Genomic DNA, 55,192 nt, shown 5'->3' on the forward strand with positions numbered 1-55,192 from the left:
TCGGCGGTGTTCAACTTCATCCCGAAAACCGCGATGGATTTCTACCACGCGATTGCCCGTGACGATCACGCGACGGTCGGCAAGATCATCGACGACTTCTTCCTGCCGTACCTGGATATCCGCAACCGCAAGGCCGGTTATGCCGTGAGCATCGTCAAGGCCGGCGCCAAAATCGCTGGCCATGACGCCGGCCCTGTGCGGGCGCCGCTGACCGACCTGACCCGCGAAGAGTACGAAATGCTCGCCGCGCTGATCGACAAGCAAGGTGCGCAGTAACCCACTCTAAAAACAAGGCTGCTGGGCGATCAGCGGCCTTTTGCGTCAGGAGCAAGATTCGTGACCAAGCGCTACGACAACTACATCAACGGTGAATGGGTCGCCGGCAACGATTACTCGGTCAACATCAACCCGTCCGAGTTGAGCGACACCATCGGCGACTACGCCAAGGCCGATCTGGCTCAAGTCAACGCCGCCATCGACGCAGCCCGTGCCGCGTTTGCGGCGTGGTCGACTTCGGGCATTCAGGCCCGCCACGACTCGCTGGACAAAGTCGGCAACGAAATCCTCGCCCGTCGCGAAGAGCTCGGCACCCTGCTGGCCCGGGAGGAGGGCAAGACCCTGCCGGAAGCCATCGGCGAAGTGACCCGCGCCGGCAACATCTTCAAGTTCTTCGCCGGTGAGTGCCTGCGTCTGTCGGGCGACTACGTGCCGTCGGTGCGTCCGGGCGTCAATGTTGAAGTCACTCGCGAAGCCCTCGGTGTGGTCGGCCTGATCACCCCGTGGAATTTCCCGATTGCCATCCCGTCATGGAAAATCGCTCCGGCCCTGGCCTACGGCAACTGCGTGGTGTTGAAACCGGCGGATCTGGTGCCGGGTTGCGCCTGGGCGCTGGCGGAAATCATCTCCCGCGCAGGCTTCCCCGCCGGCGTTTTCAACCTGGTGATGGGCAGTGGTCGCGTGGTGGGTGAGGCGTTGGTCAACAGCCCGAAAGTCGACGGCATCAGCTTTACCGGCTCCGTGGGTGTGGGGCGTCAGATCGCGGTCAATTGCGTATCGCGCCAGGCCAAGGTGCAGCTGGAGATGGGCGGCAAGAACCCGCAGATCATTCTCGACGACGCCGATCTCAAGCAGGCGGTCGAGCTGTCGGTGCAGAGCGCGTTCTACTCCACCGGCCAGCGTTGCACGGCGTCGAGCCGTTTGATTGTCACCGCCGGGATTCACGACCAATTCGTCGAAGCCATGGCCGAGCGCATGAAGTCGATCAAGGTCGGCCACGCGCTGAAAGCTGGCACAGACATTGGTCCGGTGGTCTCCCAGGCGCAGCTTGAGCAGGACCTGAAATACATCGACATCGGCCAGTCCGAAGGCGCTCGCGTGGTCAGCGGCGGTGGTCTGGTGACCTGCGACACCGAGGGCTACTTCCTTGCGCCGACCCTGTTCGCCGACAGCGAAGCCTCGATGCGCATCAGCCGCGAAGAGATCTTCGGCCCGGTGGCCAACATCGTCCGCGTGGCGGACTACGAGGCTGCACTGGCCATGGCCAACGACACCGAATTCGGTCTGTCGGCGGGCATCGCCACTACGTCGCTGAAGTACGCCAACCACTTCAAGCGTCATTCCCAGGCCGGGATGGTGATGGTCAACCTGCCGACCGCCGGTGTCGATTACCACGTTCCGTTCGGTGGCCGTAAGGGCTCATCCTATGGCTCACGTGAGCAAGGCCGCTATGCGCAGGAGTTCTACACGGTCGTGAAGACCAGCTACATCGGTTCCTGATAGACGCACTATCTGTGGGAGCTGGCTTGCCAGCGAAAGTATCGCCTCGGTGTGACAGACATTCCGGGGCGCCTGCATCGCGGGCGAGCCTGGCTCCCGCAAAAGCAAGACCAAAGAAGATTCACCCGCGCATAAAAATAATCAGTGGGAGTACATCTACATGCAATCGTCCAGGCCGACTCACGTCCGCTATTTGATCCTGCTCATGCTGTTCCTGGTGACCACGATCAACTACGCCGACCGCGCCACCATCGCGATCGCCGGTTCCAGTCTGCAAAAAGACCTCGGCATCGACGCGGTTACCCTCGGCTACATCTTCTCTGCTTTCGGTTGGGCCTACGTGGCCGGGCAAATTCCCGGTGGCTGGCTGCTCGATCGTTTCGGCTCGAAAAAAGTCTATGCCCTGAGCATTTTCACCTGGTCGCTGTTCACTGTGCTGCAAGGCTTCGTCGGTGAGTTCGGCTTGTCCACAGCCATCGTGGCGCTGTTCATGCTGCGCTTTCTGGTGGGGCTGGCCGAGGCGCCATCATTCCCCGGTAATGCACGCATCGTGGCAGCCTGGTTCCCGACCGCCGAACGCGGCACGGCTTCGGCGATTTTCAACTCGGCGCAGTACTTCGCCACCGTGCTGTTCGCTCCGTTGATGGGTTGGATCGTCTACGCCTTTGGCTGGGAGCACGTGTTTATTGTCATGGGCGTGTTCGGCATCCTGTTCTCGCTGATCTGGCTGAAGGTTATCCACAGCCCGCGCCAGCACCCGATGGCCAACGAAGCGGAAGTGAAGTTCATCGCCGACAACGGCGGCATGGTCGATATGGACCAGAAGCAAGGCAAAAAGTCTGACGGCCCGAAGTGGGATTACATCCGTCAGTTGCTGACCAATCGCATGATGCTTGGCGTGTACCTGGGCCAATACTGCATCAACGGTATCACCTATTTTTTCCTGACCTGGTTCCCGGTGTACCTGGTGCAGGAGCGCGGCATGACCATTCTCAAGGCCGGGTTCATCGCCTCGTTGCCGGCGATCTGCGGGTTTATCGGCGGCGTCCTCGGCGGGGTGATTTCCGACTACCTGCTGCGCAAGGGTCACTCGCTGACCTTCGCCCGCAAGACGCCGATCATCGCCGGCCTGCTGGTCTCCAGCAGCATCGTCGCCTGCAACTATGTCGACGTGGAATGGATGGTGGTCGGCTTCATGGCCCTGGCCTTTTTCGGCAAAGGCGTGGGTGCGCTGGGCTGGGCGGTGGTCTCCGATACTTCGCCAAAACAGATCGCCGGACTGAGTGGCGGCCTGTTCAACACCTTCGGCAACATCGCCTCGATCACCACGCCTATCGTCATCGGCTACATCATCAGCTCCACCGGTTCGTTCAAGTGGGCGCTGGTGTTCGTCGGTGCCAACGCACTGGTGGCGGTGTTCAGCTACCTGGTGATCGTCGGCCCGATCAAGCGTGTGGTGCTCAAGGAGCCGCCGGCCAATGGCGGTTCCGAGGCCACCGGTAAATTGTCTCAAGCGCATTCCTGAGGAGCGGCGTCATGCAGTTGATTGAACATTCCGACTCGCCGCGCTACATCCGTCTGCACGAGCGGGACAACGTAGTGGTTGTAGTCAATGACCAGGGCGTTGCGGCCGGCACCGCATTCGCCGATGGCCTGGTAACGGTGGATTTTGTGCCGCAGAGCCACAAGGTCAGCCTCGTGGACATCCCCGAGGGCGGCACGGTGATTCGCTATGGCCAGATCATTGGCTATGCATTGCAGCCGATTTCCCGCGGCAGTTGGGTCAAGGAAGATCAACTGCGCATGCCGACCGCGCCGCCGCTGGACAGTCTGCCGCTGTCCACCGACGTGCCAGCCGCCCAGGCGCCGCTGGAGGGTTACACCTTTGAGGGGTATCGCAACGCCGACGGCACCGTCGGCACGCGCAATATTCTCGGGATCACCACCACCGTGCAGTGCGTCACTGGGGTGCTGGATCATGCGGTCAAACGCATCAAGGATGAGCTGTTGCCGAAGTATCCGCATGTCGATGACGTGGTGGCGCTGACCCACAGTTACGGTTGCGGCGTTGCCATTACGGCCACCGATGCGTACATCCCGATCCGCACCGTGCGCAATCTGGCGCGCAACCCGAACCTCGGTGGCGAGGCGCTGGTGATCAGTCTGGGCTGCGAGAAACTGCAGGCCGGGCAAGTGATGCACGAGGACGATGCGTCGGTGGATCTGAGCGAGCCGTGGCTGTATCGCTTGCAGGACTCCAGCCACGGCTTCACGGAAATGATCGAGCAGATCATGGCGCTGGCTGAGACCCGCCTGAAGAAACTCGACCAGCGCCGCCGCGAAACCGTGCCGGCGTCCGAGCTGATCCTCGGCATGCAGTGCGGCGGCAGCGATGCGTTTTCCGGGATCACCGCCAACCCGGCGCTGGGTTATGCCGCGGACTTGCTGCTGCGGGCGGGGGCGACGGTGATGTTTTCCGAAGTCACCGAAGTGCGCGACGCGATTTACCTGCTGACCTCACGGGCCCAGAGCAAAACCGTTGCCGAGGAACTGGTGCGCGAGATGGACTGGTACGACCGCTACCTGGCCAAGGGCGAGGCGGACCGTAGTGCCAACACCACGCCGGGCAACAAGAAGGGCGGGTTGTCGAACATTGTCGAGAAGTCGTTGGGCTCGATCGTCAAGTCCGGCAGCAGCGCGATCAGCGGCGTGCTCGGCCCGGGGGAACGCTTCAAGCAGAAGGGTTTGATTTTCTGTGCGACGCCGGCCAGCGACTTTGTCTGCGGCACCTTGCAACTGGCGGCAGGGATGAACCTGCATGTGTTCACCACCGGGCGTGGCACGCCATATGGTCTGGCCATGGCTCCGGTGATCAAGGTGTCGACCCGGACCGAACTGGCGCAGCGCTGGCCGGACCTGATCGACATCGATGCCGGACGGATCGCTACCGGTCGCGCGACCATCGAGGAATTGGGCTGGGAGTTGTTTCACTACTATCTGGATGTGGCGAGCGGCAAGCAGCAGACGTGGGCGGAAAAGCACAAGCTGCATAACGACATTACGTTGTTCAATCCGGCGCCGATCACCTGAGACCGCGTTATCGTTCTTCGCGAGCGGGCTCGCTCCCACATTGGATCTGCGGTGTTAATGAGATCCCTGTGGGAGCGAGCCCGCTCGCGAAGGCGATCCGACAGACGCCGGGGGACTGGCTGGCTTATCATTAGCCCCTGACGACGCTCACCTCCAAGGCTCCCCGGCATGCTGGCAATCTTCCTCGAAACCCTGAACATCACCGCGCCGGTGTTTGCCATGTTGTTTCTGGGTGTGCTGCTCAAGCGTATCGACTGGATCAACGACAACTTCATCCACACGGCGTCGTCGCTGGTGTTCAACGTCAGCATGCCGGCGCTGCTGTTTCTCGGCATCCTGCATGCCGACCTGCACGCCGCGCTGCAACCGGCGCTGCTGATCTACTTCGCCGTCGCCACGCTGGCCAGTTTCGCCCTGGCCTGGGGCTGGGCAATTTTCCGTTGCCCTCATGAAGATCGCGGCATCTACACCCAAGGTGCGTTTCGCGGTAACAACGGGGTCATCGGTCTGGCGCTGGCGGCGAGCATGTATGGCGACTACGGGATTTCCCTCGGGGCGATTCTCGCGGCGCTGGTGATCCTGTTCTACAACACCCTGTCGACCATCGTGCTGGCGGTCTACAGCCCGGTGATCAAGTCCGATCCGTGGAGCATCTGCAAAAGTGTGTTCAGCAATCCGCTGATCATCAGCGTGATTGCGGCGGCGCCGTTTGCCTGGTTCAAGATCGGTCTGCCGGGCTGGCTGGAGACGTCCGGCCAATACCTGGCGCAAACCACGCTGCCACTGGCGTTGATCTGCATCGGCGGCACGTTGTCGCTGGCGGCACTGCGCAAGAGCGGGAGCATGGCGCTCAGCTCCAGCCTGCTGAAGATGATCGGCCTGCCGGTGTTCGCCACGCTGGGCGCATGGCTGTGGGGCTTTCGCGGGGCGGAGCTGGGGATTCTGTTTCTGTACTTCGGCAGCCCGACGGCTGCCGCCAGTTTTGTCATGGCCCGGGCGGCCCAGGGCAATCATGAACTGGCGGCGGCGATCATAGTGTTGACCACGTTGATGGCGGCGGTGACCACCAACGTCGGGATCTTTTTCCTGCAGTGGGGCGGGTGGATCTAGCCTGAGCCCGGGTTTGATCTTTCGGGCCCTCTCGCGAGCAGGCTCGCTCCCACAGGGAAATTGTGATCGCCACAGATCCCATGTGGGAGCGAGCCTGCTCGCGAAGGGGGCAGATCTGTCACTCAGGTTTCTGGTAGGTATCGATCACTTCCTGGGCTGCCCGAAACGCATCAATCGCTGCCGGCACCCCGGCATACACCGCGCAATGCAGCAGCGCTTCGCGGATCTCCTCGACCGTGCAGCCGTTGTTCAGCGCACCGCGCACATGCCCCTTTAACTCTTGCGGGCACTTCAGCGCGGTCAGCGCGGCGAGGGTGATCAGGCTGCGGGTCTTCAGCGGCAGACCTTCGCGATTCCACACGCCGCCCCAGGCATGTTCGTTGACGAAGTCCTGCAGCGGTTGAGTGAATTCGGTGGCATTGCCCAGGGCACGGTCGACGAACGCGTCACCCATTACCTGGCGGCGGATTTCGACCCCGGATTTCTTCGATTCGGTCATGGCATATCCCTCTTGTGGTGTTGGCGGCGCCAGGCGCGCACAGACGTGAAAAAAAGAAACGTCAGCAGCGTCGGCAGCACATAAAACAGCATCAAGCGTTCGAGCTTGCCGGCCAGTGGCATGCCGGTGGTGAACGACACCACATGCAGTGCATACGCCAGGTACAAGCCGAGCAGCAACAAGCCTTCGGCGCGGGTCACGCGGTAGCCGGAATAGAACACCGGCAGGCATAGCGCCGCGACGCCGAGCATCACCGGCAGGTCGAAATCCAGCGCGTTGGGCGATACCGACAGCGGGGTTGGTGCGAGCAGTGCGGTAACGCCGAGTACCCCGAGCAGGTTGAACAGGTTCGCGCCGATCACGTTGCCCACGGCAATGTCACGCTGCCCGCGCAGGGCTGCGATCAATGAGGTGGCCAGTTCCGGCAGCGAGGTGCCGACCGCGACCACGGTCAGGCCGATCACCCGCTCGGAGAAGCCCAGATCCGTGGCCACTGCGACAGCCGCGCCCAGCAACAGGTGTCCGGCGAATACCAGCATGGCCAGCCCGACGACGATCATCAGCAGACTGGTCATCCAGGGCGCTTGCGCCGCTGGTGGCAGGTCCGAGTGCGGACGGGAGGAGTGCCGCGACTGGCGCAACAGCAGACCCAGATACAACCCCAGTGCGGCGAGCAAGAGGAGGCCGTCGAAGCGGCCGATCTGTTCGTTCCAGGCCAGTACGAACACCAGCAGACTGGCGCCGATCATCAGCGGAATATCCAGGCGCACCAGTTGCCGCGAGACCCTCAATGGAATGATCAGCGCCGACAGGCCGAGGGTCACGAGGATGTTGAATATGCTGCTGCCGATTACGCTGCCGACGGCGATGTCGGGGTTGTGCGTCAGGGTTGCCTGCAGGCTGACCGCCATTTGCGGGGCGCTGCTGCCCAGGGCGACGATGGTCAGGCCGATGATCAGCGGTCGCACGTGCAGGCGGGCGGCCAGACGCACAGCGGCTCGCACCATCAGTTCGGCGCCGAAAATCAGCAGGGCCAGACCGCTGAGCAGTTCGATCACGTTGATCAGCGGTAAATCGCTCAGTCCGAAAATGGTGGGTGCTCCATCAGTCGTCGAGGGCCTGCACGCGAACCCGTGCCGTGCCGCTGCCCAGCATGCCGAGGCGCTCGGCGGCTTCGCGGGAAACATCGATGATGCGCCCGCGGGTGTGCGGCCCGCGGTCGTTGATACGCACCACGCAGGACTTGTCGTTTTTCAGGTTGGTGACTTTCACCCGCGTGCCGAACGGTAGCTGGCGGTGGGCGGCGGTCAGGGAATTCTGGTTGAACGCTTCGCCGCTGGCGGTGCGTTTACCGTGGTGTCTGGCTCCGTAATAGGAGGCGACGCCGGTCTGGTCGTAACCATGCGGGTCGATGACATCGTTGCTGGCGCAACCGGCCAGCAAAGAGAGCAGGGCGCAGGCGCCGAGCAGGCGTTTCATTTCAAAGGCTCCCAAAAATAATTGTGGCGAGGGAGCAAGCTTCCTCGCCACAGGGGATCTGAGCCAGTAAATGAATGCTGGCTCCATTGTGGTCAGCCTTCGAGCTTGCTTTTCAGCAGTTCGTTCACTTGCTGCGGGTTGGCCTTGCCCTTGGAGGCTTTCATGGCCTGACCGACAAAGAAACCGAACATCTTGCCGCGTTTGGCTTCGTCTGCCGCACGGTATTGCTCGACCTGTTCGGCATTGGCCGCGAGCATTTCGTCCAGCACCGCCGAGATGGCGCCGGTGTCGGTGACTTGCTTCAGACCACGCTTCTCGATGATTTCGTCGGCGCTGCCTTCACCGTTGGCCATCGCTTCGAACACCACCTTGGCGATCTTGCCGGAGATGGTGTTGTCCTTGATGCGCAACAGCATGCCGCCCAGCTGCTCGGCCGAAACCGGCGAATCCTGGATGTCCAGGTTCTGCTTGTTGAGCAGACTGCCCAACTCGACCATCACCCAGTTCGCCGCCAGTTTGGCGTCGCCGCCGATGCTCGCAACCTTCTCGAAGTAGTCCGCCTGTTCACGGCTGGTCGCCAGCACGTTGGCGTCGTATACCGACAGGCCGAAGGCGCTCTGGAAGCGCTCGCGCTTCTGCGGTGGCAGTTCCGGCAGGGTGGCACGCACATCATCCAGGTACGAATCCTCGATGACCACCGGCAGCAGGTCCGGATCGGGGAAGTAACGGTAGTCGTTGGCTTCCTCTTTGCTGCGCATCGGACGGGTCTCGTCCTTGTTCGGATCGTACAGACGGGTCTGCTGGATCACTTTGCCGCCGTCTTCGATCAGGTCGATCTGACGCTGGATTTCGGAGTTGATTGCCTTCTCGATGAAGCGGAACGAGTTGACGTTCTTGATCTCGCAGCGGGTGCCGAATTCAACCTGACCTTTGGGACGCACCGACACGTTGCAGTCGCAACGCAGCGAGCCTTCGGCCATGTTGCCGTCGCAGATGCCCAGGTAACGCACCAGCGCGTGGATCGCCTTGACGTAGGCCACGGCTTCTTTGGCGCTGCGCATGTCAGGTTCGGAAACGATTTCCAGCAACGGTGTGCCGGCACGGTTCAGGTCGATGCCGGTGAAGCCGCTGAATTCTTCGTGCAGGCTCTTGCCGGCGTCCTCTTCAAGGTGCGCGCGGGTGATGCCGACGCGCTTGACCGTGCCGTCTTCCAGGGCGATGTCCAGATGGCCCTTGCCGACGATCGGCAATTCCATCTGGCTGATCTGGTAACCCTTCGGCAGGTCCGGGTAGAAATAGTTTTTACGGGCGAACACGTTGTGCTGACCGATCTCGGCGTCAATCGCCAGACCGAACATCACCGCCATGCGCACCGCTTCCTGATTCAGCACCGGCAGGGTGCCGGGCATGCCCAGATCGATCAGGCTGGCCTGGGTGTTCGGCTCGGAGCCGAACTGGGTGGAACTACCGGAAAAGATTTTCGACCGGGTGGTGAGCTGGGTGTGAATCTCCAGCCCGATCACGACTTCCCATTGCATGTGTGTCTCCTCAGAAGCCGGTTGGGGTGCGGGTGTGCCAGTCAGTGTGTAACTGATACTGGTGGGCAACGTTCAACAGGCGACCTTCCTGGAAATACGGCGCAAGCAGCTGTACGCCGACCGGCAGACCGTCGACGAAACCGGCCGGCATCGACAGGCCCGGCAGGCCCGCGAGGTTGGCGGTAATGGTGTAGACGTCTTCCAGGTAGGCAGCGACCGGGTCGCTGTTCTTGGCGCCGAGTTTCCAGGCCGGGTTTGGCGTGGTCGGGCCGAGGATGATGTCGACCTCATTGAAGGCCGCCATGAAGTCGTTCTTCACCAGGCGGCGGATCTTCTGCGCCTTCAGGTAGTAGGCGTCGTAGTAACCGGCGGACAGCGCGTAGGCACCGACCATGATCCGGCGCTGCACTTCCGCACCGAAGCCTTCGCCACGGGAGCGCTTGTACAGGTCTTCCAGGTTCTTCGGATCTTCGCAGCGGTGGCCGAAGCGCACGCCGTCGAAACGCGACAGATTGGAGGACGCTTCTGCCGGGGCGATCACGTAGTACGCAGGAATGGCGTGCTGCATGTTCGGCAGGCTGATTTCCTTGATCACGGCACCGAGCTTCTGCAGCTCTTTGATGCTGTTCTGGATCAGCTCGGCGATACGTGGGTCGAGGCCGGCACCGAAGTATTCCTTCGGCACGCCGATGCGCAGGCCTTGCAGCGAACCGTTCAGGCCGGCAGCGTAGTCCGGCACCGGCTCATCGATGCTGGTGGAGTCGTTCGGATCGAAGCCGGCCATACCTTGCAACAGAATTGCGCAGTCTTCGGCGGTGCGCGCCAGCGGGCCGCCCTGATCGAGGCTGGAAGCGTAAGCGATCATGCCCCAGCGCGAAACGCGACCGTAGGTCGGTTTCAGGCCGGTGAGGTTGGTGAACGCGGCTGGCTGGCGGATCGAGCCGCCGGTGTCGGTGGCCGTGGCGGCAGGCAACAGGCGAGCTGCAACAGCGGCAGCCGAACCACCGGACGAGCCGCCCGGGACGTGTTCCAGGTTCCACGGGTTTTTCACCGCGCCGTACCAGCTCGACTCGTTGGCCGAACCCATGGCGAATTCGTCCATGTTGGTCTTGCCCAGCGTCACGGCGCCGGCAGCGGCCAGCTTCGAAACCACGGTGGCGTCGTACGGCGCCTTGAAGTTGTCGAGCATCTTCGAACCGCAGCTGGTACGGATGCCCTGGGTGCAGAACAGGTCCTTGTGGGCGATCGGCGCGCCAAGCAGCGCGCCGCTCTCACCGTTGGCCCGGCGCACGTCGGCGGCTTTCGCCTGCTCGAGGGCCAGCGCTTCGGTGAGGCTGATGAAACTGTTGAGCTGCGGATCGAGCTGGGAAATGCGCGCCAGCAGGACTTTGGTCAGCTCTTCGGAAGAAAACTTTTTATCGGCAAGACCGCGGGCGATCTCGGCCAGAGTCATTTGATGCATTGCGGGCTCTTTCCCTTTAGTCGATGACTTTCGGAACCAGATACAGGCCGTTTTCGACCGCTGGCGCGATGGACTGATAAGCCTCGCGGTTATTGCTTTCGGTCACGACGTCGGCGCGCAGGCGCTGACTGGCTTCCAGCGGGTGGGCCAGTGGCTCGATACCGTCGGTATCGACCGCCTGCATTTCGTCGACCAGCCCGAGAATGCTGTTGAGGGCCGAAGTGATATGTGGAAGATCGGCGTCATTGAGGCCAAGGCTGGCCAGATGAGCGATTTTTTCCACGTCGGAGCGTTCTAGCGCCATCGGGATTCTCCAGTGGAAAACAGGACGGACGGCGTCCGTGCGTTGATTTGTCGGAACACTACCGCACTTCTACGGTCATAAGGCCGCGATTGTGGGGCTTGGTGCACAGAAAAGCGGCCAATTTAACATATTGGCGCCTTGCCCAAAATCCCTGTCGTTGTTAGAGTTTGCCGCACTTTTTTACCCACGCGTTGCCTAGGGTCCCTTTCCCATGTTCAAGAAACTGCGTGGCATGTTTTCCAGCGATCTTTCCATTGACCTGGGCACTGCCAACACCCTTATTTACGTGCGCGAGCGCGGCATCGTCCTGAATGAGCCATCGGTTGTGGCCATTCGGACACACGGTAACCAGAAAAGTGTCGTCGCTGTCGGCACCGAGGCCAAGCGCATGCTCGGCCGTACGCCGGGCAACATTGCTGCCATTCGTCCGATGAAGGACGGCGTGATCGCCGACTTCAGCGTCTGCGAAAAGATGCTGCAATACTTTATCAACAAGGTTCACGAAAACAGTTTCCTGCAGCCCAGCCCTCGTGTGCTGATCTGCGTTCCATGCAAGTCCACCCAGGTCGAGCGTCGTGCCATCCGTGAATCGGCCCTGGGCGCCGGTGCCCGTGAAGTGTTCCTGATCGAAGAGCCAATGGCGGCTGCGATCGGTGCCGGCCTGCCGGTTGAAGAAGCACGCGGTTCGATGGTCGTGGATATCGGTGGCGGTACCACCGAAATCGCGCTGATCTCCCTGAACGGTGTGGTCTATGCCGAATCCGTACGCGTTGGCGGCGACCGCTTCGACGAAGCGATCATCACCTATGTGCGCCGCAACTACGGCAGCCTGATCGGCGAATCCACCGCCGAGCGCATCAAGCAGGAAATCGGTACGGCCTACCCGGGCGGCGAAGTTCGCGAAGTCGACGTTCGCGGTCGCAACCTGGCCGAAGGCGTTCCACGCGCATTCACCCTGAACTCCAACGAAGTGCTGGAGGCTCTGCAGGAGTCCCTGGCCACCATCGTTCAGGCCGTGAAAAGCGCCCTGGAGCAATCGCCGCCGGAACTGGCTTCCGACATCGCCGAGCGTGGCCTTGTGCTGACCGGTGGTGGCGCGTTGCTGCGTGACCTCGACAAGCTGCTGGCCCAGGAAACCGGTCTGCCGGTCATCGTTGCCGAAGATCCGCTGACCTGTGTGGCTCGCGGCGGTGGTCGTGCACTGGAAATGATGGACAAGCACACCATGGACCTGCTCTCCAGCGAATAAGTCGCCGGGTGCAATACGTGGGTGAGCGCACAGGCAGCACTTTGCAGTGCTGCCTGTTGGCGTTTATCTTCTGTCAGTCTTCATCCAGGCCGGTTTGATGCCGTATGAATAAACAGAACATTTGCCTGGGAGGAGCGGCTTATTAAACCGCTTTTCGCCAAGGGCCCCTCATTGGGCGTTCGCCTGCTGGTGCTGGCCGTGCTGTCGGTCGCGCTGATGGTGGTCGATGCCCGTTTCAGCCTGCTCAAGCCTGCCCGCAGCCAGATGTCGCTGGTGCTGATGGACGCTTACTGGATCACCGATCTGCCCGGCAGATTGTGGGAAGGTGTCGCCAGTCAGTTCGGCAGCCGCACCGAACTGGTCGCCGAAAACGAAAAACTCAAGACCGAAAACCTGCTGTTGCAGGGCCGCATGCAGAAGCTGGCCGCCCTCACCGAGCAGAACGTCCGTCTGCGCGAGTTGCTCAATTCCTCTGCGCTGGTCAACGAGAAGGTCGAAGTGGCCGAACTGATCGGCATGGACCCCAACCCCTTCACTCATCGCATCATCATCAACAAGGGTGAGCGTGACGGTGTGGTCCTCGGCCAACCGGTGCTCGACGCACGCGGACTGATGGGGCAGGTGGTCGAACTGATGCCGTACACCTCCCGCGTATTGCTGCTGACCGACTCGACCCACAGCATTCCTGTGCAGGTGAACCGTAACGGTCTGCGGGCGATTGCCAGCGGCACCGGTAACCCTGAACGTCTGGAACTTCGGCACGTGGCCGACACCGCCGACGTCAAGGAAGGCGACCTGCTGGTCAGCTCCGGTCTGGGCCAGCGCTTCCCGGCCGGTTACCCGGTGGCGACGGTCAAGGAAGTGATCCACGATTCCGGCCAGCCATTCGCGATTGTCCGCGCCGTGCCAACGGCTGCATTGAACCGCAGCCGCTACTTGCTGTTGGTGTTCAGCGACAACCGGACGGCTGAAGAGCGTGCCAACGATGCGGCGCAGGCTCAGGAAAATCTGGATGCGTTCGGTGGCGGTCCGGTCGTTCCGGCGACTGTACCGAAAACGGTGAACACACCGGCTCAGGCCCCCGCTGCGGCGAGCACGCCTGCCGCTGCACCTGCTGCAACGCCGGCCAGACCTGCTGCAAGCAAACCAGCGGCGAAACCGACTGCAGCGACGCCGGCGGCCAGCAAGCCGCCAGCCGCTCAGCCAGCCAGTGTCCGGCCGGCCGCCAAACCGCCTGCCACTGTGCCGGCCACTACTACCGGGGGACGAGAATAATGGTCGGTGTCAAAGCCTCCCGAAACGGCTGGATCGTCTGGCTGACCTTTCTGATCGGCATGCTGCTCAGCGTGTCGCCTTTACCGCAGTTCATGGAAATCCTCCGCCCGCTGTGGCTGGCATTGCTCCTGGCATTCTGGGCGCTGTACATGCCGCAGATGATCGGCATGGTGACCGCTTTCTGCCTGGGGCTGGCCGAGGATGTGCTGTATGGCACGTTGCTTGGGCAGAACGCCTTGATCCTGACCCTGATCACGTTCCTGGTGCTGTCGTTGCAGCAGCGCCTGCGGATGTTCCCGATGTGGCAGCAGAGCCTGGTGATCCTGGTGATCTTCGGTCTGGCTCAACTCGTACAGCTCTGGCTCAGCGCCTTGACCGGCAATCGTCAGCCGACCCTGGCGCTGGTCCTGCCGGCGCTGGTCAGTGCCTTGCTCTGGCCCTGGGTCAGCTTCGCTTTGCGCGGATTGCGCCGACGCTACAAAATCAACTGATTCGGTCAGGTATGGGCCCCCACCGGTGCCATGAGGCAGGGCACTCAACAGGGAGATGTTTGGATGAAGCCGCTTTACCTCGCCTCGGGATCGCCGCGTCGGCGTGAATTGCTCACGCAAATCGGCGTTCCGTTTACCACCATCAGCGCGGATATCGATGAGACTCCTTTCGTCCATGAATCCCCGTCGGCCTATGTCGAGCGCCTGGCGCGCGGCAAGGCTGAAGCCGGGCGGCGCGCGATCGGTTCCGAAGCCGCGTTCTGTGTGCTTGGTGCCGACACGGCTGTGGTGCTGGATGGCAAAATTCTCGGCAAACCGGTGGACGAAGTCGACGCATGCGCCATGCTGATGATGTTGTCCGGCAAGGAGCACGAAGTGCTCACCGCCATCGCCGTGCTGGACGGTGAGCGCTGCGAGTCTCGAGTGGTGCGCAGTCTGGTGCGGTTCCGGGAAATCAGTCGGGAAGAGGCTGCTGCCTACTGGGCCAGCGGCGAACCAAAGGACAAGGCTGGCGGTTACGGCATTCAGGGGCTCGGCGCGGTATTCGTCGCCGGATTGAACGGCAGCTATTCGGCCGTGGTCGGTTTACCGGTGTGTGAAAGCGCAGAACTGCTTGGCCGTTTCGGCATACCCTGTTGGCAAAGCGTGAGTGCGCAGTAACCGTCGAACAGATCGAGACGCGGTCATCATTGTGAACATGCCTGAACGAGACCCTGCCATGAGTGAAGAGATTCTGATCAACATCACGCCGATGGAGTCGCGCGTGGCGGTGGTCGAAAACGGTGTGCTGCAAGAAGTGCATGTCGAGCGAACGCAGAAACGCGGGATCGTCGGCAACATCTACAAAGGCAAGGTCGTGCGGGTACTGCCGGGCATGCAGGCGGCCTTCGTCGACATCGGCCTGGACCGCGCGGCGTTCATTCACGCCTCGGAGATCTCCCTGCGCGAAGGCCCGGCGGTGGAAAGCATCAGCGCGCTGGTGCACGAAGGTCAGAGCCTGGTGGTGCAGGTCACCAAGGATCCGATCGGCTCCAAAGGGGCGCGTCTGACCACTCAGCTGTCGATTCCGTCGCGCTATCTGGTCTATATGCCGCGCACCGCCCATGTCGGCATTTCCCTGAAGATCGAAGACGAAGCCGAACGCGAGCGCCTCAAGCAGGTGGTCAGCGATTGTGTGGCCAAGGAAGGCATCAAGGAGGCCGGCGGCTTTATCCTGCGCACCGCCGCCGAAGGGGCCGGGGCTGACGAGATCCTCATGGACATCCGCTACCTGCGACGCCTGTGGGATCAGATCAACGAGCAGATCAAGACCATCGGTGCGCCAAGTGTGATCTACGAAGACCTCGGTCTGGCCTTGCGCACCCTGCGTGATCTGGTCAGTCCGAAAATCGAGAAAATCCGCATCGACTCCCGGGAAACCTTCCAGAAAACCACGCAGTTCGTCGCCGAACTGATGCCGGAAATCGCCGATCGTCTGGAACACTACCCGGGTGAAAGGCCGATCTTCGACCTGTACGGCGTCGAAGACGAAATCCAGAAAGCCCTTGAGCGCAAGGTGCCGCTGAAGTCCGGTGGTTATCTGGTGGTGGATCCGGCCGAAGCCATGACCACCATCGACGTGAACACCGGCGCGTTCGTCGGGCATCGCAACCTCGAAGAAACCATCTTCAAGACCAATCTTGAAGCCGCCACGGCGATTGCCCGGCAGATGCGCCTGCGCAATCTGGGCGGGATCATCATCATCGACTTCATCGACATGGAAGATGAAGAGCACCAGCGCCAGGTTCTGCGAACCCTGGAAAAACAGCTGGAGCGCGATCATGCCAAGACCAACATCATCGGCATCACCGAACTCGGTCTGGTGCAGATGACCCGCAAGCGTACACGTGAAAGTCTGGAGCAGGTGCTGTGCGAACCTTGCAGCAGCTGTCAGGGGAGGGGCAAGCTGAAAACCCCGGAAACCATCTGTTACGAGATCTTCCGCGAGATTCTGCGCGAGGCCCGGGCCTATCAGGCCGAGGGTTATCGTGTATTGGCGAATCAGAAAGTCGTCGACCGGTTGCTCGATGAAGAATCCGGCAACGTTGCCGAGCTTGAAGGGTTCATTGGCCGCACAATACGCTTCCAGGTGGAAACCATGTATTCCCAGGAACAATATGACGTGGTGCTGCTCTGATCCCCTGCGTCACTTTTTTCCTGAAACGGCTGGCCTCAGCTTTTTGCAGTATTTTTGCCATGGGAGCCAACTGACATGGAACGTCTGACACGCATTTTTGCCGCACTGACCCGTTGGGGATTGGGCCTGTGCGCGTTGGTTCTGGTGTTGATGGCGTTGTACGTCAGCCTCGGTCGGGAGCTTGCGCCACTGGTGGCCGAGTACCGCGCCGACATCGAAGACAAGGCCGGTGCCGCGCTGGGCATGCCGTTGCAGATCGGCGAACTGGAAGGCGACTGGAGCGGATTTGCGCCGATCCTGCTGGCTCACGACGTCATGGTCGGCGACGGCGCCAATGCCTTGCGTCTGGACCGGGTACGCGCGGTGCCGGATTTGTGGGCCAGTCTGCTGGCTCGCGAAGTGCGTATCGCCCATCTTGAGCTCGATGGCCTGAAGATCAGCCTCAAGGAAGGCGAGGACGGGAAGTGGGCGCTGGAAGGTTTGCCGGTGCAGCAGGACCAGCCCATGGATCCCGAGCAACTGTTCAACCGCATGCAAATGGTTCAGCAACTGTCGGTGCTCGACAGTCAGGTGACCTTGCAGCCGCTGGATCATGCGCCTCTGACCCTTGCTTATGTCGGGATCAATCTCAAGACGGGTACCAATCGTCAGCGCCTCGACGCGCGTCTGAACCTGCCCGACGGGCAACCCTTGGCGCTGAGTCTGCGTACGAGGATTCGCCCCGCTCAGTTGCCGGACAGTACGGTCGAAGGCTACATCAGTCTGCCGCAAAGCGATTGGGCGAAGTGGCTGCCCGAGCGTCTCACTCAACAATGGAATTTTTCCGAGATCAAGGCGGGTGGCGAGCTGTGGGTCAACTGGAGCGAGGGCGCCCTGCAAAGCGCCGTCGTTCGTCTGAACGCCCCGCAACTGATTGGTGCGTACGACGAGCGCAAGCCTATCCAGATCAACAACCTGGCGCTCAACGGCTACTTTCAGCGGACCGATGAGGGCGCTACCGTCACCCTGGATTCACTGGCGATGAACTTTGGCGAGACTCGTTGGGAGTCCCGCGTGCAGATAAAGCAGACGGCTGCCACCGACAAGGTCGACGAACTCTGGCACCTGCAGGCAGATCGCCTCGATCTGACGCCGATCACGCCATTGCTCAACGCACTGGGGCCACTGCCGCAAGGTTTTGCCACTGTGGTCGAGCGCTTGAAAGTGACCGGGGGCTTGCGCAATGTGCTGCTGGACTTGCGACCGAACGCCACCGACGACAGCAAATTCAGTTTCGCCGCGAACCTCGATCGGGTCGGCTTCGACGCCTATCACGGGGCCCCGGCGGCGCGCAATGTCAGCGGCAGTCTGAGCGGCAACCTTGGCGGTGGCGAATTGCGCATGGACAGCAAGGACTTCGTCCTGCACCTCGATCCGATCTTCGCCAAGCCATGGCAATACATTCAGGCCAATGCCCGATTGACCTGGAAACTCGACAAGGAAGGTTTCACCCTGATCGCTCCGTACCTGAAGGTGCTTGGCGAAGAGGGCAAGATTGCCGGCGACTTTCTGATCCGCCTGCATTTCGATCACAACCAGGAAGACTACATGGACCTGCGTGTCGGTCTGGTGGATGGCGACGGTCGCTACACCGCCAAGTACCTGCCCGAAGTCTTGAGCCCGGCCCTCGACGAATGGCTGCGCACGGCGATTCTCAAGGGCGCGGTGGATCAGGGTTTCTTCCAGTACCAGGGTTCGCTGAACAAGAATGCCGGTGAAGCGGATCGCAGCATCAGCCTGTTTTTCAAGGTGCACGACGCGGAGCTGGCCTTCCAGCCAGGCTGGCCGCATGTGAGCAAGGTCAGCGGTGATGTGTTCATCGAGGACAGTGGTGTGCGGATTGTCGCCAGCGAGGGGCAGTTGCTCGACACCCGGGTCAACGATGTCTTCGTCAACATTCCTCATGTGCCGAGCGGCGAGCACAGCCACATGTTCCTCGACGGCGAGTTTGCCGGCGGTCTGGGCGATGGTCTGAAGATTCTCCAGGAGGCGCCGATCGGCACCGCCGAGACCTTTGCCGGCTGGGAAGGCGAGGGCGATCTGCAAGGCAAGCTCAAGCTGGATGTGCCACTGGCCAAGGGCGATCAGCCGAAAATCCTGGTGGATTTCAAAACCGCCAACGCGAGGCTGAAACTGGCCGAGCCGAAGCTGGAGCTGAGCCAGCTCAAGGGTGACTTCCGTTTCGACAGCGCCAAGGGCCTGAGCGGGCAGAACATCAGCGCCCGGGCCTTCGACAAACCGGTCACCGCACAGATTTTCGCCGACGGCGGCCCCGGCAGGCTCAAGACCCGGGTGGCGGCTTCGGGTCAGGTCGAGGTCAGGAAACTCACGGACTGGCTGGGGGTGACGCAGCCATTGCCGGTGTCCGGAACGATTCCTTACCAGCTGCAAGTGAATCTGGACGGTGCCGACAGTCAATTGATGGTCAGCTCCAATCTGAAAGGGGTGGCGGTGGACCTGCCCGCGCCTTTCGGCCTTTCGGCCAGCACGGGGCGTGACACTGTGTTCCGCATGACCCTGCAAGGCCAGGAACGGCGCTACTGGGTCAATTACGATCAACTGGCCAACTTCACCTTTGCGGCGCCGCCGGACAGTTTCGCCGACGGTCGTGGCGAGCTGTTTCTCGGCGTCGGCGAGGCCGTGCTGCCAGGCTCCAAAGGCCTGCGCGTGCGTGGCGTGTTGTCCGAACTGGACGTCAAGCCCTGGCAGGATCTGGTGGACAAATACGCCGGGCAGGATCCTGGCGGCAGCGCCAGGCAATTGCTCAGCGGTGCGGACTTCAAGGTCGGCAAGCTCACCGCATTCGGCACCACGCTGGATCAGGCCGCCGTGCAACTGAACCGTAAACCCGATGCCTGGGCCCTGGCGCTCGACAGTCAGCAGGCCAAAGGCACGGCGAGCCTGCCGGATGCCAAGGGCGTGCCGATTGCGGTGAACCTGCAATACGTGCGCCTGCCGGCGCCCGACCCGACGGTGCAGGCCGACGAAAATTCGCCGGATCCGCTGGTCTCGGTCGACCCGAGCAAAATTCCGGCGCTGGATATCACCATCAATCAGCTGTTCCAGGGCCAGGACCTGGTTGGCGGCTGGTCGCTGAAAGTTCGACCGACTGCCAAAGGCATTGCCCTGAACAATCTCGATCTGGGCCTCAAAGGCATCCTGTTGCAGGGTAGCGGGGGCTGGGAGGGCACCCCGGGTGCCACGACCAGCTGGTACAAGGGCCGGATCGGCGGCAAGAATCTCGCCGATGTGCTCAAGGGCTGGGGCTTTGCGCCGAGCGTGACCAGCGAAGAGTTCCACATGGATGTCGATGGTCGCTGGCCAGGCTCGCCGGCATGGCTGGCCACCAAGCGTTTCTCGGGCTCGCTGGATGCATCGCTCACCAAGGGACAGTTCGTCGAAGTCGAAGGCGGCGCCCAGGCACTGCGGGTGTTCGGTCTGCTCAATTTCAACTCCATCGGCCGTCGGTTGCGTCTGGACTTCTCCGACCTGTTCGGCAAAGGCTTGAGTTACGATCGGGTCAAGGGCTTGCTGGTGGCGAACAATGGCGTGTACGTCACGCGGGAACCGATCAGGTTGACCGGACCGTCGAGCAATCTGGAGCTCAACGGCACACTGGATCTGGTGGGAGATCAGGTCGACGCCAAATTGCTCGTGACCCTGCCGGTCACCAACAACCTGCCCATCGCCGCATTGATCGTGGGTGCACCGGCGGTCGGCGGCGCGCTGTTCCTGATCGACAAACTGATCGGTGACCGCGTGGCGCGCTTCGCCAGCGTCAAATACACCGTCAAAGGTCCGTGGAAAGAACCGAAAATCACCTTCGACAAACCGTTTTGATCAGCCACGCCGCAAACCGATGGAGTAGCATGGCCGTCTACCTCTTGCGGAGTCCGCCATGTCTTTTGCGGTGATTCAAATGGTCAGCCAGAACGATGTGCTGGCCAATCTGCGTGATGCCCGCCGTCTGCTCGAACAGGCGGCCGGCGCCGGCGCGAAGCTGGCGGTGCTGCCGGAAAACTTCGCCGCCATGGGGCGTCGCGACATCGCCGATATCGGTCGTGCCGAAGCGCTGGGCGAAGGCCCGATTCTGCCGTGGTTGAAACAGACCGCCCGTGACCTCAGGTTATGGATAGTGGCCGGCACCTTGCCGTTGCCGCCGGTCGGGCAGCCCGAGGCGAAATCCCATGCCTGTTCGCTGCTGGTGGACGATCAGGGCGAGATTGTTGCCCGCTATGACAAGTTGCATCTGTTCGATGTGGACGTGGCAGACAATCGTGGGCGTTACCGTGAATCCGATGACTATGCTTATGGCAGTGGCGTGGTCGTGGCGGACACGCCGGTCGGACGGCTCGGCCTGACGGTGTGTTACGACTTGCGCTTCCCGGAGCTGTACAGCGAACTGCGGGCTGCCGGGGCTGAACTGATTACCGCGCCCTCGGCTTTCACCGCCGTGACGGGGGCGGCGCATTGGGATGTGCTGATTCGTGCACGGGCGATTGAAACCCAGTGTTACGTGCTGGCGGCGGCCCAGGGCGGGATCCATCCGGGGCCTCGGGAAACCTTTGGTCACGGGGCGATCGTCGATCCCTGGGGCCGCGTGCTGGCGCAACAGGAACAAGGCGAGGCCGTGTTGCTGGCCGAGCGCGACAGTGACGAACAGGCGTCCATCCGGGCGCGCATGCCGGTGACGAATCATCGGCGGTTTTTTTCGCAGGGCGCGCAGCGACCTGCTTCAGAACACGAATTTAAGGCGTAAACCTATGAGCGAGTTGTTGTCCTCAGTCAGTGATCATCTGTTGGCGCCCGGCGGCGTGACGATCGAGAGCCTGCAAGGCGTGCTTGGTGATCTGGCCGGCCCGGGCATCGATGCGGCCGATCTTTATTTCCAGGGGCAGATTTCCGAGTCCTGGTCGCTGGAAGACGGCATCGTCAAGGAAGGCAGTTTCAACCTCGACCAGGGTGTCGGCGTGCGGGCCCAGTCCGGTGAAAAAACCGGTTTTGCCTACAGCAACGCGATCACCCTCGAAGCCCTTGGCGCGGCTGCGCGGGCGGCGCGGTCTATTTCTCGCGCCGGGCAGAATGGCACGGTGCAAGCGTTCAGCGCGCAGGACGTCGCCCAGCTGTACGCGCCGGATAACCCGCTGGAAGTGCTGAGCCGTGCCGAGAAAGTCGAGTTGCTCAAGCGCATCGATGTGGCGACCCGCGCCCTCGATCCGCGAATCCAGCAGGTCAGCGTGAGCATGGCCGGGGTCTGGGAACGGATCCTGGTCGCTTCGACCGACGGCGGCCTGGCTGCCGACGTGCGTCCGTTGGTGCGTTTCAACGTCAGTGTGATCGTCGAGCAGAACGGTCGTCGCGAACGGGGTGGCCATGGCGGTGGCGGGCGTACCGACTACCGTTATTTCCTCGCCGAAGACCGCGCCATGGGATATGCCCGTGAGGCGTTGCGTCAGGCGCTGGTGAATCTGGAGGCGATTCCTGCACCGGCCGGTACCTTGCCGGTCGTGCTGGGATCGGGCTGGTCCGGTGTGCTGCTGCATGAAGCGGTCGGACACGGTCTGGAAGGCGACTTCAACCGCAAGGGCAGTTCGGCCTACAGCGGGCGGATGGGGGAAATGGTTGCCTCCAAACTCTGCACCATCGTCGATGACGGCACGCTGGCCGGTCGTCGCGGCTCCCTGAGCGTCGACGACGAAGGCACGCCGACCGAGTGCACCACGCTGATCGAAAACGGCGTGCTCAAAGGCTACATGCAGGACAAGCTCAATGCGCGCCTGATGGGCGTGGCCCGCACCGGCAACGGTCGTCGCGAATCCTACGCGCACCTGCCGATGCCACGGATGACCAACACCTACATGCTCGGCGGCCAGAGCGATCCGGCGGAAATCATCGCGTCGGTGAAGAAAGGCATCTACTGCGCCAACCTCGGCGGCGGCCAGGTCGATATCACCAGTGGCAAGTTCGTGTTTTCCACCAGCGAGGCGTATCTGATCGAGGACGGCAAGATCACCGCCCCGGTCAAGGGCGCGACGTTGATCGGCAACGGTCCGGAAGCGATGAGCCGGGTGTCGATGGTCGGTAACGATCTGGCGCTGGACAGCGGTGTGGGGACGTGTGGCAAGGACGGGCAGTCGGTGCCTGTGGGCGTGGGTCAGCCGACGCTGAAAATCGATGCGATCACCGTGGGTGGCACAGGCGCATAAGCAGGTAAGGAGCTTCGGGTGGCGCGCAGTGCGGCCACCCGGTGGCGAATATCAACGCAGACCGCGTTGAGTCTCGTCCAGCTCACGGATGTATTTGAAGATCTTGCGGCTCGAGGCAGGAGGTTTGTTATGTGCAACCTCGTGCTGGGCCTGCCGGATCAGGGAGCGCAGTTGCTGGCGGTCGGCGTCCGGGTACTCGACGACGAATTTCTCCAGCACGGCATCGTCACCGCCGATCAGGCGGTCACGCCAGCGTTCGAGGTTGTGGAAACGCTCGTTGTACTGGCGGGTAGAGGCATCGAGTTGATCGAGCAGCTCAAGGATCGCGGTGGTGTCCTGATCGCGCATGAGTTTGCCGATGAACTGCAAATGCCGTTTACGTGCAATGTGCGCAACGTGTTTGGGCGCATCGGCCAGAGCCCGGCGCAGGGCGTCGGTCAGTGGCAGTTTGGCCAGCCGGTCCGGCTTGAGTGTCGTAAGGCGCTCGCCGAGGTCAACCAGAGCATGCAGCTCGCGTTTGACCTGGGATTTGCTTTTTTCTCCCGTATCGAGGGAGTCGTCGTAAGAATCAACCATGGTGGCAGTCCGCAAAGAAACGCCGCCATGATAACCAGTCGGGGGCCGCTTGTCCGGCCCGGTCGCTCGAAGGCCCCAGCCGAAAGCAGAATTTGAGTGGAGATGAGCATGAGTGCAGTTGAAAGCGTCGGCCCGCAGGCATTGCCGGCACTGCAGGAACAGGTCGAGCAGATCATCGCCGAAGCCAGACGTCAGGGCGCCAGTGCCTGCGAAGTGGCGGTGTCGCTGGAGCAGGGCCTGTCGACCTCGGTGCGCCAGCGTGAAGTCGAAACGGTCGAGTTCAACCGCGATCAGGGTTTCGGCATCACCTTGTACGTCGGCCAGCGCAAGGGCTCGGCCAGCACCTCCGCCACCGGGCCGGATGCGATTCGCGAGACCGTTGCTGCGGCGCTGGCGATTGCCAGACACACTTCCGAAGACGAAGCCTCGGGGCTGGCCGACGCGGCACTGATGGCCAAGGATATTCAGGACTTCGATCTGTTCCACGAGTGGGGCATCACTCCGGAGCAGGCCATCGAGAAGGCGTTGCTCTGTGAAGCGGCCGCGTTCGATGCCGATGCGCGCATCAAGAACGCCGATGGCACCACGTTGAGCACTCATCAGGGCTGCCGCGTGTATGGCAACAGCCACGGTTTCATCGGCGGATACGCATCCACCCGGCACAGCTTGAGCTGCGTGATGATCGCCGAGGCCGAAGGCCAGATGCAGCGTGATTACTGGTACGACGTGAATCGCCAAGGCGGTTTGTTGACTGATCCGGTGAGTATCGGCCAGCGTGCGGCGCAGCGGGCTGCGAGCCGCCTGGGCGCGCGTCCGGTGCCGACCTGCGAAGTGCCAGTGCTGTTTTCCGCTGAACTGGCTGGCGGGTTGTTCGGCAGTTTCCTGTCGGCGGTGTCCGGCGGCAGTCTGTATCGCAAGGCGTCGTTCCTGGAAGGCACGCTTGGGCAGAAGCTGTTTCCGGAGTGGCTGACCATCGATGAACGTCCGCACCTGATGCGCGCCATGGGCAGCGCCGCCTATGACGGTGACGGCCTGGCGACCTATGCCAAACCGTTTGTCGAAAAGGGTGAATTGGTGTCTTACATCCTCGGTACTTATTCCGGCCGCAAGCTGGGTATGCCGAGCACCGCCAACGCCGGTGGCGTGCACAACCTGTTCGTCACCCATGGGGATGAAGATCAGGCGGCTTTGCTGCGGCGCATGGGGCGCGGGTTATTGGTGACCGAGCTGATGGGGCATGGCCTGAACATGGTCACCGGCGACTACTCACGCGGTGCAGCCGGTTACTGGGTCGAGAACGGTGAAATCCAGTTCCCGGTGCAGGAAGTGACCATCGCCGGCAACATGCGCGACATGTTCAAACAGATCGTCGCGGTCGGTAACGATCTGGAACTGCGCAGCAACATTCGCACCGGTTCGGTGTTGATCGAGCGGATGACTGTCGCGGGCAGTTGAGCCGCAGTCAGGTAAAAAAAAGGCGCGCCACCCGGTGGGGTGATGCGCCTTTTTTGTGTCTGCACAATTTCGGGCGGATCTCATCACAACGTATTTTCAACTGCCCTCGTCGAAGTAGTTGTTGATCAGGGCGACCAGTGCATCCATGGCTTCCTGCTCCTGATGTCCCTCGGTACTCAAGTGGATTTTGGTGCCTTTGCCCGCGGCGAGCATCATCATGGCCATGATGCTTTTACCATCCACCGTGGTATCGGGCGTGCGGCCCACCCGGATCGTGCAGTCGGGAAACTGACCCGCCACGCCAACGAACTTCGCCGACGCCCGGGCATGCAGGCCCAGCTTGTTGATGATTTCGATTTCACGAGCAGGCATCGCGGTGTGAGTCCTATGGCTAGCTGAGGTCGCGGTGGCGGACCTGGACGTTTTTCAGGGTTTTCTGCAGGGCCTGACCCAGACGTTCGGTCAGGTAGACGGAGCGGTGATGCCCGCCGGTGCAGCCAATGGCAATGGTGACGTAGGCACGATTGCTTGCAGCGAAGCGCGGTAACCACTTGAACAGGTAGGCGTAGATGTCCTGAAACATCTCTTCCACTTCCGGCTGCCCCGCCAGATACTCGGCCACCGGCTCGTCGAGACCCGATTGTGCGCGAAGCTCCGGTTTCCAGTACGGATTGGGCAGGCAGCGTACATCGAATACCAGATCCGCATCCACCGGCATGCCGCGTTTGAAACCGAACGACTCCACCAGAAACGCCGTGCCGGGTTCCGGCTGGTTCAGCAGCCGCAGCTTGATGGTGTCACGCAACTGGTAAAGATTGAGACTGGTGGTGTTGACCTTCAGGTCGGCCAGATCGGCGATCGGGCCCAGCAGGGCTGTTTCATCGTTGATGGCTTCAGCCAGCGAGCGGTTTGCACTGCTCAGCGGGTGACGACGACGGGTTTCCGAGAAGCGCTTGAGTAGGGTTTCCTCATCGGCATCCAGATACAGGACGTCGCACTGGATGTGCCGGTTGCGGACTTCCTCGAGCAACTCCGGAAAACGCGAAAGATGGCTCGGCAAATTGCGTGCATCGATCGATACCGCGACCAGTGGCTGGGACAGTTCCGTATGAATCAGTGCGCGTTCCGCCAGCTCCGGCAGCAGGCCGGCCGGCAGATTGTCGATGCAGTAGTAACCGTTGTCCTCAAGGACATCCAGTGCGGTGCTCTTGCCCGAGCCGGAACGGCCACTGACGATGATCAAGCGCATGTTTAGTGCCCGTTTTGCTCGTCCAGGACAACCTGATACAAGGCTTCGTTGGTTGTGGCGCGACGCAGTTTCTCGCGTACTTCCTTGCGGTCGAGCATGCTGGCGATCTGACGCAGCAGCTCCAGATGCGCATCGGTGGCAGCTTCCGGGACCAGCAGCACGAACAGCAGGTCAACCGGCGCGCCATCGATGGCGTCGAAGTCGATAGGCGCTTCCAGGTGCATCAAGGCGCTGATGGGCGCTTCACAGCCCTTGAGGCGGCAGTGAGGAATGGCAATGCCGTTTCCAAAACCCGTCGAGCCGAGTTTTTCGCGGGCAATCAGCGCCTCGAAGACATCTTGCATCTCCAGATCCGGTTTTTCCCGGGCGATCAGGTTGGCAATTTGTTCGAGGGCTTTCTTTTTACTGCCGCCCGGCACGTTCACCAGGGAACGGCCGGGGGTCAGGATGCTTTCAAGTCGGATCATGGGGGTGGGGGTTATCGACCGGTCGCGCCCTGGAGCAGGCTCTGGGTCTTTTCCTTATGCTTTTTGAGTTGTTTATCAAGCTTGTCGGTCAGCGCGTCGATCGCCGCGTACATATCGGTATGTTCCGCGTTGGCGACCACTTCGTTGCCGGGAATATGCAGCGTGGCTTCGATTTTCTGCTTCAGTTTTTCGACGCACATCGTGACTTGCACGTTGGTGATCTTGTCGAAATGTCCCTCAAGCCTCTTGAGCTTTTGCTCAACGTATTCACGGAGAGGAGGGGTAACTTCCAGTTGGTGTCCACTGATGTTGACTTGCATACAGCTTCTCCTTCGTTGCCAGTGCATAAAGCGGCAGGCCGAAGAGCCTGCCACTGGAACGCTGTAACGTGGCTTACATCAACCGCTTGCGTTCGCTCGAAGGCGCGATTCCGAGGGATTCGCGGTACTTGGCGACGGTGCGGCGAGCCACCTGAATGCCTTGTGCCTCCAGTAAACCAGCGATCTTGCTGTCGCTCAACGGCTTTTTCTGATTTTCCGCAGCGACCAGTTTCTTGATGATCGCGCGGATCGCCGTGGACGAGCATTCGCCGCCTTCGGAGGTGCTGACGTGGCTGGAGAAAAAGTATTTCAGTTCATAGATGCCCCGGGGGGTATGCATGAATTTTTGCGTGGTCACCCGGGAAATTGTCGACTCGTGCATGCCCACCGCTTCGGCAATGTCATGCAGGACCAGGGGCTTCATGGCTTCGTCGCCATACTCCAGGAAGCCGCGCTGATGCTCGACGATCTGGGTAGCCACTTTCATCAGGGTTTCGTTGCGGCTCTGCAGGCTCTTGATGAACCAGCGGGCTTCCTGCAACTGGTTGCGCATGAAGGTGTTGTCGGCGCTGGTGTCGGCGCGGCGTACGAAGCCGGCGTACTGGGCGTTGACCCGCAGGCGCGGCACCGATTCCTGGTTCAGCTCCACCAGCCAGCGCTCGTTGTCCTTGCGCACGATCACATCAGGCACCACGTACTCGGCTTCGGTGGATTCGATCTGCGAGCCGGGGCGCGGGTTGAGGCTCTGGACCAGCTCGATGACCTGGCGCAGTTCATCTTCCTTGAGCTTCATGCGCCGCATCAACTGGCTGTAGTCGCGGCTGCCGAGCAAGTCGATGTAGTCGGTGACCAGACGTTTGGCTTCATTGAGCCAGGGGGTCTTGGCCGAAAGCTGGCGCAGCTGCAGCAACAGGCACTCGCCCAGGTTGCGGGCGCCGATGCCGGCGGGCTCGAACTGCTGGATGCGGTGCAGGACGGCTTCGATCTCGTCCAGCTCGATGTCCAGTTCCGGATCGAACGCGTCGAGAATTTCTTCGAGGGTTTCGTCGAGATAGCCCTGATTGTTGATGCAGTCGATCAGGGTCACCGCGATCAGGCGGTCGGTGTCGGACATCGGCGCCAGATTCAGTTGCCACAGCAGGTGACTTTGCAGGCTTTCGCCGGCAGAGGTGCGGGTGGTGAAATCCCACTCGTCGTCATCACTGCTGGGCAGACTGCTGGCGCTGGTCTGGTAGACATCTTCCCAGGCGGTGTCCACAGGCAATTCGTTGGGGATGCGCTCGTTCCATTCGCCGTCCTCGAGATTGTCGACCGTCGGCGCGGTTTCCTGATAGGAAGGCTCCTGAATCTCGGTATTGGGCTTCTGTTCGGCGTTGTCGGCCAGCGGGTCGGAATTGTCGAAGTCGTCGCCATCTTCCTGGCGTTCGAGCATCGGGTTGGATTCCAGAGCCTCCTGGATCTCCTGCTGCAGATCCAGGGTCGACAATTGGAGCAGGCGGATGGCCTGTTGCAGCTGCGGTGTCATCGTCAGCTGCTGGCCCATTCTCAAGACTAGCGATGGTTTCATGGCAGGGGCTTAACACCTTATTCGCCGGCGCTATGCGCCATCCACTACAGGGCGCCGAAGCGCCAAATTCAAGCAAATTATATGCCCGAAACTGTCGTGTTTGCCTAGAGCGCTGTAACAATAAAAGCCTATAAAAATGCGCTTCAACGTTACAGCACCGGACGGCTGGTCGAATGCTGTCGCGCTTAGAGGCGGAACTCGTGACCCAGATACACTTCCTTCACCAGATCGTTGGCAAGGATGGTGGCGGAGTCGCCTTCGGCGATCAGTTGGCCGTCGTTGACGATGTAAGCCGTTTCGCAGATATCCAGGGTCTCGCGGACGTTGTGGTCGGTGATCAGTACACCGATGCCCTTGGCCTTGAGGTGGTGGATGATCTGCTTGATGTCGCCCACGGAAATCGGGTCGACACCGGCGAACGGTTCGTCGAGCAGGATGAATTTCGGTGCGGTGGCCAGCGCACGGGCGATTTCCACCCGGCGACGCTCACCACCGGACAGGCTCATGCCGAGGTTGTCGCGGATATGGCTGATGTGGAATTCCTGCAGCAGGCTTTCCAGCTCCTTGCGACGACCGGCCTTGTCGAGTTCCTGGCGGGTTTCCAGGATGGCCATGATGTTGTCGGCGACCGACAGTTTGCGGAAAATCGACGCTTCCTGCGGCAGATAGCCGATTCCTGCCTTGGCGCGGCCGTGCATCGGCTGGTGGCTGACGTCCAGGTCGTCGATCAGGACGCGGCCCTGATCGGCCTGCACGAGGCCCACGATCATGTAGAAGCAGGTGGTCTTGCCGGCGCCGTTCGGTCCGAGCAGGCCCACGATCTGACCGCTGTCGATCGACAGGCTGACGTCGCGCACGACCTGGCGGCTTTTGTAGGCCTTGGCCAGGTGCTGAGCTTTCAGAGTTGCCATTACTGGGTTTTCTCGTCGGTTTTCTTCTTCGGCTGGATCACCATGTCGATGCGCGGACGGGCTTCGGTGACCTTGTTGCCGGTGGCGCGACCTGCGCTGGCGAGTTTTTTCACCGTGTCATAGACGATCTTCTCGCCTTGAGTGGTGTTGTTGTCCTTGTCGACGACCTTGGCCTTGTCGATCAGTACGACGCGGTTTTGCTGTGCGTGGTACTGGATGGTCACGCCCCAGCCCTGAACGGGTTTCTTGTCGCCAGCGGTCTGCAGTTGTTCGAAGTAGGCCAGGTTGCCTACCGAAGTCACCACGTCGATTTCGCCGGCCGGGTTGCGCGTCAGCGTTACGGTGTCGCCTTTGACGATCATCGAACCCTGGGTGATGATCACCGCGCCTTTGTAAGTGGCAACGCCATTCTTGTCGTCCAGCTGGGCATCGTCGGCCTGAATGCGGATCGGCTGCTCCTGATCGTTCGGCAGAGCCCAGGCGCTCACGCTTCCCAGTGCTGCGCCCAGACTGAGCAAAATAGGGAGGGTTTTAACGAGCCTCATACTGTCCTCTTACGTTCGATTGCAGGTGTATCCTGCTTTCCTTCAAATACGCTTTCATTCCCACGCCGGTCGATACACCGCCAGCGCCGTCGATTCTAACGGGTTGCTGGGTCTGCGCATATTGCTGCTGAGGGAACACCGTCATGCGGGTGCTGGTGATCAGGGTGTCGCGGTTCTTTTCGTCGGTACGCTTGATCCGGACCGAGTCGATCAACTCGACCTCGGTGCCGCCGGAGTTAACTTCGCCACGCTCGCTGGTCACGTGCCACGGGAAATCGGTACCGCGAAACATGTTCAGGTCGGGTCTGGTGACCAGTGTAATGTCGGTCGCCTTGACGTGTTCGGCCTTCTCGGACGTCATTTCGTACTGCACCTTGCCGTCTTCCAGGTACTGCAAGGTATGGGTATTGGTCGCGTACCAGTCGATCGGGCTCTCTTGTGCCGAGACAGGAGGCTTGTCGAGGAAGCGTTCCGGGCTGATGTTCCAGTAGCCGACTGCGCCGAAAATCGCAGCGATGCAACCGAACAGCAGTATGTTGCGAAACTTTTTGCTAAACATGGTTTGACTCACAGGTACGCGTTGTTGGCCGCATCGAGGCTGCCCTGGGCGCGCAGGATCAGTTCGCAGAATTCACGGGCGGCACCTTCGCCGCCGCGGGCCTGGGTGACGCCGTGGGCATGCTCGCGCACGAAGGCTGCCGCGTTGGCCACTGCCATGCCCAGCCCCACCCGGCGAATCACCGGCAGGTCGGGCAGGTCGTCACCAAGGTAGGCGACCTGTTCATAGCTTAGGCCCAGTTGTTCGAGAAGGCCGTCCAGGACGACAAGTTTGTCTTCACGTCCCTGAAACAGGTGCGGGATGCCCAGGTTTTTCGCCCGGCGCTCGACCACCGGGGTCTTGCGACCACTGATGATGGCCGTCTGTACACCGGCGTTCATCAACATCTTGATGCCTTGGCCGTCGAGGGTATTGAAGGTCTTGAACTCGCTGCCGTCTTCCAGGAAGTACAGGCGCCCGTCGGTGAGGACGCCGTCGACGTCGAAAACCGCCAGCTTGATGGCTTTGCCGCGTTGCAGCAGATCGGTGCTCATTTACATCACTCCTGCACGCAACAGATCGGAGAGGTTGAAGGCGCCGATCGGGCGATCGTCCTCGTCCACGACGACCAGTGCGTTGATTCGATGGTCTTCCATGATCTTGAGGGCTTCGGCGGCGAGCATTTCGGCGCGGGCGGTCTTGCCGTGTACGGTCATGACCTGATCGATGGTGGCGCTGTGAATATCGATGCTGCGATCCAGCGTGCGACGCAGGTCGCCGTCGGTGAAGATCCCGGCGAGCCTGCCATCGGTCTCCAGAATGACAGTCATGCCCAGCCCTTTGCGGGTCATTTCCATCAACGCATCCTTGAGCAGGGTGCCGCGCTGAACCTGCGGCAGTTCCTCGCCGGCGTGCATGACATTTTCCACTTTCAGCAGCAGGCGGCGACCCAAGGCACCGCCGGGGTGGGAAAACGCAAAGTCTTCCGCGGTGAAACCGCGGGCTTCCAGCAGCGCCACGGCCAGGGCGTCGCCCATGACCAGCGCTGCAGTGGTGGAGGAGGTGGGTGCCAGGTTCAGCGGGCAGGCTTCGTGTTCGACGTGAACGTTGAGATTGACTTCTGCGGCTTTGGCCAGTGGTGACTGCGGGTTGCCGGTCACGCTGATCAGCTGGATGCCCAGGCGTTTGATCAGCGGCAGCAGCGTGACGATTTCGTTGGTGGAGCCCGAATTCGACAGGGCAAGAATCACGTCGTCGCGGGTGATCATGCCCATGTCGCCGTGGCTGGCCTCGGCCGGGTGCACGAAAAACGCCGGGGTGCCGGTGCTGGCCAGGGTGGCGGCAATCTTGTTGCCGATGTGTCCGGACTTGCCCATGCCGACCACCACGACACGGCCCTTGCTGGCCAGAATCATCTCGCAAGCGCGTACGAAATCGGCGTCGATAAGGGGCAGCAAGCCTTGTATGGCTTCCACTTCGAGGCGGATGGTGCGTTGTGCCGATTGAATCAGGTCGCTGGTTTGGCTCATGTCAGAAATCGTATAGCCCGATGAAAAGGCGGCGATTATAGCGGTTATGTTGAAAAGCCTCACGCAAGTTCGACGTGCTTTGTCATTCCTCGTTATCAAAACCTCTCAATGGAAGCTTCCGGCCTGTCATATTGCTGAACGTGGCCGGGGAGAGGCCTTGGGCGCTTGCCCTTTGCAGTGATATAGTTCGCCGCCAGTTCGGCCTGCCCGGGATGTAGGGGCTTTCTCCAGAAAGCCAGGCGTCCGAGTGAGAGGCTGCATCGCAAGGAGTTTAGATGAGTGCCGATAACGCCTACGCGGTCGAGCTGAAGGGAGTCTCCTTCAAGCGCGGTGCGCGGAGCATTTTCAATAACGTCGATATCCGCATCCCGCGCGGCAAGGTTACCGGAATCATGGGTCCTTCCGGGTGTGGCAAGACTACGCTGCTGCGCCTGATGGGTGCCCAGTTGCGGCCGTCGCAGGGCGAGGTCTGGGTCAATGGCCAGAACCTGCCGACGCTGTCGCGCAGCGATCTGTTCGATGCACGCAAGCATATGGGTGTGCTGTTTCAGAGCGGCGCACTGTTCACCGATCTCGATGTGTTCGAGAACGTCGCCTTTCCCCTGCGCGTTCATACCCAATTGCCGGAAGAAATGATCCGCGACATCGTCCTGCTGAAATTGCAGGCGGTCGGCCTGCGGGGCGCCATCGAGCTGATGCCCGATGAACTCTCTGGCGGCATGAAGCGTCGTGTGGCCCTGGCCCGGGCAATTGCCCTCGATCCGCAGATTCTCATGTACGACGAACCGTTCGTCGGCCAGGATCCGATCGCCATGGGGGTTCTGGTGCGTCTGATCCGTCTGCTCAACGACGCACTGGGAATCACCAGCATCGTGGTTTCTCACGACCTCGCCGAAACGGCCAGTATTGCCGACTATATCTACGTGGTCGGTGATGGCCAGGTACTGGGGCAGGGTACACCGGACGAACTGATGAATTCGGATGAGCCGCGGATCCGTCAGTTCATGACCGGTGATCCCGACGGGCCGGTGCCGTATCACTTTCCAGCGACGGATTACCGCGCAGATCTTCTGGGGAAGCGCCGCTGATGCGAAGAATTACTTTAATGGAGCGCGTGCGTCGTTTCGGCCAGGCCGGAATCGACACCGTAGCCGTATTCGGTCGTTCGACCCTGTTCCTGTTTCACGCCCTGCTGGGGCGTGGCGGCATCGGTGGCAGTTTTGGCCTGCTGGTCAAGCAACTGCACTCGGTCGGCGTGATGTCGCTGGTGATCATTGTGGTTTCCGGGATTTTCATCGGCATGGTGCTGGCGCTGCAGGGGTTCAACATCCTGTCGAGCTATGGCTCGGAGCAGGCGGTGGGGCAGATGGTTGCCTTGACCTTGCTGCGTGAGCTGGGCCCGGTGGTGACGGCACTGCTGTTCGCCGGTCGCGCCGGTTCGGCGCTGACGGCGGAAATCGGCAACATGAAGTCCACCGAGCAGTTGTCCAGCCTGGAAATGATTGGTGTCGATCCGCTCAAGTACATCATCGCCCCGCGCCTGTGGGCCGGTTTCATTTCCCTGCCGGTGCTGGCCATGATCTTCAGCGTGGTCGGCATCTGGGGCGGTTCCTGGGTCGCGGTCGACTGGCTGGGCGTCTATGAAGGCTCCTACTGGGCGAACATGCAGAACAGCGTGAATTTCTCCAGCGATGTACTCAACGGCGTGATCAAAAGTATCGTTTTCGCCTTTGTCGTGACTTGGATCGCCGTATTTCAAGGCTACGACTGTGAACCCACTTCCGAGGGAATCAGCCGTGCCACCACCAAGACCGTTGTGTTCGCCTCGCTGGCAGTGCTCGGCCTGGACTTTATTCTGACCGCTTTGATGTTTGGAGATTTCTGATGCAAAACCGCACCCTGGAAATCGGTGTCGGCCTGTTCCTGCTGGCAGGGATCCTGGCTTTGCTGCTGCTTGCTCTGCGGGTCAGTGGCTTGTCTCCGACTTCGACCACCGATACCTACAAGCTTTATGCCTACTTCGACAATATCGCCGGTTTGACGGTCAGAGCCAAAGTGACCATGGCGGGTGTGACCATCGGCAAGGTCACGGCGATCGATCTGGATCGTGACAGTTTCACCGGCCGGGTGACCTTGCAGGTGGATAAAAAGGTCGACAACCTGCCGACCGACTCCACAGCGTCTATCCTCACCGCTGGCCTGTTGGGCGAGAAGTACATCGGTATCAGCGTGGGCGGGGAAGAAACCCGGCTCAAGGATGGTGGAACCATTCATGACACCCAGTCGTCACTGGTGCTGGAAGACCTGATCGGTAAATTCCTGCTCAATACCGTTAGCAAAGACGCCAAATGAGGAGCTTTTGAATGATCTCTATCTTGCGACGTGGCCTGTTGGTGTTGCTCGCGACACTGCCACTGCTGGCAAATGCTGCGCCTGGTCAATCGGCGCACGATCTGGTTCAAGACACCACGAACCGGATGCTCGCCGATCTGGCAGCCAATAAAGAGAAGTACAAGCAGGATCCGCAAGACTTCTACGCCGCGCTCAACAGCATCGTGGGGCCGGTGGTGGATGCCGAAGGCATTTCCAAAAGCATCATGACGGTCAAGTATTCGCGCAAGGCCACCCCGGCGCAGATGCAGACCTTTCAGGAAAACTTCAAGCGCGGCCTGTTCCAGTTCTACGGCAACGCCTTGCTGGAATACAACAACCAGGGCATCACCGTCGATGCGCCGAAGGATGAATCGGGCGACCGCACCAGTGTCGGCATGACCGTCAAGGGCAACAACGGCGCGATCTATCCTGTGCAGTACACGCTGGAGAAGATCAGCGGCGAGTGGAAACTGCGTAACGTGATCATCAACGGCATCAACATCGGCAAGCTGTTCCGTGATCAGTTCGCCGACGCGATGCAGCGCAACGGCAACGACCTGGACAAGACCATCAACGGCTGGGCCGGGGAAGTGGCCAAGGCCAAGCAGACCGCCGAGAAACAAGAGAAGCCTGCCCAATGACCGAGTCGGCCGTTCGTCTGGACGAAGCCAGTGTGCTGCAGCTCACTGGCGTGCTGGATTATCGCACCGGCCCCGGCCTTCGGGAGCAGGGCCGGGCGCTGATCAAGTCGTGCAATGCCCCGGCATTGGTGATCGACTGCTCGGCAGTGGAGAAGTCCAGCAGTGTCGGTCTGTCGTTGCTGCTGTGCTTCATTCGAGATGCGAAAGCCGCCGGCAAGACCGTCAGCATTCGCGAGATGCCCGAAGACATGCGTGAAATTGCTCAGGTCAGCGAACTGACCGAGCTGTTGGCGCAACCCTGAACCCGCATCTGCAAGCAAGCCCCCCGTCAGAGTCCTGCGCAGCGGGGTTCGCAGGCGCGGGGCTTTTTTGTATGATGTCCGACCCGTGCGCACAGGGCGCCGATTGAGGTTGAGCATGCAGGCCGTAGAAGTGAAGAGCTTCCTTGAAGGGAAGTTGCCAGGAACGCAGGTGGAAGTCGAAGGCGAAGGCTGCAACTTTCAGCTGAACGTGATTAGCGATGAACTGGCAGCGTTGAGCCCGGTCAAGCGTCAGCAGAGCATCTATGCCCATTTGAACCCTTGGATCGCCGATGGCAGCATCCACGCGGTCACTATGAAATTTTTCAGCAGCGCGGCCTGGGCCGAGCGCACCTGAGCCCTAGGGCGTCGAGATTCTTATGGATAAATTGATTATTACCGGTGGCGCTCGTCTTGATGGCGAGATCCGCATCTCCGGGGCGAAGAACTCCGCCCTGCCAATCCTGGCCGCCACCCTGCTGTGCGATGGTCCGGTCACCGTCGGCAACCTGCCGCACCTGCACGACATCACCACCATGATCGAGCTGTTCGGTCGCATGGGCATCGAGCCTGTGATCGACGAGAAGCTCAGCGTCGAAATCGACCCGCGCACCATCAAGACCCTGGTCGCTCCGTACGAACTGGTGAAAACCATGCGGGCGTCGATCCTGGTGCTTGGCCCGATGGTCGCCCGTTTCGGTGAAGCCGAAGTCGCCCTGCCAGGCGGTTGCGCCATCGGCTCGCGTCCGGTGGATCTGCACATCCGTGGCCTGGAAGCCATGGGTGCGATCATCGACGTCGAAGGCGGTTACATCAAGGCCAAGGCCCCCGAAGGCGGTCTGCGCGGTGCGCACTTCTTCTTTGATACCGTCAGCGTGACTGGTACCGAGAACATCATGATGGCCGCCGCTCTGGCCAAGGGCCGCAGCGTATTGCAGAACGCCGCCCGCGAGCCTGAAGTGGTCGACCTGGCGAACTTCCTGAATGCCATGGGCGCCAAGGTGTCCGGTGCCGGCACCGACACCATCACCATCGATGGCGTCGAGCGCCTGGGTTCGGCCTTCTTCAAGGTCATGCCTGACCGTATCGAAACCGGCACCTACCTGGTGGCCGCAGCGGTCACCGGCGGTCGCGTGAAGGTCAAGGACACCGATCCGACCATCCTCGAAGCCGTCCTGGAAAAGCTCCGTGAAGCCGGCGCAGAAATCACCACCGGTGAAGACTGGATCGAGCTGAACATGCACGGCAAGCGCCCGAAGGCGGTCAACGTGCGCACTGCGCCTTACCCGGCGTTCCCGACCGACATGCAGGCGCAATTCATCTCGCTCAATGCCATTGCCGAAGGCACCGGTGCGGTGATCGAGACGATCTTCGAAAACCGCTTCATGCACGTGTACGAACTGCACCGCATGGGCGCCAAAATCCAGGTTGAAGGCAATACCGCCATCGTGACCGGCGCTGAGCTGCTCAAGGGCGCGCCAGTGATGGCGACCGACCTGCGGGCTTCGGCCAGCCTGGTGATCTCGGCGCTGATGGCCGAAGGCGATACGCTGATCGACCGCATCTACCACATCGACCGTGGTTATGAGTGCATCGAGGAAAAACTGCAGATGCTGGGCGCGAAGATCCGTCGCGTTCCGGGCTAGTCGCTGCATCGGGACACAGGGAAGTGTCCGTTGAATTCGTTTCGATCGGGGGTGGTGACACCCTCGATGTATGTCCGGCGCCGATTGCGACCGGACATGAGTACCTTGATAAGGACTGACGTTTCCCATGTTGACCATCGCACTGTCCAAGGGCCGCATCCTTGACGACACCCTGCCGCTTCTCGCTGAAGCGGGCATCGTGCCGACCGAGAATCCGGACAAAAGCCGCAAGCTGATCATCCCCACGACCCAGGAAGACGTACGCCTGTTGATCGTGCGCGCCACCGACGTGCCGACCTATGTCGAGCATGGCGCGGCCGACCTCGGCGTTGCCGGCAAGGATGTGCTGATGGAGTACACGGGCCAGGGTCTGTACGAGCCGCTGGACCTTCAGATCGCCCGGTGCAAGCTGATGACCGCCGGCAAGGTCGGTGCCGTCGAGCCCAAGGGCCGTCTGCGTGTCGCCACCAAATTCGTCAACGTCGCCAAGCGTTACTACGCCGAACAGGGCCGCCAGGTCGACATCATCAAGCTTTATGGCTCGATGGAACTGGCGCCGCTGATCGGTCTGGCCGACAAGATCATCGACGTGGTCGACACTGGCAACACCCTGCGTGCCAACGGTCTGGAACCTCAGGAACTGATCGCCACGATCAGTTCACGCCTGGTGGTCAACAAGGCTTCGATGAAAATGCAACACGCCCGGATCCAGGCGTTGATCGACACACTGCGCAAGGCAGTGGAGTCTCGACACCGCGGCTGATGTACCTGCGCGACCCTGTGTCGCGCCGTCTATCCGCCTCATAGCCAGAATTCTCAGGTGCCCAAGCGGATCGAATGGTAGTTTCGGGCGCCTGAGTTTTCCGCCATTCCTATGAGGCTCTCGCTATGACCGCACCGACTGCAATTCGCCGACTCAACGCTGCTGATCCGGATTTCGCGCATCATCTGGATCATCTGCTGAGCTGGGAAAGTGTGTCTGACGACTCGGTCAATCAGCGAGTGCTGGACATCATCAAGGCTGTGCGCGAGCGCGGTGACGCAGCGCTGGTCGAATTCACGCAGAAATTCGACGGCCTCGAAGTCGCCTCGATGGCGGATCTGATCCTGCCGCGCGAGCGCCTGGAACTGGCCTTGACCCGCATCAGCGTGGCGCAACGCGAAGCGCTGGAAAAAGCCGCTGCCCGCGTTCGCAGCTACCACGAAAAACAGAAGCAGGACTCCTGGAGCTACACCGAAGCCGACGGCACGGTGCTGGGCCAGAAGGTCACGCCGCTGGACCGCGCCGGTCTGTATGTGCCGGGAGGCAAGGCGTCGTATCCGTCTTCGGTACTGATGAACGCGATTCCGGCCAAGGTCGCTGGCGTCACCGAAGTGGTAATGGTAGTGCCCACCCCGCGTGGCGAGGTCAACGAACTGGTGCTGGCAGCAGCCTGCATTGCCGGCGTTGACCGGGTGTTCACCATCGGAGGCGCCCAGGCGGTTGCCGCGTTGGCTTATGGCACTGAAAGCGTGCCGCAGGTGGACAAGGTCGTCGGCCCGGGCAACATCTACGTCGCCACCGCCAAGCGTCACGTGTTCGGTCAGGTCGGTATCGACATGATCGCCGGCCCGTCGGAAATCCTTGTGGTGTGCGACGGCCAGACCGATCCGGACTGGATCGCCATGGACCTGTTCTCTCAGGCCGAGCACGACGAAGACGCCCAGGCGATTCTGGTCAGCCCGGACGCGGAATTTCTCGACAAGGTCGCCGCCAGCATCGACAAACTGCTGCCGACCATGGATCGCGCCAACATCATCGAAACCTCGATCAATGGCCGAGGCGCTCTGATTCACGTACGTGACATGGCCCAGGCCATCGAAGTCGCCAACCGCATCGCCCCGGAACACCTTGAGCTGTCGGTCGCCGATCCGCAGGCCTGGCTGCCACAGATCCGCCACGCCGGCGCGATCTTCATGGGCCGTCACACTAGCGAAGCACTGGGCGACTACTGCGCAGGTCCGAACCACGTGCTGCCGACGTCCGGTACAGCGCGTTTCTCCTCGCCGCTGGGTGTGTACGACTTCCAGAAACGCTCGTCGATCATCTTCTGCTCCGAGGCCGGTGCTTCCGAGCTGGGCAAGACCGCCTCGATCCTGGCCCGTGGCGAATCCCTGAGCGCCCACGCGCGCAGCGCCGAGTACCGCATCAAAGACGAAGTGAAGGGGAACTGAACATGAGCAAATTCTGGAGCCCGTTCGTCAAGGATCTGGTGCCTTACGTGCCGGGCGAGCAGCCGAAGCTGACCCGTCTGGTCAAACTCAACACCAATGAAAACCCGTACGGCCCATCGCCGAAAGCCCTGGCCGCGATGCAGACCGAACTCAATGACAACCTGCGTCTGTACCCGGACCCGAACAGCGACCTGCTGAAAAACGCCGTTGCCAAATACTACGGCGTGCAGAGCAATCAAGTGTTCCTCGGCAATGGCTCGGACGAAGTGCTGGCGCACATCTTCCACGGCCTGCTGCAACACAATCAGCCGATCCTGTTTCCGGACATCAGCTACAGCTTCTATCCGGTCTATTGCGGCCTGTATGGCATCCAGTTCGATGCGGTGCCGCTGGACGCACAGTTCCGGATCAACCCGGCGGACTACGCCAAACCGAACGGCGGGATCATCTTCCCCAACCCGAACGCGCCGACCGGTTGCCTGCTGGCGCTGGAAGCCGTCGAGCAGATCCTCAAGGGCAGTCCGGATTCAGTGGTGGTGGTCGACGAGGCCTACATCGACTTCGGCGGTGAAACCGCGATCAGCCTGGTAGACCGTTATCCAAACCTGCTGGTGACCCAGACCCTGTCCAAATCCCGTTCGCTGGCGGGCCTGCGGGTCGGTCTGGCGGTCGGCCATCCGGACCTGATCGAAGCGCTGGAGCGAATCAAGAACAGCTTCAACTCCTACCCGCTGGACCGCATGGCGAATGTCGGTGCGGCGGCAGCGTTCGAGGATCGCGAATACTTCGACAAGACCTGCGCGCTGGTCATCGAGAGTCGTGAGTGGGTGGTTGCCCAGTTGCAGGCCAAAGGCTTCGAAGTGCTGCCGTCAGCAGCGAACTTCATTTTCGCCCGGCATCCGCAACACGATGCGGCAGGGCTGGCGGCCAAACTGCGTGAGCAGGGTGTGATCGTGCGCCACTTCAAGCAGGAGCGGATTGCCCAGTTTCTGCGGATCTCGATCGGTACGCCGGAGCAGAATCAGGCGTTGATCGACGGTCTCGGCGACCTCTGATCAGCGGGCGAAAAAAGGGGAGCGAATTCGCTCCCCCTTTTTTTCGCTTCAGTTTTCTTGCTGTTCCTTGACCGGAGCAGGCGGCGGACGCAGACCAATTTCCGCAGTCAGCTTCAACTCCTTGCCATTGCGCATCACCTCGATGGTGACCTTGTCGGTCGGTTTGATCCGCGCTACCTGGTTCATCGACTTGCGGCCATCGCCGGCCGGTTCACCGTCGATGCTCAGGATCACGTCGCCCAGTTGCAGGCCGGCCTTCTGTGCCGGGCCGTCGCGGAAAATCCCCGCGACCACGATCCCCGGACGTCCGGACAGGCCAAACGACTCGGCCAGTTCCTGCGTCAGCGGTTGTACTTCGATCCCCAGCCAGCCACGAATCACCTGGCCGTGCTCGATGATCGATTTCATCACTTCCATTGCCAGCTTTACCGGGATCGCGAAGCCGATGCCCTGAGAGCCGCCGGACTTGGAGAAAATCGCCGTGTTGATGCCAGTCAGGTTGCCGTTGGCATCCACCAGCGCACCACCGGAGTTGCCTGGGTTGATCGCCGCGTCGGTCTGGATGAAGTCTTCGTAGTTGTTCAGGCCCAGCTGGTTGCGGCCAGTGGCACTGATGATACCCATGGTCACGGTCTGGCCGACCCCGAACGGGTTGCCGATGGCCAGTGCGACGTCGCCGATGCGGATGTTGTCGGAGCGACCGACGGTGATCGCCGGCAGGTTTTTCAGGTCGATTTTCAGCACCGCCAGGTCGGTTTCCGGGTCGCTGCCGATCACCCGCGCCAGGGTTTCACGACCATCCTTGAGTGCCACGACGATCTGGTCGGCCCCGCTGGTCACGTGGTTGTTGGTCAGGATGTAGCCTTCGGGGCTCATGATCACGCCGGAACCGAGGCTCGACTCCATGCGCTTCTGTTTCGGCGAGTTGTCACCGAAGAAGCGGCGGAACTGTGGATCCTCGAACAACGGATGTGCCGGTTTGGCGATGACTTTGGTGGTGTAGAGGTTGACCACCGACGGCGCGGCAATGACGACCGCGTCGGCATAGGACACCGGCCCCTGTTGCACGCTGGTGGTCTGTGGAGCCTGTTGCAGGTTGACGTCGAGACTGGGTAGCCCGACCCACTGCGGGTAACGCTGAATAATCAACAGAGCGATGAGCACGCCGGCCAACAGCGGCCAACCGAAAAAACGCAGGGCCTTGAGCATTAAGCACGTCCTGGAAAAGTTGCAGGCGGGGTCAGACCGCCCATAATGTCGCGCATTATACGAGGCCGCGCGCGCCTCTGAACGGGATTTTCAGGAGTCTTTTATGGCCGTTGCCCTCAGTACCCTGGTCGAAGAAGCCGACCGCTATCTTGGCAGTGCAAAAATTGCCGATTATTGCCCCAACGGCCTGCAGGTCGAGGGCCGTCCGCAGGTGATGCGCATTGTCAGCGGCGTCACCGCCAGCCAGGCGTTGCTCGATGCCGCCGTCGAAGCCGAGGCCGATCTGATCCTGGTGCACCACGGTTATTTCTGGAAAGGCGAGAACCCGTGCATCACCGGCATGAAGCAGCGACGCCTGAAAACCCTGCTCAAGCACGACATCAGCCTGCTGGCCTATCACCTGCCGCTGGATCTGCATCCGGACGTCGGCAACAACGTGCAACTGGCCCGTCAACTCGACATCACCGTCGAAGGACCGCTGGACCCGGACAACCTCAAGATCGTCGGGCTGGTCGGTTCACTGGACGAACCGGTGACCGCCCGCGATTTCGCCCGTCGCGTGCAGGAGCGCATGGGTCGTGAGCCGCTGCTGGTCGAAGGCAGTGCGATGATCCGTCGGGTCGGCTGGTGCACCGGCGGCGGTCAGGGTTACATCGACAACGCCATTGCCGCCGGCGTCGATCTGTTCCTCAGCGGTGAAGCCTCCGAGCAGACGTTCCACAGCGCCCGGGAAAACGACATCAGCTTCATCGCCGCCGGCCACCACGCCACCGAGCGCTACGGCGTGCAGGCTTTGGGTGACTATCTGGCGAAGCGTTTTGCCCTGGAACACATTTTCATCGACTGCCCGAATCCGATCTGACTTTCCCTGAAAGCACCCGAACGGGCGGGCATATTCATATGCTCTTTCGTTCTAGTCTGCGCCCTGATTAGAAGAATGACGCTGTGCTAGGATTCCTCGCTCGAACACGGCCCGCTGGCCGTTCATAAGAAAGCTTTCGTGAGTAGCCATGGTCGACAAACTGACGCATCTGAAACAGCTGGAGGCGGAAAGCATCCACATCATCCGCGAGGTGGCCGCCGAGTTCGACAATCCGGTGATGCTGTACTCCATCGGTAAAGACTCCGCCGTGATGCTGCATCTGGCACGCAAGGCGTTCTTCCCGGGCAAACTGCCGTTTCCTGTGATGCACGTCGACACTCGCTGGAAATTCCAGGAGATGTACAAGTTCCGCGACAAGATGGTTGAGGAACTGGGTCTGGATCTGATCACCCACGTCAACCCGGATGGCGTTGCGCAGGGCATCAACCCGTTCACCCACGGCAGCGCCAAACACACCGACATCATGAAGACCGAGGGCCTGAAGCAGGCACTCGACAAGCATGGTTTCGATGCCGCGTTCGGTGGTGCCCGTCGCGATGAAGAGAAGTCCCGCGCCAAGGAGCGCGTCTACTCGTTCCGCGACAGCAAGCACCGCTGGGATCCGAAAAACCAGCGTCCGGAGCTGTGGAACGTCTACAACGGCAAGGTCAACAAGGGCGAATCCATCCGCGTATTCCCGTTGTCGAACTGGACCGAGCTGGACATCTGGCAGTACATCTACCTCGAAGGCATCCCGATCGTGCCGCTGTACTTCGCCGCCGAACGCGAAGTGATCGAGAAGAACGGCACACTGATCATGATCGACGACGAGCGCATCCTCGAGCACCTGTCCGACGAGGACAAGGCACGCATCGTCAAAAAGAAAGTGCGTTTCCGTACCCTTGGCTGCTACCCGTTGACGGGCGCGGTGGAGTCCGAGGCCGAAAGCCTGACGGACATCATTCAGGAAATGCTCCTGACGCGAACTTCCGAGCGCCAGGGCCGTGTCATCGACCACGATGGCGCAGGCTCGATGGAAGACAAGAAACGTCAAGGCTATTTCTAAGGGGCTGTCATGTCGCACGCATCTGATTTGATCAGCGAGGACATCCTCGCCTACCTGGGCCAGCACGAACGTAAAGAGCTGCTGCGCTTTTTGACCTGCGGTAACGTCGATGACGGCAAGAGCACCCTGATCGGGCGCCTGCTGCACGACTCGAAGATGATCTACGAAGATCACCTCGAAGCCATCACCCGCGATTCCAAGAAAGTCGGCACCACCGGTGACGACATCGACCTGGCATTGCTGGTTGACGGCCTGCAGGCCGAGCGTGAGCAGGGCATCACCATCGATGTCGCCTACCGCTATTTCTCCACCGCCAAGCGCAAATTCATCATCGCCGACACCCCCGGCCATGAGCAGTACACCCGCAACATGGCCACCGGTGCGTCCACCTGTGACCTGGCGATCATCCTGGTCGACGCCCGCTACGGCGTGCAGACCCAGACCCGTCGCCACAGCTTCATCGCCTCGCTGCTGGGCATCAAACACATCGTTGTCGCCATCAACAAGATGGACCTCAAGGGCTTCGATCAGGGCGTGTTCGAGTCGATCAAGGCCGACTACCTGAAGTTCGCCGAAGGGTTGAAGATGCAGCCTACGAGCCTGCACTTCGTGCCGATGTCCGCCTTGAAGGGCGACAACGTGGTGAACAAGTCCGAGCGCTCGCCGTGGTACACCGGTCAGTCGCTGATGGAAATCCTCGAAACCGTGGAAGTGTCGGGCGACCGCAATTTCACCGACCTGCGTTTCCCGGTGCAGTACGTCAACCGTCCGAACCTGAACTTCCGTGGTTTTGCCGGCACCCTGGCCAGCGGTATCGTCAAGAAGGGCGACGAAGTCGTGGTCCTGCCATCGGGCAAGAGCAGCCGCGTGAAATCCATCGTTACCTTCGAAGGTGAACTGGAACACGCAGGCCCGGGTCAGGCGGTGACGCTGACCATGGAAGACGAAATCGACATTTCCCGTGGCGACCTGCTGGTACACGCCGACAACGTACCGCCAGTGACCGACAGCTTCGAAGCGATGCTGGTGTGGATGGCTGAAGAGCCGATGCTGCCGGGCAAGAAATACGACATCAAGCGCGCCACCAGTTACGTGCCGGGCTCCATCGCCAGCATCGTCAACAAGGTCGACGTCAATACCCTCGAAGAAGGCCCGGCGAGCGCGTTGCAGCTCAACGAAATCGGCAAGGTGAAGATCGCGCTCGATGCGCCGATCGCCCTCGACGGTTACGACAGCAACCGCACCACCGGCGCGTTCATCGTCATCGACCGCCTGACCAACGGCACCGTCGGCGCCGGCATGATCGTCGCCCAGCCGCTGGCCCATGGCACCGCCACCCATCACGGCAAACTGGCCCATGTAGCGACTACCGAGCGCGCCCAGCGTTTCGGTCAACAACCGGCCACCGTGCTGTTCAGCGGCCTGTCCGGCGCGGGCAAGAGCACGCTGGCCTACGCGGTCGAGCGCAAGCTGTTCGACATGGGGCGTGCGGTGTTTGTACTTGATGGCCAGAACCTGCGCCAGGACCTGAACAAAGGTCTGCCGCAGGATCGCGCCGGTCGCACCGAGAACTGGCGTCGTGCCGCGCACGTGGCGCGTCAGTTCAACGAAGCCGGTCTGCTGACGCTTGCCGCGTTCGTGGCGCCGAGTGCCGAAGGGCGTGAACAGGCCAGGGACCTGATTGGCAAGGAGCGTCTGCTGACGGTTTATGTCCAGGCTTCGCCGACTGTGTGTGCTGAGCGTGATCCGCAAGGTTTGTATGCTGCGGGTGGCGATAATATTCCGGGTGAGTCGTTCCCGTATGACGTGCCGCTGGATGCTGATCTGGTGATCGATACCCAGTCGCTGTCGCTGGAAGAGGGTGTGAAGCAAGTGCTGGATCTGCTGCGCAAGCGTGGCGCGATTTAAGCGTTGGCTGGAAATGAAAAACCCGCCGATGAGTGATTATCGGCGGGTTTTTCTTTTGTGGCTGGCTTGGGATTTGGGAGTTGGTCTGCTGGCGGTGGCGGCCTTCGGGCCGGCCATGCTCTTGGGGTTTTGGGTGTATATCCGTTTCTTCGGGTGTTGCGACTGGCGGTTCCGCCCTTACGGCGGGTCACTTTGGCAAACGCCCCAAAGTAACCAAAGGGCTTGGCCCCGGCGTACGGCCCCTCGCTGGGGCTCTGGGTTCCTTCGTTCCGGGATTCATCCGGGGGCATCGCCTACGGTTTGCTTCGCTGCACCTCCTCTCGATGTGTTTGGCTTCGCCAAACGGCGCTACGCGCCCACCCCCGGATGAATCCCTCCACTCAGCCTGCCGAAGGGGCTGGTACGTCAAAAGCGGTACTCGAGCTAACGCTCATTGTGTTGAATGGTGAGGGGCGGAGACCGGCCTGTTTCTGTCGGAGGACCCTCAGGGTAATCAGCGTTGGTTCGGATACTCGCGATGCATCTGCTCCAGCAACGCATCCTTGTCCTGCCACAGCTGGTTGATCCAGCCCTGGAATTGCAGGCGGTATTCGCCGTCCTGGTCGTAGTTTTTGCCGATGAACTGTGGCGGGATTTTCAGTTCTTCAAAATGCACCACCACGTCCCGCACGTTGCCGCATAGCAAATCCCAGAAACCAGGGCGTCCACCCGGATAGTGGATGGTCACGTTGACGATCGATTCCAGCTGTTCGCCCATCGCGTCCAGCACGAATGCAATGCCGCCGGCCTTGGGCTTGAGCAGGTATTTGAACGGTGACTGCTGCTGCGCGTGTTTGCCTTCGGTGAAGCGTGTGCCTTCGACGAAGTTGAAGATGCCTACCGGGTTGTCGCGGAATTTCGCGCAGGTCTTGCGGGTGGTTTCCAAGTCTTTGCCTTTCTTTTCCGGGTGTTTTTCCAGATAGGCTTTCGAATAGCGTTTCATGAACGGAAAGCCCAGCGTCCACCACGCCAGACCGATGACCGGGACCCAGATCAGTTCCTGCTTGAGGAAGAATTTCAGCGGCTGAATTTTCCGGTTGAGCACGTATTGCAGCACCAGAATGTCGACCCAGCTCTGATGATTGCTGGTGATCAGGTACGAGTGCCGGTAGTTCAGGCCCTGCAGACCACTGAGGTGCCAGCGGGTACGGCGCACCAGGTTCATCCAGCCCTTGTTGTTGCTGATCCAGGCTTCGTGGGTGTGGCTCATCAACCAGCGCGAGGCGCGGCGTGCGAGGTCGAACGGCAGCACTTTGATCAGCGCCACGAGAAACAGGAACGAGCACAGCAGGATCGTGTTCAGCGCCAACAATAGCGCGGCGATCACGCCACGCAAGGGAGCAGGGAGAAAAGCCAGCATCGGGTCAGATATCCAGAGGTCGGTTGGCAGCCTGAATCGCGGTCAGGGCGATGGTGTAGACGATGTCGTCGACCTGCGCGCCGCGCGGCAGATCGTTCACCGGTTTGCGCAGGCCTTGCAGCATAGGGCCGAGGCTCACACAGTCGGCGCTGCGTTGCACGGCCTTGTGGGTGGTGTTGCCGGTGTTCAGGTCGGGGAACACGAAGACCGTGGCACGACCGGCCACCGGGCTGTTCGGGGCCAGTTGCCGGGCGACGGTTTCGTTGGCGGCGGCGTCATACTGCAGCGGCCCGTCGATCAGCAGTGAGTGCTGTTGTTCGTGGGCGAGCAGGGTGGCTTCGCGGACTTTCTCGACTTCTTCGCCGGTGGCTGATTCGCCGCTGGAGTAGCTGATCATCGCTACTCGTGGCGTGATGCCGAATGCGGCGGCCGAGTCGGCGCTTTGCAGGGCGATCTCGGCCAGTTCGGCAGCGCTCGGGTGCGGGTTCATCACGCAGTCGCCGTAGACCAGCACTTCTTCGGGGAACAGCATGAAGAACACCGACGACACCAGCGTGCAGCCCGGCGCGGTCTTGATCAGTTGCAGGGCCGGACGGATGGTATTGGCGGTGGTGTTGATGACGCCGGAGACCAGCCCGTCGACTTCATCCAGCGCCAGCATCATGGTGCCGATCACCACGGTGTCTTCCAGTTGCTGCTCGGCCATCGGCGCGTTGAGGCTTTTGCTCTTGCGCAGGGCCACCATCGGCTCGACATAGCGCTCGCGGATCAGGTCCGGGTCGAGGATTTCCAGTCCCGGCGGCAGCTCGATGCCCTGCGCGCGAGCCACGGCTTCGACATCCGCCGGTCTGGCCAGCAACACGCAGCGGGCAATCCCGCGTTCCTGACAGATCGCCGCCGCCTGCACGGTGAGCGGCTCGCTGCCTTCGGGCAGGACGATGCGCTTGTTGGCGGCCTGCGCACGTTGAATCAATTGATAGCGGAACACCGCCGGCGACAGGCGCATTTCCCGCGGCGTGCCGCAGCGCTGATGCAACCAGTTGGCATCCAGATGACTGGCGACGAAATCGGTGATGATCTCGGCGCGCTCGCGGTCATCGACGGGAATTTCCTTGTTCAGGCCGTTGAGCAGGTTGGCGGTGTCGTAGGAACCGGTGCTCACCGACAACACCGGCAGACCGGCCTGCAACGCGCCACGGCACAGGTCCATGATGCGTGGATCGGGCAGGGTATCGCTGGTCAGCAGCAGGCCGGCCAGCGGTACGCCGTTGATGGCCGCGAGGCTGACGGCGAGGATGATGTCGTCGCGGTCACCGGGCGTTACCACCAGCACGCCAGGCTTGAGCAGGTCCACGGTGTTGCGCATCGTGCGTGCACAAATGATGGTTCTGGTCATGCGCCGGGTTTCGTAGTCGCCGGCATTGAGTACCTGGGCGCCCATCAGGTCGGCGACGTCACGGGTGCGCGGGGCGTTGAGTTCCGGCTGGAACGGGATGCAGCCGAGCAGGCGGAAATCTCCGCTGCGCAGCAAGGGCGAATGCTCTTTCAGGCGCGCGGCGAAGGCGTCCATGCTTTCGTCGGTCTTGACCTTGTTGAGGATCACGCCGAGGACTTTCGGGTCTTTCGGCCCGCCGAACAGTTGCGCCTGCAATTCGACACGACCGGACAATTCGGTGAGCACTTCATTTTCCGGCGCCGAGACCAGAATCACCTCCGCATCCAGGCTCTTGGCCAGGTGCAGGTTGACTCGGGCGGCATAGCTCGCGCTGCGGGTCGGCACCATGCCTTCGACGACCAGTACGTCCTTGCCGACGGCTGCCTGCTGGTAGAGGGCGATGATTTCTTCGAGCAACTCGTCAAGCTGACCGTCGCCCAGCATCCGTTCGACGTGAGCCAGGCCCAGCGGTTGTGGCGGTTTCAGGCCGTGGGTGCGGGCCACCAGTTCGGTGGAGCGCTCAGGGCCGGTGTCGCCCGGATGCGGCTGGGCAATCGGTTTGAAGAAGCCGACTTTCAGCCCGGCCCGCTCCAGTGTACGCACCAGCCCGAGGCTGATGGAGGTCAGACCCACACCAAAATCGGTGGGTGCGATAAAAAAAGTTTGCATGCGGATTCTCTAAGGGTGCATGGCAAGGGCGTGGGCCTGTGGCTGGCCTTCCACCGGTTTTTCAGGCGTCAAGGTTAGCGCTAACCGCGCCCTGAGCGCACCAACCGCAAGCAAAGGGTTGGCCTATTTTTTCAATACGTTGCGTTGCGTCCAGCACCCATTCACGCGACTGCCAGGGCGGTTGGTGGCGCAGATGCTGGGTATGGCCGCAGGAGAGCTCGGCCACCCAGTGACCGTCCTCGTCCTGATGGAAGCCGGTAATCGTTGAATCCCGTTTGTCAGGGTTGTGTTCGCTTTCGAGCGATTGCTTCGCTAAACTTGGCCCTTCTATATTCTTATGCAAAAGGTCTCGCCCCATGCTGATCGCCGCCAATAAGGCTGTCTCCATTGACTATACCCTGACCAACGACGCTGGTGAGGTCATCGACAGCTCCGCCGGCGGCGCTCCGCTGGTTTACCTGCATGGCGCAGGCAACATCATCCCGGGCCTGGAAAAAGCCCTGGAAGGCAAGGAAGTCGGCAACGAGCTGGACGTTTCCGTAGAGCCGGAAGACGCCTACGGCGAGTACTCGGCCGAACTGGTCAGCACCCTGAGCCGCAGCATGTTCGAAGGTGTTGATGAACTGGAAGTCGGCATGCAGTTCCACGCTTCGGCGCCGGATGGCCAGATGCAGATCGTCACCATCCGTGACCTGGACGGCGACGATGTCACTGTCGACGGCAACCACCCGCTGGCCGGTCAGCGCCTGAACTTCAAAGTGAAGGTCGTTGCCATCCGTGATGCCAGCCAGGAAGAAGTCGCTCATGGCCACGTCCATGGCGAAGGTGGCCATCACCACTGATTTTCTGCGCTAAGCTCAGAGAACTGGAGAGGCGCCCGAGGGCGCCTTTTTAGTCCGCGGCTGTCCTTGGTAGTCTCGCCAAGTGGCTGTTTCGAGTAGAACACGGGAATCTGGAGTCCGTCATGAGTGCTTTTCACGACCTTAAGTTGACAGCCCTGGATGGCCAGGAGCTACCGCTGGCACCCTTCAAGGGCCAAGTCGTGCTGGTGGTCAACGTCGCCTCCAAATGCGGCTTGACCCCACAGTACGCGGCGCTGGAAAACCTCTATCAGCAGTACAAAGGCAAAGGCTTCAGCGTGCTGGGCCTGCCGTGCAACCAGTTTGCCGGTCAGGAGCCGGGCAGCGAGCAGGAGATCCAGGAGTTCTGCAGCCTCAACTATGGCGTGAGCTTTCCGTTGTCGAAGAAGCTCGAAGTCAACGGTCACGATCGCCATCAGCTCTACCGGCTGCTGGCGGGCGAGGGCGCAGAGTTTCCCGGCGACATCACCTGGAATTTTGAAAAGTTCCTGCTCGGCAAGGACGGTCGCGTGCTGGCGCGGTTCTCGCCACGCACGGCACCGGATGATCCAGCGGTGATCACCGCGATTGAAAAAGCCCTGAGCTGAAACGCGAAATCGCAGCCACCGAGCTGCGATTTTTTTTGCCTGCCTTTTGACCCTTAATCATTCAGATCAATAGTGCTATCGGTGGGTTGTAACTCAGCATATTATCGCCGTCATATGAGTCGCGTGTCTGTCGATGACCTTTTCGTGGAGCCTCCCATGCCCGTTCAAGCCTTGTTCAAACCGTTCCAGCTCGGCACCCTCGAACTGCCGACCCGCGTGGTCATGGCGCCGATGACCCGTTCGTTTTCTCCGGGTGGTGTACCCAATTCCAAAGTGATCGAGTACTACCGTCGTCGCGCGGCGGCCGGTGTCGGCCTGATCATCACCGAGGGCACCACGGTCGGCCACCGAGCGTCCAATGGCTACCCGAATGTGCCGCAGTTCTTTGGTGAGGCGGCACTGGCCGGCTGGAAGAAGGTCGTCGACGCTGTGCACGCCGAGGGCGGCAAGATCGTCCCGCAACTGTGGCACGTCGGCAGCGTTCGTCGCATCGGTACCGAGCCGGATGCCAGCGTGCCGGGTTATGGCCCGACCGAGAAGCTCAAGGATGGTCAGGTCGTGGTGCACGGCATGACCAAGCAGGATATTCGGGACGTGATCGCAGCCTTCGCTCAGGCTGCCAAAGATGCCCAGAGCATCGGCATGGACGGCGTGGAAATCCACGGCGCCCACGGTTACCTGATCGACCAGTTCTTCTGGGAAGGCAGCAACCAGCGCACCGACGAATACGGTGGCAGCCTGGCCAACCGTTCGCGTTTTGCCATTGAACTGATCCAGGCCGTGCGCGCTGCGGTGGGCGAGGGCTTCCCGATCATCTTCCGTTTCTCGCAGTGGAAGCAGCAGGACTACACCGCCCGTCTGGTGCAAACCCCGGAGGCTTTGGGCGAATTTCTCAAGCCGTTGTCCGACGCGGGTGTGGACATTTTCCACTGCTCGACGCGGCGTTTCTGGGAGCCGGAATTTGACGGTTCCGAGCTGAACCTGGCCGGCTGGACCCGCAAGTTGACTGGCAAACCGACCATCACTGTCGGCAGCGTCGGCCTCGACGGCGAGTTTCTGCAGTTCATGGTCAACACCGACAAGGTGGCGCAACCGGCCAGCCTGGAAAAACTGCTGGAGCGCCTGAACAACGATGAGTTCGATCTGGTGGCCGTGGGCCGTGCATTGCTGGTGGATCCGGACTGGGCGCAGAAAGTACGCGAAGGCCGTGAGCAGGACATTCTGCCGTTCAGCCGTGAGGCGTTGATGACGCTGGTTTGACCGATGCGGAGGGCTTGTCGCGAATGTCGCGGCAAGCCACCTGCAGATGGTTTTCAAACTGCTCGATGATCGCCGCCCAGCCTTGCCGACTGGCATGCTGGCGGGCGTTCAGTCGGATGCAGCGCAAGGTTTCATTCTCTTCCAGCAGCCACTGGGCTGCGTCGCAAAATGCCTCCTCATCCCCCGGCATCGCCAGCACACCGTTGTAGCCATGGCGAATGTGCTGCGCAGCCGCCGCCTGATCGTACGCCACCACGCCAAGGCCTGACGCCAGAGCTTCCAGCACGACGTTGCCGAACGTTTCGGTCATGCTCGGAAACAGGAACAGATCACCGGACGCGTAATGCGCCGCCAAGGCTTCGCCGCGTTGCGAGCCGCAGAAAATCGCGTCGGGCAATTCCTTTTCCAGGGCCACACGCTGCGGTCCGTCACCGACGATGACCAGTTTCAGATTGCGCTGTGGATAAGCATCGGCGAGTTTGTCGAAGCAGCGCTTGAGCAGGCCGAGATTCTTTTCCGGCGCCAGGCGTCCCACGTGAATGACCGCGATATCCTGCTCGCTCAGCCCCCATTGCGCTCGCAAGGCATTCAGGCGTTTGGTCGGGTGAAACAACTGACTGTCGACCCCTCGTGACAGCAACGCCAGACGATCGAAATGCCTGCGCTCCAGTTCCAGTCGCTGGCTGACGCTCGGCACCAGGGTCAGCGCCGAACGATTGTGGAACCAGCGCAGATAGTGGGTCAGCAAACGCGTCAGCAGACCAAGACCATACTGGTTGGTGTACTGCTGGAAATTGGTGTGAAAGCCGCTGACCACCGCGATGCCCAGGCGGCGTGCCGCGCGCAGTGCCGACAACCCGAGCGGGCCTTCGGTGGCGATGTACAGCACATCCGGGCGCTGACGTGTCCAGCGCCGCAACAACTTGTGCATCGACGACTGTCCCCATTGCAACCCCGGATAACCCGGCAACGGCCAGCCCCGGCATAACAATAGTCCGTCGTCCTCACTGCGCTGCGGATCGTCACCCTGACGTGGCCGCACCAGTTCAACCCGGTGCCCGCGTGCGCGCAAACCGTCGCACAAGCGGCCAAGGGTATTGGCCACTCCGTTGATTTCCGGTGGGAAGGTTTCGCTGATCAGGGTGATGTGTAGAGCTGTCGTCATGACCTCAGTGTCGGCTGAGGCCATGTCGCGCTTGTGACGTTCGGATGATGGATTTGTGACGTGGGCTCAGCGTTGTGTCACGAGGTTTTCGGCACCGCGCTCGCGCACCCAGAACAGGGTCGCCCCGGCCACGGCGGCAGGCATCATCAGGATGTTCACTACCGGGATCAGCAGTGCCAGGTAGACGATCCCGCCGAAGCTCATGCTCTGCCAGCGCTTCTGGCGCAGCCAGGCGAGCATCTCGTTCCAGCCCAGTTTGTGGTTGTCCGCCGGGTAGTCGATGTACTGGATCGCCATCATCCAGACGCCGAACAGCAGCCACAGCGGCGCGGCGACAATGTTCACCATGGGGATGAGCGAAAGGATGAACAGGCCGATGGCGCGTGGCAGAAAGTAGCCCAGTTTGCGCATTTCACGGGCGAGGGTGCGCGGAATCATGGCGATCAGTTCACCCCAGCTGAAGGCCGGGAAGTCGTCGGTGCCGCGCACCACGACTTCGACTTTTTCCGCGAGAAAACCGTTGAACGGCGCCGCGATGACGTTGGCCAGCAGGGTGAAGGTGAAAAACACCATCAACGCCACCAGCACCACGAACAGCGGCCACAGGATGTAGCTCAGAAAGCCCAGCCAGTCGGGGAGCGACGGCATCAGGGAGTCGACCCACAGGCTGAACTGGTGCCCGGCGAAATAGATCAATCCGACGAACAGCACCAGGTTGATCGCCAGTGGCAGCAGCACGAACAGGCGAAGGCCCGGGCTGAGAACCAGTTTGAGGCCTTCGCGCAGGTATTGCGGGCCGGAGAGAACAGGGGCGGGCATAGAGTGCTCCGAGCAAGGGAAAACGCGCCGACCTTACCGGCTTTGCATACGCTGTGAAAGCGCGGCGGCAGGATCGACATTCACTGTAACAAAGACGTCCATCTCGTCAGTGTGTCGGCATAGAGACCACCTATGAGCTGGATTGTTAAACCGTATTTCCTTAATCTTGCCCCCCTCGATACGCTGCACCCAACTTTTTACAGGACTGTCGAGCTCACGCCTTCCCCAAGGTTATCCACAGTCCTTTTTTATTCTCGCCGGCAGTCCGGCGTCCGCGCCTGATGTATCGGCCGGTCAACAGGAGACAGGTTCATGTCAGAAGTCCGTCATTCGCGAGTGATCATTCTCGGTTCCGGCCCTGCCGGTTACAGCGCTGCTGTCTACGCTGCCCGTGCCAACCTCAAGCCGCTGCTGATCACCGGCATGCAGGCCGGCGGTCAACTGACCACCACTACCGAAGTCGACAACTGGCCGGGCGACGTCCATGGCCTGACCGGCCCGGTGTTGATGGAGCGCATGCGCGAGCACGCCGAGCGTTTTGAAACCGAGATCGTGTTCGATCACATCAACGCCGTGGACTTCGCTTCCAAGCCTTACAGCCTGACCGGTGACAGCGGCACCTACACCTGCGACGCGCTGATCATCGCCACCGGCGCCAGCGCCCGTTACCTGGGCCTGCCGTCGGAAGAAGCGTTCATGGGCAAGGGCGTTTCGGCCTGCGCGACCTGCGACGGTTTCTTCTATCGCAACAAGCCGGTGGCTGTGGTCGGTGGCGGCAACACCGCTGTCGAAGAAGCCCTGTATCTGGCCAACATCGCCAGCAAGGTCACCCTGATCCACCGTCGGGAGACCTTCCGCGCCGAGAAGATCCTGATCGACAAGCTCAACGCCCGTGTGGCCGAAGGCAAGATCGAGCTGAAACTGAACGCGACCCTGGACGAAGTGCTGGGCGACAACATGGGCGTGACCGGTGCGCGTCTGAAGAACAACGACGGCAGCTTCGACGAAATCAAGGTCGACGGAGTGTTCATCGCCATCGGCCACACCCCGAACACCTCGCTGTTCGAAGGTCAGCTGGAGCTGAAGGACGGTTATCTGGTGGTTCAGGGCGGCCGTGATGGCAATGCCACCGCGACCAGCGTCGAAGGCATCTTCGCCGCCGGCGACGTGGCCGACCACGTTTACCGTCAGGCCATCACCTCGGCCGGCGCCGGCTGCATGGCGGCACTGGACACCGAGCGTTATCTGGACGGTCTGCAGAACGCTTCGTTCTAAGATCGAAGACAACGCGACATGATCGTTCCCACGCTCCGCGTGGGAACGATCCGGTAAAAAAAACCGGCCTATTGGCCGGTTTTTTTGCACCTGCGATTCCCTCGGGAATCAGCGACGGGTCAGCGGTTGCGCGTCGAACTTCACGCCGGCCAGACCATGCTTGATCAACGCACGGATATTGCCGTGATCGCTACCTTCAGGCGTTGCCACGACCGAACGGTAGTGTTCGCCGAACGCCAGCAGCGCTTCTTCGTCGCTCAAGCCTTCCAGCAGCGCCAGACCCAAAGTCTTGCACGAACCTTCGTTCTGCCCGGCTGCGTTTTCCACGCCGCCGTTGTTGAACGCCTGAGGCTGGTAGTCGTACCCGGCAGAGATGAAGGCCAGGGTGTCGGCAAAAACGTGTTCGCCGCTCTTGAGGCTGGCGCGCAGGGTGTTCAGATCACTCATTGGGTTTTCCCTTGGCGAACGCCGCTTGTTGTTCGGCGCTGGCTTCTTGCTGATATTGGGCTTTCCAGTCGGCGTACGGCATGCCGTAAACCACTTCACGGGCGTCGTCGAGGCTGACCTCGATCTGGCGCTCGTCGGCGGCGGCCTTGTAC

General features: G+C 61.1%; 56 protein-coding genes (1 of these 56 cut by a window edge). 31 read left to right on the plus strand and 25 right to left on the minus strand.

From position 1 onward, the window contains the following. The 5 genes from ACK6BI_RS17535 to ACK6BI_RS17555 all read left to right on the plus strand — a co-directional run. Positions 1-276 (plus strand): dihydrodipicolinate synthase family protein (locus ACK6BI_RS17535; RefSeq protein WP_409318042.1); only part of this gene is annotated, 276 nt, incomplete at its 5' end. A 60-nt stretch (positions 277-336) separates the two neighbouring features. Next, positions 337-1,776, plus strand: a complete 1,440-nt coding sequence (locus tag ACK6BI_RS17540) for an aldehyde dehydrogenase family protein (RefSeq protein ID WP_409318043.1) — start codon at positions 337-339, stop codon at positions 1,774-1,776. Positions 1,777-1,852: 76 nt separating this feature from the next. Beyond that, complete coding sequence (locus tag ACK6BI_RS17545; protein WP_409318143.1) at positions 1,853-3,301, plus strand: MFS transporter; 1,449 nt, start codon at positions 1,853-1,855, stop codon at positions 3,299-3,301. 11 nt (positions 3,302-3,312) lie between these two features. Then, positions 3,313-4,866: a galactarate dehydratase gene (garD, locus tag ACK6BI_RS17550; RefSeq protein WP_409318044.1), complete on the plus strand. Its 1,554-nt coding sequence runs from the start codon at positions 3,313-3,315 to the stop codon at positions 4,864-4,866. A gap of 168 nt (positions 4,867-5,034) precedes the next feature. Then, positions 5,035-5,976, plus strand: a complete 942-nt coding sequence (locus ACK6BI_RS17555; RefSeq protein ID WP_409318045.1) for an AEC family transporter — start codon at positions 5,035-5,037, stop codon at positions 5,974-5,976. Positions 5,977-6,094: 118 nt separating this feature from the next. Here the strand turns inward: ACK6BI_RS17555 and ACK6BI_RS17560 are convergent, their stop codons facing one another. The 6 genes from ACK6BI_RS17560 to gatC form a co-directional block, all read right to left on the minus strand. Next, the gene (locus ACK6BI_RS17560; protein ID WP_409318046.1) at positions 6,095-6,475 is read right to left on the minus strand and encodes a carboxymuconolactone decarboxylase family protein; all 381 of its coding nucleotides are present in this window, start codon (positions 6,473-6,475) and stop codon (positions 6,095-6,097) included. Further along, positions 6,472-7,533, minus strand: coding sequence for a calcium/sodium antiporter (locus tag ACK6BI_RS17565; RefSeq protein WP_409318047.1), 1,062 nt, complete (start codon positions 7,531-7,533; stop codon positions 6,472-6,474). The genes ACK6BI_RS17560 and ACK6BI_RS17565 overlap by 4 nt, the downstream gene beginning before the upstream one ends. A 46-nt stretch (positions 7,534-7,579) precedes the next feature. Further along, a complete protein-coding gene (locus ACK6BI_RS17570) occupies positions 7,580-7,954 on the minus strand; it encodes a septal ring lytic transglycosylase RlpA family protein (RefSeq protein ID WP_409318048.1) in 375 nt (124 codons plus the stop codon). Between the two features lie 92 nt (positions 7,955-8,046). Beyond that, positions 8,047-9,492 carry an Asp-tRNA(Asn)/Glu-tRNA(Gln) amidotransferase subunit GatB gene (gene gatB / locus ACK6BI_RS17575; protein ID WP_409318049.1) on the minus strand — a complete coding sequence of 482 codons (1,446 nt, stop codon included), beginning with the start codon at positions 9,490-9,492 and terminating at the stop codon, positions 8,047-8,049. 10 nt (positions 9,493-9,502) lie between these two features. Next, positions 9,503-10,954, minus strand: a complete 1,452-nt coding sequence (gatA, locus tag ACK6BI_RS17580; protein WP_409318050.1) for an Asp-tRNA(Asn)/Glu-tRNA(Gln) amidotransferase subunit GatA — start codon at positions 10,952-10,954, stop codon at positions 9,503-9,505. A 16-nt stretch (positions 10,955-10,970) separates the two neighbouring features. Beyond that, entirely contained in the window at positions 10,971-11,258 is a 288-nt protein-coding gene (gene gatC / locus ACK6BI_RS17585) for an Asp-tRNA(Asn)/Glu-tRNA(Gln) amidotransferase subunit GatC (RefSeq protein WP_085698446.1), read from the minus strand. Positions 11,259-11,469: 211 nt separating this feature from the next. On the opposite strand from gatC, the gene mreB reads away from it, so the two are divergent. The 8 genes from mreB (at position 11,470) to tldD (ending at position 22,694) form a co-directional block, all read left to right on the plus strand. Then, positions 11,470-12,507: a rod shape-determining protein MreB gene (gene mreB / locus ACK6BI_RS17590; protein ID WP_002555108.1), complete on the plus strand. Its 1,038-nt coding sequence runs from the start codon at positions 11,470-11,472 to the stop codon at positions 12,505-12,507. A gap of 141 nt (positions 12,508-12,648) precedes the next feature. Continuing rightward, complete coding sequence (gene mreC / locus ACK6BI_RS17595; RefSeq protein ID WP_409318144.1) at positions 12,649-13,782, plus strand: rod shape-determining protein MreC; 1,134 nt, start codon at positions 12,649-12,651, stop codon at positions 13,780-13,782. Then, positions 13,782-14,273, plus strand: a complete 492-nt coding sequence (gene mreD, locus ACK6BI_RS17600; RefSeq protein WP_065260837.1) for a rod shape-determining protein MreD — start codon at positions 13,782-13,784, stop codon at positions 14,271-14,273. Before mreC ends, mreD begins: the two co-directional genes overlap by 1 nt. A 63-nt stretch (positions 14,274-14,336) precedes the next feature. Next, positions 14,337-14,933: a Maf family protein gene (locus ACK6BI_RS17605; protein ID WP_409318051.1), complete on the plus strand. Its 597-nt coding sequence runs from the start codon at positions 14,337-14,339 to the stop codon at positions 14,931-14,933. A gap of 58 nt (positions 14,934-14,991) precedes the next feature. Beyond that, positions 14,992-16,449 carry a ribonuclease G gene (rng, locus tag ACK6BI_RS17610; protein ID WP_065260839.1) on the plus strand — a complete coding sequence of 486 codons (1,458 nt, stop codon included), beginning with the start codon at positions 14,992-14,994 and terminating at the stop codon, positions 16,447-16,449. Between the two features lie 75 nt (positions 16,450-16,524). After that, entirely contained in the window at positions 16,525-20,328 is a 3,804-nt protein-coding gene (locus tag ACK6BI_RS17615) for a YhdP family protein (protein WP_409318052.1), read from the plus strand. A gap of 58 nt (positions 20,329-20,386) precedes the next feature. Further along, positions 20,387-21,247, plus strand: coding sequence for a carbon-nitrogen hydrolase family protein (locus ACK6BI_RS17620; RefSeq protein WP_409318053.1), 861 nt, complete (start codon positions 20,387-20,389; stop codon positions 21,245-21,247). Positions 21,248-21,251: 4 nt separating this feature from the next. Further along, on the plus strand, positions 21,252-22,694 hold the full coding sequence (gene tldD / locus ACK6BI_RS17625; RefSeq protein ID WP_085698451.1) for a metalloprotease TldD: 1,443 nt from the start codon (positions 21,252-21,254) through the stop codon (positions 22,692-22,694). 51 nt (positions 22,695-22,745) lie between these two features. Here tldD and yjgA read toward each other — a convergent pair whose 3' ends face one another. Then, complete coding sequence (gene yjgA / locus ACK6BI_RS17630; RefSeq protein ID WP_260522225.1) at positions 22,746-23,270, minus strand: ribosome biogenesis factor YjgA; 525 nt, start codon at positions 23,268-23,270, stop codon at positions 22,746-22,748. Positions 23,271-23,378: 108 nt separating this feature from the next. Between yjgA and pmbA the strand changes: the two genes are divergently transcribed. Continuing rightward, positions 23,379-24,725 carry a metalloprotease PmbA gene (gene pmbA, locus ACK6BI_RS17635; RefSeq protein WP_409318054.1) on the plus strand — a complete coding sequence of 449 codons (1,347 nt, stop codon included), beginning with the start codon at positions 23,379-23,381 and terminating at the stop codon, positions 24,723-24,725. A gap of 96 nt (positions 24,726-24,821) precedes the next feature. Here pmbA and ACK6BI_RS17640 read toward each other — a convergent pair whose 3' ends face one another. From ACK6BI_RS17640 to ACK6BI_RS17685, 10 genes are all read right to left on the minus strand, one after another. Further along, a complete protein-coding gene (locus ACK6BI_RS17640; RefSeq protein ID WP_065260845.1) occupies positions 24,822-25,097 on the minus strand; it encodes an HPr family phosphocarrier protein in 276 nt (91 codons plus the stop codon). Positions 25,098-25,116: 19 nt separating this feature from the next. Continuing rightward, complete coding sequence (gene rapZ, locus ACK6BI_RS17645; protein ID WP_409318055.1) at positions 25,117-25,974, minus strand: RNase adapter RapZ; 858 nt, start codon at positions 25,972-25,974, stop codon at positions 25,117-25,119. Between the two features lie 2 nt (positions 25,975-25,976). After that, positions 25,977-26,441, minus strand: coding sequence for a PTS IIA-like nitrogen regulatory protein PtsN (gene ptsN, locus ACK6BI_RS17650; RefSeq protein ID WP_409318056.1), 465 nt, complete (start codon positions 26,439-26,441; stop codon positions 25,977-25,979). 11 nt (positions 26,442-26,452) lie between these two features. Then, on the minus strand, positions 26,453-26,761 hold the full coding sequence (gene hpf, locus ACK6BI_RS17655) for a ribosome hibernation-promoting factor, HPF/YfiA family (RefSeq protein WP_065260848.1): 309 nt from the start codon (positions 26,759-26,761) through the stop codon (positions 26,453-26,455). 73 nt (positions 26,762-26,834) lie between these two features. Next, positions 26,835-28,328: an RNA polymerase factor sigma-54 gene (locus ACK6BI_RS17660; protein ID WP_065260849.1), complete on the minus strand. Its 1,494-nt coding sequence runs from the start codon at positions 28,326-28,328 to the stop codon at positions 26,835-26,837. Between the two features lie 185 nt (positions 28,329-28,513). Next, positions 28,514-29,239: an LPS export ABC transporter ATP-binding protein gene (gene lptB, locus ACK6BI_RS17665; RefSeq protein WP_007953572.1), complete on the minus strand. Its 726-nt coding sequence runs from the start codon at positions 29,237-29,239 to the stop codon at positions 28,514-28,516. Next, the gene (lptA, locus tag ACK6BI_RS17670; RefSeq protein ID WP_065260850.1) at positions 29,239-29,784 is read right to left on the minus strand and encodes a lipopolysaccharide transport periplasmic protein LptA; all 546 of its coding nucleotides are present in this window, start codon (positions 29,782-29,784) and stop codon (positions 29,239-29,241) included. The genes lptB and lptA overlap by 1 nt, the downstream gene beginning before the upstream one ends. Next, on the minus strand, positions 29,771-30,343 hold the full coding sequence (gene lptC / locus ACK6BI_RS17675) for an LPS export ABC transporter periplasmic protein LptC (RefSeq protein ID WP_409318057.1): 573 nt from the start codon (positions 30,341-30,343) through the stop codon (positions 29,771-29,773). The genes lptA and lptC overlap by 14 nt, the downstream gene beginning before the upstream one ends. Positions 30,344-30,351: 8 nt before the next feature. After that, on the minus strand, positions 30,352-30,876 hold the full coding sequence (locus ACK6BI_RS17680) for an HAD family hydrolase (RefSeq protein WP_011332476.1): 525 nt from the start codon (positions 30,874-30,876) through the stop codon (positions 30,352-30,354). Continuing rightward, the gene (locus tag ACK6BI_RS17685) at positions 30,877-31,851 is read right to left on the minus strand and encodes a KpsF/GutQ family sugar-phosphate isomerase (protein ID WP_409318058.1); all 975 of its coding nucleotides are present in this window, start codon (positions 31,849-31,851) and stop codon (positions 30,877-30,879) included. Between the two features lie 275 nt (positions 31,852-32,126). Here ACK6BI_RS17685 and ACK6BI_RS17690 point away from each other — a divergent pair, with 275 nt between their 5' ends. The 10 genes from ACK6BI_RS17690 to hisC all read left to right on the plus strand — a co-directional run bounded on the left by ACK6BI_RS17690 (position 32,127) and on the right by hisC (position 40,079). Continuing rightward, the gene (locus tag ACK6BI_RS17690; protein WP_065260853.1) at positions 32,127-32,939 is read left to right on the plus strand and encodes an ATP-binding cassette domain-containing protein; all 813 of its coding nucleotides are present in this window, start codon (positions 32,127-32,129) and stop codon (positions 32,937-32,939) included. Next, complete coding sequence (gene mlaE / locus ACK6BI_RS17695) at positions 32,939-33,736, plus strand: lipid asymmetry maintenance ABC transporter permease subunit MlaE (RefSeq protein ID WP_065260854.1); 798 nt, start codon at positions 32,939-32,941, stop codon at positions 33,734-33,736. The genes ACK6BI_RS17690 and mlaE overlap by 1 nt, the downstream gene beginning before the upstream one ends. After that, complete coding sequence (gene mlaD, locus ACK6BI_RS17700) at positions 33,736-34,203, plus strand: outer membrane lipid asymmetry maintenance protein MlaD (RefSeq protein ID WP_065260855.1); 468 nt, start codon at positions 33,736-33,738, stop codon at positions 34,201-34,203. Before mlaE ends, mlaD begins: the two co-directional genes overlap by 1 nt. 11 nt (positions 34,204-34,214) lie before the next feature. Further along, positions 34,215-34,865, plus strand: a complete 651-nt coding sequence (locus ACK6BI_RS17705; protein ID WP_409318059.1) for a phospholipid-binding protein MlaC — start codon at positions 34,215-34,217, stop codon at positions 34,863-34,865. Continuing rightward, on the plus strand, positions 34,862-35,167 hold the full coding sequence (locus tag ACK6BI_RS17710) for a lipid asymmetry maintenance protein MlaB (RefSeq protein WP_065260857.1): 306 nt from the start codon (positions 34,862-34,864) through the stop codon (positions 35,165-35,167). The genes ACK6BI_RS17705 and ACK6BI_RS17710 overlap by 4 nt, the downstream gene beginning before the upstream one ends. Positions 35,168-35,282: 115 nt before the next feature. Then, positions 35,283-35,522 (plus strand): BolA family protein, encoded by a 240-nt coding sequence (locus ACK6BI_RS17715; RefSeq protein ID WP_007953556.1) that lies wholly within the window; start codon positions 35,283-35,285, stop codon positions 35,520-35,522. A 22-nt stretch (positions 35,523-35,544) separates the two neighbouring features. Next, positions 35,545-36,810, plus strand: coding sequence for a UDP-N-acetylglucosamine 1-carboxyvinyltransferase (gene murA, locus ACK6BI_RS17720; protein ID WP_065260858.1), 1,266 nt, complete (start codon positions 35,545-35,547; stop codon positions 36,808-36,810). A gap of 127 nt (positions 36,811-36,937) precedes the next feature. Further along, the gene (gene hisG, locus ACK6BI_RS17725; protein ID WP_065260859.1) at positions 36,938-37,573 is read left to right on the plus strand and encodes an ATP phosphoribosyltransferase; all 636 of its coding nucleotides are present in this window, start codon (positions 36,938-36,940) and stop codon (positions 37,571-37,573) included. A 125-nt stretch (positions 37,574-37,698) separates the two neighbouring features. Beyond that, positions 37,699-39,024 (plus strand): histidinol dehydrogenase, encoded by a 1,326-nt coding sequence (gene hisD / locus ACK6BI_RS17730; RefSeq protein ID WP_409318060.1) that lies wholly within the window; start codon positions 37,699-37,701, stop codon positions 39,022-39,024. Positions 39,025-39,026: 2 nt separating this feature from the next. Further along, complete coding sequence (gene hisC / locus ACK6BI_RS17735) at positions 39,027-40,079, plus strand: histidinol-phosphate transaminase (protein WP_409318061.1); 1,053 nt, start codon at positions 39,027-39,029, stop codon at positions 40,077-40,079. A 48-nt stretch (positions 40,080-40,127) separates the two neighbouring features. Here the strand turns inward: hisC and algW are convergent, their stop codons facing one another. Next, positions 40,128-41,288, minus strand: a complete 1,161-nt coding sequence (gene algW, locus ACK6BI_RS17740; RefSeq protein ID WP_409318062.1) for a Do family serine endopeptidase AlgW — start codon at positions 41,286-41,288, stop codon at positions 40,128-40,130. Positions 41,289-41,391: 103 nt separating this feature from the next. Here algW and ACK6BI_RS17745 point away from each other — a divergent pair, with 103 nt between their 5' ends. The 3 genes from ACK6BI_RS17745 to cysN all read left to right on the plus strand — a co-directional run bounded on the left by ACK6BI_RS17745 (position 41,392) and on the right by cysN (position 45,124). Next, positions 41,392-42,150, plus strand: a complete 759-nt coding sequence (locus ACK6BI_RS17745; RefSeq protein ID WP_409318063.1) for a Nif3-like dinuclear metal center hexameric protein — start codon at positions 41,392-41,394, stop codon at positions 42,148-42,150. Between the two features lie 148 nt (positions 42,151-42,298). Then, on the plus strand, positions 42,299-43,216 hold the full coding sequence (gene cysD, locus ACK6BI_RS17750) for a sulfate adenylyltransferase subunit CysD (RefSeq protein WP_007953546.1): 918 nt from the start codon (positions 42,299-42,301) through the stop codon (positions 43,214-43,216). 9 nt (positions 43,217-43,225) lie between these two features. Beyond that, positions 43,226-45,124 (plus strand): sulfate adenylyltransferase subunit CysN, encoded by a 1,899-nt coding sequence (gene cysN / locus ACK6BI_RS17755; protein ID WP_409318064.1) that lies wholly within the window; start codon positions 43,226-43,228, stop codon positions 45,122-45,124. A gap of 493 nt (positions 45,125-45,617) precedes the next feature. Here the strand turns inward: cysN and ACK6BI_RS17760 are convergent, their stop codons facing one another. From ACK6BI_RS17760 to ACK6BI_RS17770, 3 genes are all read right to left on the minus strand, one after another. Next, complete coding sequence (locus ACK6BI_RS17760) at positions 45,618-46,523, minus strand: acyltransferase (protein WP_409318065.1); 906 nt, start codon at positions 46,521-46,523, stop codon at positions 45,618-45,620. A gap of 4 nt (positions 46,524-46,527) precedes the next feature. Continuing rightward, entirely contained in the window at positions 46,528-48,627 is a 2,100-nt protein-coding gene (gene pta / locus ACK6BI_RS17765; RefSeq protein ID WP_409318066.1) for a phosphate acetyltransferase, read from the minus strand. Between the two features lie 61 nt (positions 48,628-48,688). After that, complete coding sequence (locus ACK6BI_RS17770) at positions 48,689-49,015, minus strand: DUF3565 domain-containing protein (protein ID WP_409318067.1); 327 nt, start codon at positions 49,013-49,015, stop codon at positions 48,689-48,691. Here ACK6BI_RS17770 and ACK6BI_RS17775 point away from each other — a divergent pair. From ACK6BI_RS17775 to ACK6BI_RS17785, 3 genes are all read left to right on the plus strand, one after another. Continuing rightward, entirely contained in the window at positions 48,984-49,469 is a 486-nt protein-coding gene (locus tag ACK6BI_RS17775) for a peptidylprolyl isomerase (protein WP_409318068.1), read from the plus strand. The two genes, ACK6BI_RS17770 and ACK6BI_RS17775, sit on opposite strands and share 32 nt — an antisense overlap. Positions 49,470-49,591: 122 nt before the next feature. Then, complete coding sequence (locus ACK6BI_RS17780) at positions 49,592-50,074, plus strand: glutathione peroxidase (RefSeq protein WP_409318069.1); 483 nt, start codon at positions 49,592-49,594, stop codon at positions 50,072-50,074. Between the two features lie 156 nt (positions 50,075-50,230). Further along, entirely contained in the window at positions 50,231-51,334 is a 1,104-nt protein-coding gene (locus ACK6BI_RS17785) for an NADH:flavin oxidoreductase (RefSeq protein WP_409318070.1), read from the plus strand. Here the strand turns inward: ACK6BI_RS17785 and ACK6BI_RS17790 are convergent. Both ACK6BI_RS17790 and cysZ read right to left on the minus strand, forming a co-directional pair. Further along, positions 51,303-52,523 (minus strand): glycosyltransferase family 4 protein, encoded by a 1,221-nt coding sequence (locus ACK6BI_RS17790; RefSeq protein WP_409318071.1) that lies wholly within the window; start codon positions 52,521-52,523, stop codon positions 51,303-51,305. The genes ACK6BI_RS17785 and ACK6BI_RS17790 overlap by 32 nt on opposite strands. Before the next feature lie 42 nt (positions 52,524-52,565). Continuing rightward, complete coding sequence (gene cysZ / locus ACK6BI_RS17795; RefSeq protein ID WP_409318072.1) at positions 52,566-53,318, minus strand: sulfate transporter CysZ; 753 nt, start codon at positions 53,316-53,318, stop codon at positions 52,566-52,568. 312 nt (positions 53,319-53,630) lie between these two features. Here cysZ and trxB point away from each other — a divergent pair, with 312 nt between their 5' ends. Beyond that, positions 53,631-54,593 (plus strand): thioredoxin-disulfide reductase, encoded by a 963-nt coding sequence (trxB, locus tag ACK6BI_RS17800; RefSeq protein WP_065261753.1) that lies wholly within the window; start codon positions 53,631-53,633, stop codon positions 54,591-54,593. Between the two features lie 108 nt (positions 54,594-54,701). Here the strand turns inward: trxB and ACK6BI_RS17805 are convergent, their stop codons facing one another. Both ACK6BI_RS17805 and ACK6BI_RS17810 read right to left on the minus strand, forming a co-directional pair. Beyond that, positions 54,702-55,040, minus strand: a complete 339-nt coding sequence (locus ACK6BI_RS17805; RefSeq protein WP_409318073.1) for a HopJ type III effector protein — start codon at positions 55,038-55,040, stop codon at positions 54,702-54,704. Beyond that, on the minus strand, positions 55,033-55,192 hold the 3' portion of the coding sequence (locus ACK6BI_RS17810) for a DUF1244 domain-containing protein (RefSeq protein ID WP_065261487.1). The gene runs 137 nt beyond the window's last position; the window shows 160 of its 297 coding nt (coding positions 138-297); its start codon lies off the right edge, out of view; its stop codon occupies positions 55,033-55,035. The genes ACK6BI_RS17805 and ACK6BI_RS17810 overlap by 8 nt, the downstream gene beginning before the upstream one ends.

It is taken from the genome of Pseudomonas sp. KCJK9016 (genome assembly GCF_046231795.1).
Classification (GTDB): Bacteria; Pseudomonadota; Gammaproteobacteria; order Pseudomonadales; family Pseudomonadaceae; genus Aquipseudomonas; species Aquipseudomonas bananamidigenes.

Bases quoted from the DNA above. Each gene is read 5' to 3' on its own strand.
- ACK6BI_RS17780 (WP_409318069.1), top strand. From the start codon at position 49,592: ATGAGTGCTTTTCACGACCTTAAGTTGACAGCCCTGGATGGCCAGGAG.
- ACK6BI_RS17605 (WP_409318051.1), top strand. From the start codon at position 14,337: ATGAAGCCGCTTTACCTCGCCTCGGGATCGCCGCGTCGGCGTGAATTG.
- garD (WP_409318044.1), top strand. From the start codon at position 3,313: ATGCAGTTGATTGAACATTCCGACTCGCCGCGCTACATCCGTCTGCAC.
- pmbA (WP_409318054.1), top strand. From the start codon at position 23,379: ATGAGTGCAGTTGAAAGCGTCGGCCCGCAGGCATTGCCGGCACTGCAG.
- rng (WP_065260839.1), top strand. From the start codon at position 14,992: ATGAGTGAAGAGATTCTGATCAACATCACGCCGATGGAGTCGCGCGTG.
- lptA (WP_065260850.1), bottom strand. From the start codon at position 29,784: ATGAGGCTCGTTAAAACCCTCCCTATTTTGCTCAGTCTGGGCGCAGCA.
- ACK6BI_RS17710 (WP_065260857.1), top strand. From the start codon at position 34,862: ATGACCGAGTCGGCCGTTCGTCTGGACGAAGCCAGTGTGCTGCAGCTC.
- cysZ (WP_409318072.1), bottom strand. From the start codon at position 53,318: ATGCCCGCCCCTGTTCTCTCCGGCCCGCAATACCTGCGCGAAGGCCTC.
- ACK6BI_RS17745 (WP_409318063.1), top strand. From the start codon at position 41,392: ATGGCCGTTGCCCTCAGTACCCTGGTCGAAGAAGCCGACCGCTATCTT.
- ACK6BI_RS17570 (WP_409318048.1), bottom strand. From the start codon at position 7,954: ATGAAACGCCTGCTCGGCGCCTGCGCCCTGCTCTCTTTGCTGGCCGGT.
- hpf (WP_065260848.1), bottom strand. From the start codon at position 26,761: ATGCAAGTCAACATCAGTGGACACCAACTGGAAGTTACCCCTCCTCTC.
- gatA (WP_409318050.1), bottom strand. From the start codon at position 10,954: ATGCATCAAATGACTCTGGCCGAGATCGCCCGCGGTCTTGCCGATAAA.
- ACK6BI_RS17715 (WP_007953556.1), top strand. From the start codon at position 35,283: ATGCAGGCCGTAGAAGTGAAGAGCTTCCTTGAAGGGAAGTTGCCAGGA.
- ACK6BI_RS17560 (WP_409318046.1), bottom strand. From the start codon at position 6,475: ATGACCGAATCGAAGAAATCCGGGGTCGAAATCCGCCGCCAGGTAATG.
- cysN (WP_409318064.1), top strand. From the start codon at position 43,226: ATGTCGCACGCATCTGATTTGATCAGCGAGGACATCCTCGCCTACCTG.
- murA (WP_065260858.1), top strand. From the start codon at position 35,545: ATGGATAAATTGATTATTACCGGTGGCGCTCGTCTTGATGGCGAGATC.
- ACK6BI_RS17775 (WP_409318068.1), top strand. From the start codon at position 48,984: ATGCTGATCGCCGCCAATAAGGCTGTCTCCATTGACTATACCCTGACC.
- ACK6BI_RS17705 (WP_409318059.1), top strand. From the start codon at position 34,215: ATGATCTCTATCTTGCGACGTGGCCTGTTGGTGTTGCTCGCGACACTG.
- trxB (WP_065261753.1), top strand. From the start codon at position 53,631: ATGTCAGAAGTCCGTCATTCGCGAGTGATCATTCTCGGTTCCGGCCCT.
- ACK6BI_RS17760 (WP_409318065.1), bottom strand. From the start codon at position 46,523: ATGCTGGCTTTTCTCCCTGCTCCCTTGCGTGGCGTGATCGCCGCGCTA.
- mreB (WP_002555108.1), top strand. From the start codon at position 11,470: ATGTTCAAGAAACTGCGTGGCATGTTTTCCAGCGATCTTTCCATTGAC.
- yjgA (WP_260522225.1), bottom strand. From the start codon at position 23,270: ATGGTTGATTCTTACGACGACTCCCTCGATACGGGAGAAAAAAGCAAA.
- ACK6BI_RS17660 (WP_065260849.1), bottom strand. From the start codon at position 28,328: ATGAAACCATCGCTAGTCTTGAGAATGGGCCAGCAGCTGACGATGACA.
- ACK6BI_RS17770 (WP_409318067.1), bottom strand. From the start codon at position 49,015: ATGGAGACAGCCTTATTGGCGGCGATCAGCATGGGGCGAGACCTTTTG.
- hisG (WP_065260859.1), top strand. From the start codon at position 36,938: ATGTTGACCATCGCACTGTCCAAGGGCCGCATCCTTGACGACACCCTG.
- lptB (WP_007953572.1), bottom strand. From the start codon at position 29,239: ATGGCAACTCTGAAAGCTCAGCACCTGGCCAAGGCCTACAAAAGCCGC.
- ACK6BI_RS17555 (WP_409318045.1), top strand. From the start codon at position 5,035: ATGCTGGCAATCTTCCTCGAAACCCTGAACATCACCGCGCCGGTGTTT.
- ACK6BI_RS17620 (WP_409318053.1), top strand. From the start codon at position 20,387: ATGTCTTTTGCGGTGATTCAAATGGTCAGCCAGAACGATGTGCTGGCC.
- pta (WP_409318066.1), bottom strand. From the start codon at position 48,627: ATGCAAACTTTTTTTATCGCACCCACCGATTTTGGTGTGGGTCTGACC.
- hisC (WP_409318061.1), top strand. From the start codon at position 39,027: ATGAGCAAATTCTGGAGCCCGTTCGTCAAGGATCTGGTGCCTTACGTG.
- ACK6BI_RS17615 (WP_409318052.1), top strand. From the start codon at position 16,525: ATGGAACGTCTGACACGCATTTTTGCCGCACTGACCCGTTGGGGATTG.
- ACK6BI_RS17690 (WP_065260853.1), top strand. From the start codon at position 32,127: ATGAGTGCCGATAACGCCTACGCGGTCGAGCTGAAGGGAGTCTCCTTC.
- ACK6BI_RS17640 (WP_065260845.1), bottom strand. From the start codon at position 25,097: ATGCCTGCTCGTGAAATCGAAATCATCAACAAGCTGGGCCTGCATGCC.
- ptsN (WP_409318056.1), bottom strand. From the start codon at position 26,441: ATGATCCGACTTGAAAGCATCCTGACCCCCGGCCGTTCCCTGGTGAAC.
- ACK6BI_RS17685 (WP_409318058.1), bottom strand. From the start codon at position 31,851: ATGAGCCAAACCAGCGACCTGATTCAATCGGCACAACGCACCATCCGC.
- gatB (WP_409318049.1), bottom strand. From the start codon at position 9,492: ATGCAATGGGAAGTCGTGATCGGGCTGGAGATTCACACCCAGCTCACC.
- ACK6BI_RS17790 (WP_409318071.1), bottom strand. From the start codon at position 52,523: ATGGCCTCAGCCGACACTGAGGTCATGACGACAGCTCTACACATCACC.
- mreD (WP_065260837.1), top strand. From the start codon at position 13,782: ATGGTCGGTGTCAAAGCCTCCCGAAACGGCTGGATCGTCTGGCTGACC.
- ACK6BI_RS17680 (WP_011332476.1), bottom strand. From the start codon at position 30,876: ATGAGCACCGATCTGCTGCAACGCGGCAAAGCCATCAAGCTGGCGGTT.
- tldD (WP_085698451.1), top strand. From the start codon at position 21,252: ATGAGCGAGTTGTTGTCCTCAGTCAGTGATCATCTGTTGGCGCCCGGC.
- rapZ (WP_409318055.1), bottom strand. From the start codon at position 25,974: ATGCGCTTGATCATCGTCAGTGGCCGTTCCGGCTCGGGCAAGAGCACC.
- hisD (WP_409318060.1), top strand. From the start codon at position 37,699: ATGACCGCACCGACTGCAATTCGCCGACTCAACGCTGCTGATCCGGAT.
- lptC (WP_409318057.1), bottom strand. From the start codon at position 30,343: ATGTTTAGCAAAAAGTTTCGCAACATACTGCTGTTCGGTTGCATCGCT.
- mlaD (WP_065260855.1), top strand. From the start codon at position 33,736: ATGCAAAACCGCACCCTGGAAATCGGTGTCGGCCTGTTCCTGCTGGCA.
- ACK6BI_RS17805 (WP_409318073.1), bottom strand. From the start codon at position 55,040: ATGAGTGATCTGAACACCCTGCGCGCCAGCCTCAAGAGCGGCGAACAC.
- algW (WP_409318062.1), bottom strand. From the start codon at position 41,288: ATGCTCAAGGCCCTGCGTTTTTTCGGTTGGCCGCTGTTGGCCGGCGTG.
- ACK6BI_RS17785 (WP_409318070.1), top strand. From the start codon at position 50,231: ATGCCCGTTCAAGCCTTGTTCAAACCGTTCCAGCTCGGCACCCTCGAA.
- gatC (WP_085698446.1), bottom strand. From the start codon at position 11,258: ATGGCGCTAGAACGCTCCGACGTGGAAAAAATCGCTCATCTGGCCAGC.
- mlaE (WP_065260854.1), top strand. From the start codon at position 32,939: ATGCGAAGAATTACTTTAATGGAGCGCGTGCGTCGTTTCGGCCAGGCC.
- cysD (WP_007953546.1), top strand. From the start codon at position 42,299: ATGGTCGACAAACTGACGCATCTGAAACAGCTGGAGGCGGAAAGCATC.